General features: G+C 69.1%; 53 protein-coding genes and 1 tRNA gene (1 of these 54 only partly in view). 37 read left to right on the forward strand and 17 right to left on the reverse strand.

Annotated features, from left to right (window positions below; all coding sequences use genetic code 11):
* Positions 1-78: 78 nt before the first annotated feature.
* From cobN to ACO2RV_RS14085, 5 genes are read left to right on the forward strand one after another with little or no spacing between them, the layout of a single operon-like run.
* A complete protein-coding gene (cobN, locus tag ACO2RV_RS14065; protein ID WP_423293979.1) occupies positions 79-3,537 on the forward strand; it encodes a cobaltochelatase subunit CobN in 3,459 nt (1,152 codons plus the stop codon).
* Entirely contained in the window at positions 3,534-4,748 is a 1,215-nt protein-coding gene (gene cobG / locus ACO2RV_RS14070) for a precorrin-3B synthase (RefSeq protein ID WP_423293981.1), read from the forward strand. Before cobN ends, cobG begins: the two co-directional genes overlap by 4 nt.
* Entirely contained in the window at positions 4,749-5,384 is a 636-nt protein-coding gene (locus ACO2RV_RS14075) for a precorrin-8X methylmutase (protein WP_423293983.1), read from the forward strand.
* Entirely contained in the window at positions 5,381-6,106 is a 726-nt protein-coding gene (locus tag ACO2RV_RS14080; protein ID WP_423293985.1) for a precorrin-2 C(20)-methyltransferase, read from the forward strand. Before ACO2RV_RS14075 ends, ACO2RV_RS14080 begins: the two co-directional genes overlap by 4 nt.
* The gene (locus ACO2RV_RS14085) at positions 6,103-6,873 is read left to right on the forward strand and encodes a precorrin-3B C(17)-methyltransferase (RefSeq protein ID WP_423293987.1); all 771 of its coding nucleotides are present in this window, start codon (positions 6,103-6,105) and stop codon (positions 6,871-6,873) included. The genes ACO2RV_RS14080 and ACO2RV_RS14085 overlap by 4 nt, the downstream gene beginning before the upstream one ends.
* Here ACO2RV_RS14085 and ACO2RV_RS14090 read toward each other — a convergent pair.
* Positions 6,843-7,637 carry a cobalt-precorrin-6A reductase gene (locus tag ACO2RV_RS14090; protein WP_423293989.1) on the reverse strand — a complete coding sequence of 265 codons (795 nt, stop codon included), beginning with the start codon at positions 7,635-7,637 and terminating at the stop codon, positions 6,843-6,845. The two genes, ACO2RV_RS14085 and ACO2RV_RS14090, sit on opposite strands and share 31 nt — an antisense overlap.
* A gap of 31 nt (positions 7,638-7,668) precedes the next feature.
* Between ACO2RV_RS14090 and cbiE the strand changes: the two genes are divergently transcribed.
* The 10 genes from cbiE to glgX all read left to right on the forward strand — a co-directional run bounded on the left by cbiE (position 7,669) and on the right by glgX (position 23,764).
* Positions 7,669-8,907: a precorrin-6y C5,15-methyltransferase (decarboxylating) subunit CbiE gene (cbiE, locus tag ACO2RV_RS14095; RefSeq protein ID WP_423294095.1), complete on the forward strand. Its 1,239-nt coding sequence runs from the start codon at positions 7,669-7,671 to the stop codon at positions 8,905-8,907.
* A complete protein-coding gene (locus ACO2RV_RS14100; RefSeq protein WP_423294097.1) occupies positions 8,904-9,296 on the forward strand; it encodes a cobalamin biosynthesis protein in 393 nt (130 codons plus the stop codon). The genes cbiE and ACO2RV_RS14100 overlap by 4 nt, the downstream gene beginning before the upstream one ends.
* The gene (gene cobM, locus ACO2RV_RS14105) at positions 9,293-10,051 is read left to right on the forward strand and encodes a precorrin-4 C(11)-methyltransferase (RefSeq protein ID WP_423293991.1); all 759 of its coding nucleotides are present in this window, start codon (positions 9,293-9,295) and stop codon (positions 10,049-10,051) included. The genes ACO2RV_RS14100 and cobM overlap by 4 nt, the downstream gene beginning before the upstream one ends.
* Entirely contained in the window at positions 10,048-11,358 is a 1,311-nt protein-coding gene (locus ACO2RV_RS14110; RefSeq protein ID WP_423293993.1) for a cobyrinate a,c-diamide synthase, read from the forward strand. Before cobM ends, ACO2RV_RS14110 begins: the two co-directional genes overlap by 4 nt.
* 49 nt (positions 11,359-11,407) lie before the next feature.
* Positions 11,408-11,785 (forward strand): DUF423 domain-containing protein, encoded by a 378-nt coding sequence (locus tag ACO2RV_RS14115; RefSeq protein ID WP_423293995.1) that lies wholly within the window; start codon positions 11,408-11,410, stop codon positions 11,783-11,785.
* An 85-nt stretch (positions 11,786-11,870) separates the two neighbouring features.
* Positions 11,871-14,378 (forward strand): glycogen/starch/alpha-glucan phosphorylase, encoded by a 2,508-nt coding sequence (locus ACO2RV_RS14120; RefSeq protein ID WP_423293997.1) that lies wholly within the window; start codon positions 11,871-11,873, stop codon positions 14,376-14,378.
* A gap of 167 nt (positions 14,379-14,545) precedes the next feature.
* Positions 14,546-16,795: a 1,4-alpha-glucan branching protein GlgB gene (gene glgB, locus ACO2RV_RS14125; RefSeq protein WP_423293999.1), complete on the forward strand. Its 2,250-nt coding sequence runs from the start codon at positions 14,546-14,548 to the stop codon at positions 16,793-16,795.
* Positions 16,796-16,809: 14 nt separating this feature from the next.
* Positions 16,810-18,078, forward strand: a complete 1,269-nt coding sequence (glgC, locus tag ACO2RV_RS14130; protein ID WP_423294001.1) for a glucose-1-phosphate adenylyltransferase — start codon at positions 16,810-16,812, stop codon at positions 18,076-18,078.
* A gap of 86 nt (positions 18,079-18,164) precedes the next feature.
* Complete coding sequence (gene glgA / locus ACO2RV_RS14135) at positions 18,165-19,622, forward strand: glycogen synthase GlgA (protein ID WP_423294003.1); 1,458 nt, start codon at positions 18,165-18,167, stop codon at positions 19,620-19,622.
* On the forward strand, positions 19,619-23,764 hold the full coding sequence (gene glgX, locus ACO2RV_RS14140) for a glycogen debranching protein GlgX (RefSeq protein ID WP_423294005.1): 4,146 nt from the start codon (positions 19,619-19,621) through the stop codon (positions 23,762-23,764). Before glgA ends, glgX begins: the two co-directional genes overlap by 4 nt.
* A 4-nt stretch (positions 23,765-23,768) precedes the next feature.
* On the opposite strand, the gene ACO2RV_RS14145 is transcribed toward glgX, so the two are convergent.
* Positions 23,769-23,975, reverse strand: a complete 207-nt coding sequence (locus ACO2RV_RS14145) for a hypothetical protein (protein WP_423294007.1) — start codon at positions 23,973-23,975, stop codon at positions 23,769-23,771.
* Between the two features lie 314 nt (positions 23,976-24,289).
* Between ACO2RV_RS14145 and ACO2RV_RS14150 the strand changes: the two genes are divergently transcribed.
* The 4 genes from ACO2RV_RS14150 to modC all read left to right on the forward strand — a co-directional run bounded on the left by ACO2RV_RS14150 (position 24,290) and on the right by modC (position 27,403).
* Positions 24,290-24,529, forward strand: a complete 240-nt coding sequence (locus ACO2RV_RS14150; RefSeq protein ID WP_423294009.1) for a hypothetical protein — start codon at positions 24,290-24,292, stop codon at positions 24,527-24,529.
* Between the two features lie 187 nt (positions 24,530-24,716).
* Positions 24,717-25,520, forward strand: coding sequence for a molybdate ABC transporter substrate-binding protein (gene modA, locus ACO2RV_RS14155; protein WP_423294011.1), 804 nt, complete (start codon positions 24,717-24,719; stop codon positions 25,518-25,520).
* A gap of 90 nt (positions 25,521-25,610) precedes the next feature.
* Positions 25,611-26,306: a molybdate ABC transporter permease subunit gene (gene modB / locus ACO2RV_RS14160; protein ID WP_423294013.1), complete on the forward strand. Its 696-nt coding sequence runs from the start codon at positions 25,611-25,613 to the stop codon at positions 26,304-26,306.
* Positions 26,303-27,403, forward strand: a complete 1,101-nt coding sequence (gene modC, locus ACO2RV_RS14165) for a molybdenum ABC transporter ATP-binding protein (protein WP_423294015.1) — start codon at positions 26,303-26,305, stop codon at positions 27,401-27,403. The genes modB and modC overlap by 4 nt, the downstream gene beginning before the upstream one ends.
* Here modC and ACO2RV_RS14170 read toward each other — a convergent pair.
* The 8 genes from ACO2RV_RS14170 to xylF form a co-directional block, all read right to left on the reverse strand.
* Positions 27,400-27,597: a hypothetical protein gene (locus ACO2RV_RS14170; RefSeq protein ID WP_423294017.1), complete on the reverse strand. Its 198-nt coding sequence runs from the start codon at positions 27,595-27,597 to the stop codon at positions 27,400-27,402. The two genes, modC and ACO2RV_RS14170, sit on opposite strands and share 4 nt — an antisense overlap.
* A 51-nt stretch (positions 27,598-27,648) precedes the next feature.
* Positions 27,649-28,095 carry a winged helix-turn-helix domain-containing protein gene (locus tag ACO2RV_RS14175; RefSeq protein ID WP_423294019.1) on the reverse strand — a complete coding sequence of 149 codons (447 nt, stop codon included), beginning with the start codon at positions 28,093-28,095 and terminating at the stop codon, positions 27,649-27,651.
* A gap of 71 nt (positions 28,096-28,166) precedes the next feature.
* Entirely contained in the window at positions 28,167-29,522 is a 1,356-nt protein-coding gene (locus ACO2RV_RS14180) for a PepSY-associated TM helix domain-containing protein (RefSeq protein WP_423294021.1), read from the reverse strand.
* Positions 29,523-29,628: 106 nt separating this feature from the next.
* On the reverse strand, positions 29,629-30,186 hold the full coding sequence (locus ACO2RV_RS14185; RefSeq protein WP_423294023.1) for a copper chaperone PCu(A)C: 558 nt from the start codon (positions 30,184-30,186) through the stop codon (positions 29,629-29,631).
* A gap of 90 nt (positions 30,187-30,276) precedes the next feature.
* Positions 30,277-30,660: a hypothetical protein gene (locus tag ACO2RV_RS14190; RefSeq protein ID WP_423294025.1), complete on the reverse strand. Its 384-nt coding sequence runs from the start codon at positions 30,658-30,660 to the stop codon at positions 30,277-30,279.
* A gap of 89 nt (positions 30,661-30,749) precedes the next feature.
* Positions 30,750-31,559, reverse strand: coding sequence for an ATP-binding cassette domain-containing protein (locus ACO2RV_RS14195; protein WP_423294027.1), 810 nt, complete (start codon positions 31,557-31,559; stop codon positions 30,750-30,752).
* A gap of 11 nt (positions 31,560-31,570) precedes the next feature.
* Positions 31,571-32,902, reverse strand: a complete 1,332-nt coding sequence (locus tag ACO2RV_RS14200; RefSeq protein WP_423294029.1) for a sugar ABC transporter permease — start codon at positions 32,900-32,902, stop codon at positions 31,571-31,573.
* A 202-nt stretch (positions 32,903-33,104) separates the two neighbouring features.
* Positions 33,105-34,145, reverse strand: coding sequence for a D-xylose ABC transporter substrate-binding protein (xylF, locus tag ACO2RV_RS14205; protein WP_423294031.1), 1,041 nt, complete (start codon positions 34,143-34,145; stop codon positions 33,105-33,107).
* 285 nt (positions 34,146-34,430) lie between these two features.
* On the opposite strand from xylF, the gene ACO2RV_RS14210 reads away from it, so the two are divergent.
* The 5 genes from ACO2RV_RS14210 to ACO2RV_RS14230 all read left to right on the forward strand — a co-directional run bounded on the left by ACO2RV_RS14210 (position 34,431) and on the right by ACO2RV_RS14230 (position 40,191).
* Positions 34,431-35,468, forward strand: coding sequence for a LacI family DNA-binding transcriptional regulator (locus ACO2RV_RS14210; RefSeq protein ID WP_423294033.1), 1,038 nt, complete (start codon positions 34,431-34,433; stop codon positions 35,466-35,468).
* A gap of 32 nt (positions 35,469-35,500) precedes the next feature.
* Positions 35,501-36,958 (forward strand): xylulokinase, encoded by a 1,458-nt coding sequence (gene xylB / locus ACO2RV_RS14215; RefSeq protein WP_423294035.1) that lies wholly within the window; start codon positions 35,501-35,503, stop codon positions 36,956-36,958.
* The gene (gene xylA / locus ACO2RV_RS14220) at positions 36,955-38,280 is read left to right on the forward strand and encodes a xylose isomerase (protein ID WP_423294037.1); all 1,326 of its coding nucleotides are present in this window, start codon (positions 36,955-36,957) and stop codon (positions 38,278-38,280) included. Before xylB ends, xylA begins: the two co-directional genes overlap by 4 nt.
* Positions 38,281-38,573: 293 nt before the next feature.
* Entirely contained in the window at positions 38,574-39,119 is a 546-nt protein-coding gene (locus ACO2RV_RS14225; protein WP_423294099.1) for a L,D-transpeptidase, read from the forward strand.
* Positions 39,120-39,177: 58 nt separating this feature from the next.
* Entirely contained in the window at positions 39,178-40,191 is a 1,014-nt protein-coding gene (locus ACO2RV_RS14230) for an amino acid ABC transporter substrate-binding protein (RefSeq protein ID WP_423294039.1), read from the forward strand.
* A 64-nt stretch (positions 40,192-40,255) separates the two neighbouring features.
* Here ACO2RV_RS14230 and ACO2RV_RS14235 read toward each other — a convergent pair whose 3' ends face one another.
* Together ACO2RV_RS14235 and ACO2RV_RS14240 are read right to left on the reverse strand one after the other, a co-directional pair.
* The gene (locus ACO2RV_RS14235; protein ID WP_423294041.1) at positions 40,256-41,056 is read right to left on the reverse strand and encodes an enoyl-CoA hydratase/isomerase family protein; all 801 of its coding nucleotides are present in this window, start codon (positions 41,054-41,056) and stop codon (positions 40,256-40,258) included.
* A 78-nt stretch (positions 41,057-41,134) separates the two neighbouring features.
* A complete protein-coding gene (locus ACO2RV_RS14240) occupies positions 41,135-41,545 on the reverse strand; it encodes a winged helix-turn-helix transcriptional regulator (protein WP_423294043.1) in 411 nt (136 codons plus the stop codon).
* Between the two features lie 106 nt (positions 41,546-41,651).
* Here ACO2RV_RS14240 and ACO2RV_RS14245 point away from each other — a divergent pair, with 106 nt between their 5' ends.
* From ACO2RV_RS14245 to ACO2RV_RS14255, 3 genes are all read left to right on the forward strand, one after another.
* A complete protein-coding gene (locus tag ACO2RV_RS14245) occupies positions 41,652-42,251 on the forward strand; it encodes an FMN-dependent NADH-azoreductase (protein ID WP_423294045.1) in 600 nt (199 codons plus the stop codon).
* Between the two features lie 108 nt (positions 42,252-42,359).
* Positions 42,360-42,794, forward strand: a complete 435-nt coding sequence (locus tag ACO2RV_RS14250; RefSeq protein ID WP_423294047.1) for a GlcG/HbpS family heme-binding protein — start codon at positions 42,360-42,362, stop codon at positions 42,792-42,794.
* A gap of 207 nt (positions 42,795-43,001) precedes the next feature.
* Positions 43,002-43,460 carry a BA14K family protein gene (locus tag ACO2RV_RS14255; protein ID WP_423294049.1) on the forward strand — a complete coding sequence of 153 codons (459 nt, stop codon included), beginning with the start codon at positions 43,002-43,004 and terminating at the stop codon, positions 43,458-43,460.
* Between the two features lie 205 nt (positions 43,461-43,665).
* Here ACO2RV_RS14255 and ACO2RV_RS14260 read toward each other — a convergent pair.
* Both ACO2RV_RS14260 and ACO2RV_RS14265 read right to left on the reverse strand, forming a co-directional pair.
* Positions 43,666-43,742, reverse strand: a tRNA-Met gene (locus ACO2RV_RS14260).
* Between the two features lie 108 nt (positions 43,743-43,850).
* A complete protein-coding gene (locus ACO2RV_RS14265) occupies positions 43,851-44,252 on the reverse strand; it encodes an NUDIX domain-containing protein (RefSeq protein WP_423294051.1) in 402 nt (133 codons plus the stop codon).
* Positions 44,253-44,369: 117 nt separating this feature from the next.
* On the opposite strand from ACO2RV_RS14265, the gene ACO2RV_RS14270 reads away from it, so the two are divergent.
* Entirely contained in the window at positions 44,370-45,311 is a 942-nt protein-coding gene (locus ACO2RV_RS14270; protein WP_423294053.1) for a metallophosphoesterase family protein, read from the forward strand.
* Here ACO2RV_RS14270 and ACO2RV_RS14275 read toward each other — a convergent pair.
* Positions 45,298-45,903, reverse strand: coding sequence for a hypothetical protein (locus ACO2RV_RS14275; RefSeq protein WP_423294055.1), 606 nt, complete (start codon positions 45,901-45,903; stop codon positions 45,298-45,300). The genes ACO2RV_RS14270 and ACO2RV_RS14275 overlap by 14 nt on opposite strands.
* 188 nt (positions 45,904-46,091) lie before the next feature.
* Here ACO2RV_RS14275 and ACO2RV_RS14280 point away from each other — a divergent pair, with 188 nt between their 5' ends.
* A complete protein-coding gene (locus ACO2RV_RS14280) occupies positions 46,092-47,216 on the forward strand; it encodes an alpha-hydroxy acid oxidase (protein WP_423294057.1) in 1,125 nt (374 codons plus the stop codon).
* Here the strand turns inward: ACO2RV_RS14280 and ACO2RV_RS14285 are convergent.
* On the reverse strand, positions 47,210-47,818 hold the full coding sequence (locus ACO2RV_RS14285; RefSeq protein WP_423294059.1) for a pyridoxamine 5'-phosphate oxidase family protein: 609 nt from the start codon (positions 47,816-47,818) through the stop codon (positions 47,210-47,212). The two genes, ACO2RV_RS14280 and ACO2RV_RS14285, sit on opposite strands and share 7 nt — an antisense overlap.
* A 9-nt stretch (positions 47,819-47,827) precedes the next feature.
* Positions 47,828-48,604 (reverse strand): phosphonate metabolism transcriptional regulator PhnF, encoded by a 777-nt coding sequence (gene phnF, locus ACO2RV_RS14290; protein ID WP_423294061.1) that lies wholly within the window; start codon positions 48,602-48,604, stop codon positions 47,828-47,830.
* A gap of 110 nt (positions 48,605-48,714) precedes the next feature.
* Between phnF and phnG the strand changes: the two genes are divergently transcribed.
* The 8 genes in view from phnG to phnN are tightly spaced (at most 20 nt apart) and all read left to right on the forward strand, a layout consistent with a single transcriptional unit that may run on beyond the window.
* Positions 48,715-49,188, forward strand: coding sequence for a phosphonate C-P lyase system protein PhnG (phnG, locus tag ACO2RV_RS14295; RefSeq protein WP_423294063.1), 474 nt, complete (start codon positions 48,715-48,717; stop codon positions 49,186-49,188).
* Position 49,189: 1 nt separating this feature from the next.
* Positions 49,190-49,786 (forward strand): phosphonate C-P lyase system protein PhnH, encoded by a 597-nt coding sequence (gene phnH / locus ACO2RV_RS14300; RefSeq protein WP_423294065.1) that lies wholly within the window; start codon positions 49,190-49,192, stop codon positions 49,784-49,786.
* A 4-nt stretch (positions 49,787-49,790) separates the two neighbouring features.
* Positions 49,791-50,876 carry a carbon-phosphorus lyase complex subunit PhnI gene (locus ACO2RV_RS14305; RefSeq protein ID WP_423294067.1) on the forward strand — a complete coding sequence of 362 codons (1,086 nt, stop codon included), beginning with the start codon at positions 49,791-49,793 and terminating at the stop codon, positions 50,874-50,876.
* Entirely contained in the window at positions 50,873-51,892 is a 1,020-nt protein-coding gene (locus ACO2RV_RS14310) for an alpha-D-ribose 1-methylphosphonate 5-phosphate C-P-lyase PhnJ (protein WP_423294069.1), read from the forward strand. Before ACO2RV_RS14305 ends, ACO2RV_RS14310 begins: the two co-directional genes overlap by 4 nt.
* Positions 51,892-52,668, forward strand: a complete 777-nt coding sequence (gene phnK / locus ACO2RV_RS14315; RefSeq protein WP_423294071.1) for a phosphonate C-P lyase system protein PhnK — start codon at positions 51,892-51,894, stop codon at positions 52,666-52,668. The genes ACO2RV_RS14310 and phnK overlap by 1 nt, the downstream gene beginning before the upstream one ends.
* Before the next feature lie 16 nt (positions 52,669-52,684).
* Positions 52,685-53,494, forward strand: coding sequence for a phosphonate C-P lyase system protein PhnL (gene phnL / locus ACO2RV_RS14320; protein WP_423294073.1), 810 nt, complete (start codon positions 52,685-52,687; stop codon positions 53,492-53,494).
* 20 nt (positions 53,495-53,514) lie between these two features.
* Entirely contained in the window at positions 53,515-54,654 is a 1,140-nt protein-coding gene (locus ACO2RV_RS14325) for an alpha-D-ribose 1-methylphosphonate 5-triphosphate diphosphatase (protein ID WP_423294075.1), read from the forward strand.
* On the forward strand, positions 54,651-55,117 hold the 5' portion of the coding sequence (gene phnN, locus ACO2RV_RS14330; RefSeq protein ID WP_423294077.1) for a phosphonate metabolism protein/1,5-bisphosphokinase (PRPP-forming) PhnN. 121 nt of this gene lie beyond the right edge of the window; only the first 467 of its 588 coding nucleotides appear in the window; its start codon is at positions 54,651-54,653; its stop codon lies beyond the right edge, outside the window. Before ACO2RV_RS14325 ends, phnN begins: the two co-directional genes overlap by 4 nt.

The raw sequence follows: 55,117 nt of genomic DNA on the forward strand, positions 1-55,117 counted from the left end.
GCGTGGCTCCACCATCCTTCGAGGCTCGCTTCGCTCGCACCTCAGGATGACGGTGCACATAAAGGCGGCTAGGCACCCATGCATATCCTCACCACCACCTCCACCAGCCTCGACGATCTCGTCGAGCCGGTCGACCTCGGCCAGACGCCGGGCGAGGTGGTGGTGCTGTCCTTCACCGACAGCGACCTCGGCGCGCTCGCCGGGGCGCAGCAGGCCGAGACAGGTCTGCCGAGCCTGCGCCTCGCAAACTTACGCGATCTGCGGCACCCGATGTCGGTGGACCTGTGGATCGACAGTGTCGCAGTGCATGCCCGCATCGTGGTGGTGCGGCTGCTCGGCGGGCTGGAGTGGTGGCGCTACGGCGTCGAGCGGCTGGGCGCCGAGGCCCGCGCGCGCGGCATCAAACTCGCCGTGCTGCCGGGCGAGGATCGCGACGATCCCCGGCTGGCGGAGGCTTCCACCCTGCCGGCTTTGGAACTGGAGGCGCTGCTCGGCTATTTCCGCGCCGGTGGCCCGGCCAATATGCGCGCCCTGCTGCGCCGCCTGGCGGGACATGCCGGGCGTGAGATCGATGCGCCCGCGCCGCAGCCCGTGCCGCTGGCGGGATTTTATCCGTGGGACGGTGCTTCCCCCTCACCCAACCCTCTCCCCGTGGGGGAGAGGGCTTTGACAGTCGCGCGACCTGCTCCCTCTCCCCGCGGGGGAGAGGGGCGGGGTGAGGGGTCTTCGCCGTCGCGGAGCCGTGAGACCGCCCCCGCCATCCCCATCATCTTCTACCGCTCCATGTGGCTGGCCGGCGACACCGCGCCGGTCGACGCGCTCTGCGCCTCGCTGGCCGCGCGCGGGCTGGCGCCAAAACCGATCTTCGTCGCCTCGCTGCGCGAGCCGGCCTCTATCGCCTTCCTGAAGGACGCGCTGGCCGAATGCGACCCCGCCGCCATCCTCACGCTGACCGCGTTCGCTGCCGCCGATCGGGGCGAGGAGACCGTGCTCGACGCCTGTGGCGTGCCGGCGCTTCAGGCCATTGTTGCCACGACGAAGCGCGAGGCGTGGGCCGAGGGCGCGCGCGGGCTGACCAGCGCCGACCTTGCCATGCATGTCGTGCTGCCCGAGCTCGACGGGCGCGTGCTGGCCGGCGCGCTCTCCTTCAAGGCGCCGCTGGAGACGCCTGCCGTGCCCGGCTTCACCGCGCTGGTGAACCGGCCGGAGCCGGACCGCATCGAGCAGGTCGCCGACCGCGTGGTGGCGCTGGTCCGTTTGCAGCGCACGCCGCGTGCAGAACGCCGGGTGACGGTGCTGATGCCGGAATATGCCGGCGCGCCGGGCCGCACCGGCTGGGCGGTCGGCCTCGACGTGCCGGCCAGCGTGCGGGCGCTGCTGGAAGACCTGCGCACGGCGGGCTATCGGGTGGAGGACGTGCCCGGGGATGAGCGGGGGCTGCTGGAACGGCTTACACCCAACGAACACCGTCATTCTGAGGTGCCCGGCGTTAGCCGGGCCTCGAAGGATGTTCGCCTCGTGCGCCCGGATGAGCATCCTTCGAGGCTCGCTCCGCTCGCACCTCAGGATGACGGCGCTCTTGATTTGGCCGACTATCGCGCCCATCTCGCCACGCTGCCCGCTGGCGCCGTCGCCGCCATCCATGCCGCCTGGGGCGCGCCGGAGGATGATCCCGATCTCGCGGATGGCGCCTTCCGCTTCCGGGCGCGCGCCTTTGGAAACGTCACGGTCGCCATCGCACCAGATCGCGGCTCGCATGCCGATCGGCGGGCGCAGTATCACGACCCCGCGCTGCCGCCGCGCCACGCGCTTCTCGCCTTCGGTCTCTGGCTGCAACGCAGCGCCGACGCGCTGGTGCATATGGGCGCGCATGGCACGCTGGAATGGCTGCCGGGCAAGCATGTGGCGCTGACCAAAGCCTGCTTTCCCGAGCTGGCGCTGGGCAGCCTGCCGGTCGCCTACCCCTTTATCGTCTCCAATCCCGGCGAGGCGGCGCAGGCCAAGCGGCGCATCGCCGCCGTCACGCTCGGCCATCTGCCGCCGCCGACCGCCGAGGCCGGGCTTGCCGATGAGGGGGCGGAGCTGGAGCGGCTGGTGGATGAGTATGCGCAGGCCGACGGGCTCGACCGCCGGCGGCGCGAACTTCTGGCGCGGCTCATCGTCGAGGAGGCGAGCCGTACCGGCTTCGCCAGGGATGCGGGCCTGTCTCCTGATGCTGCGCCGGACGAGGCGTTGAAGCAGATCGACGCCTTTCTCTGCGACATCAAGGAGATGCGGCTCAAGGACGGCTTCCACGTCTATGGCCGGGGCGCCTGTGGCGAGGCCGAGCGCGACGGGCTGCTCGCCGCGCTGGACGGAAGGCGCGTCGCCGCAGGGCCTGCCGGCGCGCCGGGGCGCGGGCGCACCGATGTGATGCCGACCGGGCGCAACCTGTTCGCCGCCGATCCGCGTAGCCTGCCGACGCAAACCGCTGTGGATCTCGGGCGGCTGGCCGCCGATGAAGTCTTGCGCGCTTATGCGCAGGCACATGGCGACTGGCCGCGTTCGCTGGTGCTGGACCTGTGGGGCAGCGCGACGCTGCGCACCGGCGGCGAGGAGATCGCGCAGGGGCTGGCGCTGATCGGTGCCCGGCCGACCTGGGACCCGGCGACCGGCCGCGTGACCGGCATCGAGGTGCTGCCGACCGCTCTGCTCGGGCGCCCGCGCGTCGATGTCACCTTTCGCATTTCCGGCCTGTTCCGCGACCTGTTCCCGGCGCAGATCGCCCTCATCGACGCCGCCCTGCGCGCGGTGGCGCGGCGCGACGAGGAACCGGACGAGAATCCGTTGAAGCTGGCCGGCGAGGGTGCCCCGCGCATCTTCGGCACCGCGCCGGGCGCCTATGGTGCCGGGCTGGAAGCGGGCGAGATCGAACGCGAGGCGCTCGGCGCGGCCTATCTCGCCAGCGCCTCGCATGCCTATGGCGGGGTGGAGGGCGAAGCCTTCGCCGTGGGCGCGGCCTTCACCGACCGGGTGGCGGCGGCGGACCTCCTGGTGCATGGCGGCGACGATCCCGGCCGCGACCTGCTGGAAGGCGATGCCGACCTCGCCTTCATCGGCGGCTTTGCGGCGGCGGCCGAACGGCTCGGCCGCGCGCCGGACCTCATCGTGCTCGACACCACCGATCCGGCGCGGCCGACCGCGCGCCCGCTCGATCAAGCGATCGCCCGCATCGTGCGCGGGCGGACCAGCCCGCGCTACATCGCCGGCCTGCTGCGCCACGGGCCGCGCGGCGCGGCGGAAATCGCCGAGACCGTCGACCGGCTGATCGGCTTCGCTGAAGCGACGCGCGCCGTGCCGGGCCATCTGATCGACGCGCTGCATGGCGCTTATGTCGGTGACGAGCGGGTGCGCGCTTTCCTGACCGAAGCCTCGCCCGAGGCGGCGCGCTTCATCGCCGCGCGGTTCGAGGGCGCGCGGGAGAGGGGGCTCTGGCACCCCCGCCGCAATGATGTCGGTGCCGGGCTCGCGGTCTTGGCGGGGGAGGCGGCCGAATGAACACCACAGCCTCGATGCGGCGCGGCGCCTGCCCCTCGCTGCCGCAGCCAATGCAGACCGGCGACGGGCTGCTGGCGCGTCTCCAGCCGCTGGAGCCGCTGACGCTGGATCAGCTGGCCGGGCTGGCGCGTCTGGCGCGCGACCTCGGCAACGGCATTGTCGAGGTGACGGCGCGCGGCAAGCTGCAACTGCGCGGCCTCAACCCGGTAAGCGCGGCGCGCCTGCCGGAGGCGGTGGATGCGCTGGGCATCGCGGTGCCGCAGGGCTTTCCCGCCGAGGCGAGCGCGCTGGCCGGGCTCGACCCTGCGGAACGTCTCGACCCGCGCCCGCTGGCCCGCGCCATTTCCGAAGCGGCGGCCCCTTTAGTGTCCGCTCTGGCGCCGAAGACCTCTGTCGTGGTCGATGGCGGCGGTACGCTGCATCTCGATGGGCTGAAGGCCGATGTCGGCGTGACGGCCGTCTCGGGCGACCGCTGCCTTGTATCGCTCGCCGGCGTGCCGGCGGGGGAGATCGCGCGCGAGCATGTCGCCGGCATCGTCCTTGCCCTGCTGCAACGCCTTGCGGCGGCGGGCGCGACGGCGCGGATGGCCGATCTGGTGGCGGCGCACGGCGTCCTGGCGCTGGCGCGGGCGGCCGGCCTGTCGCCGACTGAGCCGCCCGCGCCGCGTTCTGACGCCGAGCCGGTGGGCATCCATGAATTGCGGGACGGCAGCGTCGCGCTCGGCCTCGGGCTGGCCTATGGGCAGGTCGACGCCGAGGCTTTGCAGGCCCTCGTCGAGGCGGCGCGAAAGGCGGGTGCCCGGCACATCGAGCCGGCCGCCGGGCGGGCGCTGCTGGTGGTCGGGTTGTCGCGCGAGGCGGCCGAACGGTTGCGCGCGCAGGCTGTGACGCTCGGCTTCATCGCCGATCCTGCCGATCCGCGCCGCCGCATCTTCGCCTGCGCCGGCAAGCCGGCCTGCGGCTCCGCGCGCATCGCGACGCACAGGCTCGCCAACGTCCTCGCGCCGGTTCTGCGGGGCGAGCAGGTTCACATTTCCGGCTGCCCCAAAGGCTGCGCGCATCCGGCAAGGGCGGCCCTGACCATCGTGGGACTGGACGAGGGGGCGGGTCTCGTGGTCGAAGGCACCGCGCGCGACGTCCCGTTGCGGATCGTGCCCGAGGCACGGCTTGCCGGGGCGGCGCGGGAATTTCTTGAGAAGGGCGAAATCTGAGTGTCCACCCCGTTCGATTACGTGCGCGACGGCGATGCCATCTATGAGCGCTCCTTCGCCATCATCCGCGAGGAAGCCGAGCTCGGCCGCTTCTCAGGCGAGGAGGCGGATGTGGCGGTGCGTATGATCCATGCCTGCGGGCTGGTCGAGGCCGCCTTCGCCATCGATTTCGCGCCCGATCTGGTGCGCGCCGCGCGCAGCGCCTTGCAGGCCGGCGCGCCGATCCTGTGCGATGCGCAGATGGTGGCGCATGGCGTGACCCGCGCCCGCCTGCCGGCGCAGAACGAGGTGGTCTGCACGCTGCGCGATCCCGCCGTTCCCGGCCTTGCCGAAAGGCTCGGCACCACGCGCTCGGCCGCCGCGCTGGAGCTGTGGCGCGACAGGATGGAAGGCGCCGTCATCGCCATCGGCAATGCGCCGACCGCGCTGTTCCGCCTCCTCGAAATGCTCGATGCCGGCGCGCCGCGCCCCGCCGCCATTCTCGGCATTCCCGTCGGCTTCGTCGGCGCGGCCGAATCCAAGGATGCGCTGGCCGGCGGCGATCACGGCGTGCCGTGGCTGGTGGTGCGTGGCCGGTTGGGGGGCAGCGCCATGACGGCGGCGGCGGTCAACGCGCTGGCGAGGCCGGGTCTATGACGGGCCGCTTGATTGGAGTCGGCGTTGGGCCGGGCGATCCGGAACTGATGACGCTGAAGGCGGTGCGCGCGTTGCAGGGCGCCGATGTCGTCGCCTATTTCGCCAAGCTCGGCAATGGCAGCCATGCCCGCGCCATCGCCCACCCGCATTTCCGCGAGGGCGCGGTGGAGCTGCCGCTCGGCTATCCCGTGACCACCGAGATGCCCAAGGACGAGGCGCCCTACAAGGCTGCCATCACCGGCTTCTACGATGCCTCGGCGCAGGCGGTGGCGGCGCATCTCGATGCGGGCCGGACGGTGGCGGTGCTGTCCGAGGGCGACCCGCTGTTCTATGGCTCCTATATGCACCTGCATGTGCGCCTCGCGGATCGCTACAGCACCGATGTCATTCCCGGCGTCACCGGCATGTCCGGGTGCTGGTCGCAGGCCGGCACCCCCATCGCCCAGGGCGACGATGTGCTGAGCGTGCTGCCGGGTACGCTGTCCGAGGGCGAACTGGTGCGCCGGCTTTCCGGCGCGGATGCGGCGGTGATCATGAAGGTCGGCCGCAACTTGCCGAAGATCCGCCGGGCGCTCGGTGCCGTCGGCAAGCTGGAACGCGCGCTCTATGTTGAGCGCGGCACGATGAAGGATGGCCATTGCACGCGGCTGGCGGCGCGGGACGAGAGCCCGGCGCCCTATTTCGCCATCGTGCTGGTGCCGGGATGGGAGGCGCGCGGATGAGCGGCGGCAAGAGCGGAAAACTCACCGTGGTCGGTCTCGGGCCGGGCGAGGCGCGCTTCCTCACGCCGGAGGCGAGCGCGGCGCTGAACGAGGCCGAGGCGCTCTACGGCTATGAGCCCTATCTCGACCGGGTGCCCGCGCGGGCCGGCCAGACGCGGCACGCCTCCGACAATCGCGAGGAACTGGCGCGGGCCGGGGCGGCGCTGGCCCATGCGGCGGGCGGCGCTCAGGTGGCCATGGTGTCGGGCGGCGATCCCGGCGTGTTCGCCATGGCGGCGGCGGTGATCGAGGCGATCGAGACCGGGCCGGAGGAGTGGCGCGCGCTGGAGCTCGTTGTCGTGCCGGGCATCACCGCCATGCTGGCGGTGGCGGCGCGATGCGGCGCGCCGCTGGGGCATGATTTCTGCGCCATCTCGCTGTCCGACAACCTCAAGCCCTGGGAGCTGATCGAGAAGCGGCTGCGGCTCGCGGCGCAAGCCGGTTTTGCCATGGCGTTCTACAATCCGGTGTCGAAAGCCCGCCCGCACCAGCTGGAGACGGCGTTCGACATTCTGCGCGAGGAACTGCCGGGCAGCGTGCCGGTGATCTTCGGCCGCGCGGTGGGCCGGCCGGACGAGCGGCTGCGGCTGGTGCCGCTCGCCAATGCGCACGGCCACATGGCCGACATGGCGACCTGCATCCTGGTCGGTTCGGTGGAGACGCGGATCGTCGAGCGGCCGGGCCTGCCCTCGCTGGTCTATACGCCGCGTCGGGCCGGGGATGTCTGATGCGGCAGGCGCTCCAGCCAGCCGAGCACCGCGCCGACGCTGCCGACGGTCTCGACCTGCGGGCGCTCTGGGCGGGCGACCATGATCACCTCGATGCCGAGCGCGCGGGCCGCAGCGATCTTGCCATAGGTCGCCGCGCCGCCGCTGTTCTTCGACAGCACGGCGTCGATGTCGTTGCCGGTCAGCAAAGCGTGCTCGTCGGCCGGGCTGAACGGGCCGCGCGCCTCGATATAGCGGGCATGGGGGACAGTGAGCCGGGGTTCCACCGGATCGATGCTGCGCACGAGGTAATGGTGCTGCGGCGCCGCCTCCACCGCATGGACCTCGTTGCGGCCGAGCGCCACCAGCACGCGGCGCGGGCTCTCGCCGAGCGCGGCGACGGCCTCGGGAATGTCGGCCGCCTCGGTCCAGATGTCGCCGGCCTGCCGCTCCCAGGCGGGGCGGAGCAGGGCCACCAGCGGCACGTCGGCCAGCCGGGCAGCCTCGGCTGCATTGCGCGAGATGTTGGCGGCGAAGGGATGGGTGGCGTCGACCAGCGCGTCGATCCGTTCGGCGCGCAGATGCGTGGCCAGCCCCTCGGCACCGCCGAAGCCGCCGGAGCGGGTAGCGACGCCCGCGTCGAGCGGGTTGCGCGTGCGGCCGGCAAGCGACAGGCTGACCGTGAGGCCCCCGTGGGCGGCCAGCGCGGCGCTAAGCTCGCGAGCCTCGCTGGTGCCGCCCAATATGAGGACGCGGGGCGGTCGGTCGTGGGAAGGCGGGTTCATGACGCAGGCTGAATCCATCGCGCCGGAATCCATGGCGGGCACGCGGCGCGACGATGCGCCGGAGGGACGCTGGTTGTCCATCGTCGGCATCGGCGAGGACGGTCTCGACGGACTGTCGCCCGCCGCGCGGAACGCCATCGAGGCGGCGGAGATCGTGTTCGGCGGGGCTCGACATCTCGCGCTGGCGGGCGCGGCGGTGAAGGGACAGGCGGAGCCGTGGCCGAGCCCGTTCGAGCGCGGCATCGATATGGTGCTGGCGGTGTGCGGGCGTAATGTCTGCGTGCTCGCCTCGGGCGATCCGTTCCTCTACGGCGTCGGCGCCACGCTGGCCGGCCATGTACCCGCCGGCGAGATGCGGGCCTTTCCGGCGCCGTCCTCGTTCAGCCTCGCGGCCCCGCGCCTCGGCTGGCCGCTGGCGGAGACGTCGTGCCTCACCGTGCATGGCCGTTCGCTGGATCTGATCCGCGCGCATCTGCATCCCGGGAGGCGCCTCATGGTGCTGACCTCCGACGGTGCGGGCCCCGGCGAGATCGCGCGGCTGCTGGCCGCAAGCGGCTTCGGCGGTTCGGTGCTGCATGTCTGCGAGGCGCTGGGCGGGCCGCGCGAGCGGGTGCGCTCCGCGGTGGCCGAGGCGTTCGACCTTGGCGATATTGACCCGCTCAACTTGGTGGGCATCGAGGTGAATGCCGGGGAGGGCGCGCGCATCCTCGCGCGTGCGCCGGGCCTGCCGGACGAGCTCTATGAGAATGACGGCCAGCTCACCAAGCGCGAGATCCGCGCGGTGACGCTCTCCGCGCTGGCGCCGCGCCGGGGCGAATTGCTGTGGGACATCGGCGCCGGGGCAGGTTCTGTCGCCGTCGAGTGGATGCTGGCCGATCCCTCGCTCCACGCCATCGCCATCGAGGAGCGGGCCGAACGCGCGGCCCGCATCCGCCGCAACGCGCAGGCGCTTGGCGTGCCCGGGCTTCAGGTGGTGGAGGGCCGGGCACCCGAGGCGCTGGCCGGTCTGCCCACGCCTGAGGCCATCTTCCTCGGCGGCGGGGCGAGCGAGGACGGCGTGCTGCCGGCGGCGTGTGAGGCCTTGCGGGTTGGCGGGCGGCTGGTGGTGAATGCGGTGACGCTGGAGACCGAGGCGCTGCTGATCGGCCAACACGCCCTGCGCGGCGGCGAGCTGATCCGCGTTTCGGTGGCCCGCGCCGCGCCGGTCGGCGGGCTTACCGGCTGGCGCCCCGCCATGCCGGTGACGCAATGGAGCTGGGTGAAACCATGATCGTGGCCGGCGTCGGCAGCCGTCGCGGCGTGACGGCGGAAGAGGTCTGCGCCGCCGTGCGCGGGGCTCTCGCGCGTCACGATGTGAAGCTGTGCGACATCTCGCTGATGGCGACGCCGGCGATGAAGGGCGGCGAGGCCGGCATCATGAAGGCGGCGCTCGATCTCGGGCTCCTGCTGGTCATGGTGCCGCAGACCCAGCTGGAAGCCGCCGGGGCGCGCACGCTCACTTATTCCGAGCGCGTGGTGGCGCTGACCGGCGTGCCCTCGGTGGCGGAAGCCTCGGCGCTGGCGGCGGCGGGGCGGCGCTCGACGCTGATCGGCCCGCGCTTCGTGCTGGGGCCGGTGACCTGCGCGCTCGCGCGGGAGGCGGAGAAGGAAGCCTCATGACAGTGCATTTCATCGGCGCCGGGCCGGGCGCGGCGGATCTGATGACGCTGCGCGGGCGCGACCTCATCGGCCGTTGTCCCGTCTGTCTCTATGCCGGCTCCATCGTGCCGCCGGAGGTGCTCGGCTGGTGCCCGCCGGGCGCGCGCATCGTCGATACCGCGCCGCTGTCGCTCGACGAGATCGAGGCGGAATACCTCGCCGCCAATGCGGCCGGGCTCGACGTGGCGCGGCTGCATTCGGGCGACCTGTCGATCTATTCGGCGGTGGCCGAACAGGTCCGCCGGCTGGAGCGGGCCGGCATCGCCTATACGCTCACCCCCGGCGTGCCGGCCTTCGCCGCCGCGAGCGCCGTGCTGGGGCGCGAGCTTACCGTGCCGGGCGTGGCGCAGAGCGTCGTCATCACCCGCGTCTCCGGCCGTGCCTCCGCCATGCCGGAGGGCGAGAACCTCCGCGCCTTCGGGGCGACGGGGGCGACGCTCGCCGTCCATCTCGCCATCCATGCGCTGGACGAGGTGGTGGCGGAGCTGACTCCGTTCTATGGCGCGGAATGCCCGGTGGCGGTGGTGGTCGAGGCGACGCGACCCTCCGAGCGGGTCATTGCCGGCACGCTCGGCGACATCGCGGCGCGGGTCGCGGCCGAGCCGGTGGAGCGCATGGCGCTGATCATGGTCGGCCGGGCACTGGCGGCAGAGGGCTTTCGCGAGAGCGCGCTGTACGATGCCGGCTACCAGCGCCGTTTCCGGGGGCGGGAATGACCGCGCGCGGCTTCATCATCGCCGCACCCCGCTCGGGTTCGGGCAAGACCACGGTGACGCTCGGCGTGGTGGCCGCGCTGGCCCGGCGCGGCATCGCGGTGCGGGCGGTGAAATCCGGGCCGGACTATATCGACCCCGCCTTCCACGCGGCGGCCACCGGCCAGCCGGGTCTCAATCTCGACAGCTTCGCCATGCCCCCGGCGCTTATCGACGCGCTGGCGGGAGAGGCGGCGGCGCAAGCCGAGATCGTGGTCATCGAGGCCTCCATGGGCCTGTTCGACGGCATCATGGGCGAGCCGGGGCGCACTGGTGCGGCGGCGGACCTCGCCGGCCGGCTCGGCCTGCCGGTGGTGCTGGTGCTCGACATTTCCGGCCAGTCGCAATCGGCCGCCGCCGTGGTGCGCGGATTTGCGACGCATGACCCGGAGGTGCGCATTGCCGGGGTGATCCTCAACAAAGTGGCCAGCGAGCGCCACCGGGCGCAGGCCAGCGAGGCGATCGGCCGGCTGGGTATCCAGATATTGGGCAGTCTGCCGCGCGATGCGACGATGAGCCTGCCCGAGCGCCATCTCGGCCTGGTGCAGGCGCAGGAGCATGGCGGACTCGGCGAGCATCTGGCGCGGCTGGCCGGGCTGGCGCAGGCGCATGTCGATCTCGAAGCGCTGGTGGCGCTCGCCGCGCCGATCACCTGCAACGCCATAGACTTCCCGGCGCTTGCGCCCCCCGGCCAGCGCATCGCGCTGGCGCGCGACGTCGCCTTCTCCTTCGTCTACGAGCATCTCATCGCCGGCTGGCGACGGGCGGGAGCGGAGATCATGCCGTTCTCGCCGCTGGCGGACGAGGCGCCGGATGCAAGTTGCGATGCCTGCTGGCTGCCGGGCGGCTATCCCGAGCTGCATGGCGGCCGGCTTGCCGCAGTCTCCCGCTTCCTCGACGGCGTGCGCGATTTCGCGCAGACGCGCCCCGTGCATGGCGAATGCGGGGGCTTCATGGTGCTCGGCGCGGCGATCGAGGATGCGGAGGGCGTCTCCCATCCCATGCTCGGCTTGCTCGGGCATGCCACCAGCTTCGCCCGGCGAAAGCTCAATCTGGGCTATCGCCGCGCGGTGACGCTGGCCGCCTCGCCGCTCGGCCCGGTGGGGACAGGTCTGCGCGGGCATGAATTCCATTATGCCAGCGTCACATCTTCCGGCGACGATGCGCCGCTGGTCGCGCTGAGCGACGGGCAGGGTAAGGAAATAGGGCCGGCCGGCGCGCGTCGCGGGCATGTGTCGGGAACCTTCTTCCACGCCATCGCGCTTGAGTGATCGAGGGCGGGCACCCGCAACTGGAGTACGCCATGAACGGACGTGAGACATGAATATCCTTCGCCGTCTCATCATTCTTCTCGCCGGCCTCATCGGGGCGGCGGGCGTCGCCGCCGCGGCGGCGGGGGCGCATATGAACCCGGACCCGAACCTGACCACCGCCGCCTATTTCCTCATGCTCGGCGCGGCCGGTGCGACGGCGGCGGCCGGGCTCGGCGCCGCGCGGGGGCCGGGCTGGTCCTTCGCCGATCTCGGCGGGGCGGCGATCGTGCTCGGCGCGCTGCTGTTCGGCGGCACGCTGGCCGCGCGGGCGCTCTGGGAGGTCACGATTTTTCCTATGGCCGCCCCCACAGGCGGGACTATGCTCATTCTTGGATGGCTCGTGATCGGGCTCGCGGCCTTCGAACGTGGAAACCGCGCCGCCTGAGTTGGCCAAAAGGTTGCATGACGACAGACGGCCCCGCCGTCCGGTACGGCCGGGGGCGGAAAGCCGCAACGGGAGCAGGAGCTGCATGTCAGTCGAGGTTGAAGAGAAGATGCTGGACAAGCCGGAAGCCGCCGCCCGCTCCGCCGCTGCCGCGGCAGGGGATGACGTTGCGAAGTTCCGCGCGGCAGTGATCTCCAAGCTCACTTACGCCGTGGGCAAGAATCCGGCTGCCGCGAGCGACCGCGACTGGTTTCTCGCCACCGCCTTCGCCACGCGCGACCGCATCGTCGACCGCTGGATCACCTCGACCCGGCAGACCTATTCGGAAGGGCGCAAGCGGGTCTATTACCTCTCGCTCGAATTCCTCATCGGCCGCCTGCTGTTCGACGCGCTGACCAATATCGAGATGCTGGAGACGGCGCGCTCGGCGCTGGGCGATCTCGGCGTCGATCTTGACCGGCTGCGGCAAGTGGAGCCGGACGCGGCGCTCGGCAATGGCGGCCTCGGTCGTCTTGCCGCCTGCTTCATGGACAGCATGGCGACGCTGTCCATCGCCGCCTATGGCTACGGCATCCGCTACGATCACGGCCTGTTCCGGCAGGTGATCAAGAATGGCTGGCAGCAGGAATATCCCGAGGACTGGCTGTCCTTCGGCAATCCCTGGGAATTCGAGCGTCCCGAGGTCTATTACGATGTCGGCTTCGGTGGTTCGGTCGAGGCGGTGGCGGTTGGCGGCGACCGCAAGAAGCAGGTCTGGCACCCGGCCGAGACGGTCGAGGCGGTGGCCTATGACACGCCCATCGTCGGCTGGCGCGGCCGGCATGTGAACACGCTGCGCCTGTGGTCGGCGCGCGCGGCCGATCCGCTGCGGCTCGACGCCTTCAACCAGGGCGACCATGTCGGCGCGCTGGTGAACCAGGTGAAGGCCGAGGCGATTTCCAAGGTGCTCTACCCCTCAGACGCAACCCCTGCGGGCCAGGAACTGCGCCTGCGGCAGGAATATTTCTTCACCGCCGCCTCGCTGCGCGACCTGATCCGCCGCCACATCGACAGCTTCGGCGACATCCGCTCGCTGCCGGACAAGGTGGCGATCCAGATGAACGACACGCATCCCTCGATCGCGGTCGCCGAGCTGATGCGCACGCTGATCGACGAGAACGACATCGAGTGGGACGAGGCGTTCGACATCACCGTCCGCACCATCTCCTACACCAACCACACGCTGCTGCCGGAAGCGCTGGAGACGTGGCCGGTGCCGCTGATGGAGCGCGTGCTGCCGCGCCACATGCAGATCATCTACCAGCTCAACGCCAAGCATCTGGAGAAGGTGCGCACCGAGTTCCCCGGCGATGACGCGCTGCTTTCCTCGGTCTCGCTGATCCAGGAGGATCACGGCCGGCGCGTGCGCATGGGCAATCTCGCCTTCCTCGGCTCGCACTCGATCAACGGCGTCGCCGCGCTGCACAGCGAACTGATGAAGACCACGGTCTTCAAGGATTTCTACCGGCTGTTCCCCGACCGGATGAACAACAAGACCAACGGCATCACCTTCCGCCGCTGGCTCTACCAGTCCAATCCGGGGCTCACCAACCTTCTCGTCGATCTCTGCGGCCCGGCCGTGCTCGACGATCCGGGCGAATTGAAGAAGCTGCTGGCGGTGGCGGGGGATTCCTCGGTGCACGACCGGCTGGCGGCGGTGCGCCGGCAGAACAAGGTGGCGCTGGCCCGCATCATCCGCGACCGGCTCGACATCAAGGTCAATCCCGGCGCTTTGTTCGACGTGCAGATCAAGCGCATCCACGAATATAAGCGCCAGCTGCTCAACGTGCTGGAGACGATCGCGCTCTATGATTCCATGCGCGCCAACCCGGCGAAGAACTGGGCGCCGCGGGTGAAGATCTTCTCCGGCAAGGCGGCGGCGAGCTATCACATGGCGAAGCTGATCATAAAGCTCGCCAACGACGTCGCCCGCGTGGTGAACGACGATCCCACGGTCAAGGACCTGCTGAAGATCGTGTTCCTGCCGAACTACAATGTGAGCCTGGCCGAATCCATCATCCCGGCGGCGGACCTCTCCGAGCAGATCTCCACCGCCGGCATGGAAGCCTCCGGCACCGGCAACATGAAGATGGCGCTCAACGGCGCGCTCACCATCGGCACGCTCGACGGCGCCAATGTTGAGATCAAGGAGCATGTCGGCGACGACAACATCTTCATCTTCGGCCTGACCGCCGAGGAAGTGGAGGAGCGCCGCCGCGTCGGCATCGACGAATATGGCGCGATCCAGAAGTCGCCGCATCTCGGCGAGGTGCTGGACGCGGTGGAATCCGGCGTGTTCTCGCCGGACGAGCCCGACCGCTTCAAGCCGCTGGTCGACGCCCTGCGCCACCACGACTACTTCCTGGTGACGTCGGACTTCGACGCCTATTGGGACGCCCAGCGCAAGGTGGACGAGCGCTGGCACGACCGTTCGGCCTGGTGGACCTCCAGCGCCATCAATACCGCCAATATGGGCTGGTTCTCCTCCGACCGGACGATCACCGAATACGCCACCGACATCTGGAACGTGCCCGCGCGCCCGGTGCGCGGGTGAGGCGGGAGGCCCGGCTATGTGCCGGGCCGCTCTCCCGGACTTTCATCCCCAGACGCACAAATGACGGTAAGTGATTACGAGTTGTGGACTTTGGTTCGGCGGTAGAGGAACCTTCTCGGCGCACCGGTCTTGATCTGGCTGACTCGGTGCGTGGGAGACAGAAGCATATGTACGCGTGGCAGGCGCCCGATCCCGAGGTCGACGCACTCGTCGGGGGCCATCACGCTGATCCCTTCGCGCTGCTCGGCCCGCATGAGGCGTCGGAAGGGCTGGTCATCCGGGCTTTCGTTCCCTACGCCGCCTCGCTTGAAGCGGTGGAGGCCGACGGCACGGTCATTGCCGAGCTGGCACGTCGCCACGAGACCGGCCTCTTCGAGGGGCTGGTCCCCGGACGCCCTGCCTGGGCGCGCTACCGGCTGAGGGCGCGCAACGCCGGCGGCGAATGGACGCTCGACGATCCCTATTCCTTCGGGCCGGTGCTCGGTCCCATGGACGACTATTTGCTCGTCGAGGGCACGCACAAGGCGCTCTATGAGCGGCTGGGCGCGCACCCTTGCGTGCATGAGGGCGTGGAGGGCGTGCGCTTCGCCGTCTGGGCGCCGAATGCGTCTCGCGTCTCCGTGGTCGGTGACTTCAACCAGTGGGACGGACGCCGCCACCAGATGCGCAAGCGCGTCGACAGCGGGCTGTGGGAGATTTTCGCGCCGGGCGTTGGTGAGGGCACGATCTACAAATACGAGATCGTCGCCGCCGATGGGCGGCTGCTGCCGCTGAAGGCCGATCCGTTCGGCTTCCGCGGCGAGTTCCGGCCGGCGACGGGCTCGATCGTGGCGCGCACCGACAATTTTGAATGGCACGACGAGGCGCATATCGCCGCGCGCAGCCAGGGCGCGGCGCGCGAGAAGCCGATGGCCATCTACGAGGTCCATCTCGGCTCATGGCGGCGCGGCGACTGGAACCGTTTCCTCACCTATGACGAGCTGGCCGACCAGCTGGTCGGCTATGCCGCCTGGATGGGCTTCACCCATATCGAGCTGCTGCCGGTTTCCGAGCATCCGCTCGACGCGTCCTGGGGCTACCAGCCGATTGGCCTGTTCGCGCCGACCAGCCGCTTCGGCGATCCCGCCGGTTTCGCGCGCTTTGTCGACCGCGCGCATCAGGCGGGGCTGTCGGTGATCCTCGACTGGGTGCCGGCGCATTTCCCCACCGACATCCACGGGCTGGCCCATTTCGACGGCGGGCCGCTTTACGAGCACTCCAACCCGCAGCGCGGCTTCCACCCGGACTGGAATACGGCGATCTACGACTTCGGCCGGCGCGAAGTGGCGAATATGCTGATCGCCAACGCGCTCTATTGGCTCGATCGGTTCCACATCGACGGGCTGAGGGTCGATGCGGTGGCCTCGATGCTCTATCTCGACTATTCGCGGCGCCACGGAGAGTGGTCGCCCAACCCTGACGGTTCGAACGACAATAAGGATGCCGTGGCGTTCCTTCAGCGTGCGAACGAGACCATCTATGCCGAGCATCCCGGTACGGTGGTCATCGCCGAGGAATCGACCTCCTGGGCCGGCGTGTCGGCCCCGGTCTACACCGGCGGCCTCGGCTTCGGCTTCAAGTGGAACATGGGCTGGATGCACGACACGCTCGACTACATGTCGCTCAATCCGGTCTACCGGCACTGGCACCACGACAAGATCACCTTCGGGCTGATGTACGCCTTCACGGAGAATTTCGTGCTGCCGCTCTCGCATGACGAGGTGGTGCACGGAAAGGGCACGGTGCTGAGCCGCATGCCGGGCGACGACTGGCAGCGCTTCGCCACCGTGCGCGCTTATTACGGGCTGATGTGGGCCTATCCCGGCAAGAAGCTGCTTTTCATGGGGCAGGAATTCGCCCAGCGCGACGAATGGAGCGAGGAGCGCTCGCTCGACTGGCACCTCCTCGACATGGGGCCGCATCATCGCGGCACGCAACTGCTGGTACGCGATCTCAACCACCTCTATCGCGACACCGTCACGCTGCACGCCCGCGACTGCGAGCCCGAGGGCTTCCGCTGGGTGGTGGTGGAGGATGCCGACCAGTCGGTCTTCGCCTGGCTGCGCTTCGGGCGCGAGGGCGATGCGCCGGTGCTGGTGGTGGCGAACTTCACGCCGGTGCCGCGCCCCAACTATCGCATCGGCCTGCCGCAGGGTGGCCGCTGGCGGGAAATCCTCAACACCGATTCGCACGTTTATGGCGGCTCGGGGCAGGGCAATCTCGGCGCCGTCACCGCCGGGGACATCCCCTCCCATGGCCTGCCGGCCAGCGCCGAGATCGTGCTGCCGCCGCTGGCCACGCTCTATCTGCAATGGGAACCGGACCCGGCACCAGCGCCCGCCAAGGCGCGCCGCACCGTCCGCAAGCAAGCTCAATAGGGAGAGAAAACCCGATGCCGAGGCCGACGCTCCAGAATGCTCCCCTTGCTCGAACGGCTATGGCTTACGTGCTGGCCGGGGGACGCGGCAGTCGTCTCATGGAGCTGACGGACCGGCGCGCCAAGCCGGCGGTCTATTTCGGTGGCAAGTCGCGCATCATCGACTTCGCGCTGTCCAATGCGCTCAATTCCGGTATCCGCCGCATCGGCGTGGCGACCCAGTACCAGGCGCACAGCCTGATCCGCCACATGCAGCGCGGCTGGAACTTCTTCCGCCACGAGCGCAATGAGAGCTTCGACGTGCTGCCCGCCAGCCAGCGCGTCTCCGAGACCATGTGGTATCTGGGGACGGCGGACGCGGTGTATCAGAACCTCGACATCATCGAGGCCTACGACACCCGGCACATCATCATCCTGGCCGGCGACCACATCTACAAGCAGGACTACGAGGTCATGCTGCAGCAGCATGTCGACCAGGGGGCCGACGTGACGGTGGGCTGCCTCGAAGTGCCGCTGGAGGAGGCGAGTGCCTTCGGCGTCATGCATGTCGACGAGCAGGACCGCATCCTGTCCTTCCTCGAAAAGCCGAAGAAGCCGCCATCCATGCCGGGCCATCCCGACAAGGCGCTGGCCTCGATGGGCATCTATGTCTTCGAGACCAAGTTCCTCATCGAGCAGCTGCGCCGCGACGCCGCCGACCCGCTGTCGACGCATGATTTCGGCAAGGACCTGATCCCCTACATCGTCAAGCACGGCAAGGCGTCGGCGCACCATTTCTCGCGCTCCTGCGTCCGCTCGGACATGGAGACGGCGCCCTATTGGCGCGACGTCGGCACGGTCGATGCCTATTGGGAGGCCAATATCGACCTCACCGGCATCGTGCCCGAGCTCGACCTCTACGACCGCGACTGGCCGATCTGGACCTATGCCGAGATCACCCCGCCGGCGAAGTTCGTGCATGACGACGAGGGCCGGCGCGGACAGGCGATTTCCTCGCTGGTGTCGGGCGGCTGCATCGTTTCCGGCTCCTCGCTGCGCCGTGCGCTGCTGTTCACCGGCGTGCGGGTGAATTCCTACGGCGCGATCGAGAACGGGGTCATCCTGCCCTATGTCGAGATCGGCCGCGGGGCGCTGCTGAAGAACGTCGTCATCGACGCCAATGTGCGCATTCCCGAGGGCCTCGTGGTCGGCGAGGACCCCGAACTCGACGCCAAGCGTTTTCGCAGGACGGACAAGGGGATATGCCTGATCACCCAGTCCATGATCGACCGATTGGGCACTTGAACCCGCGCCGGCCCGGCGGCATCACCTGATCGACAGGAAGATGCGCTAGGTCGTGACGGGTGGAATCAAGACGGGGACTGGGACGAGTGTCGGATCTGAAGGTTCTTTCGGTCGCGTCGGAAATCTACCCGCTGGTGAAGACCGGCGGCCTGGCCGACGTGGCGGGCGCGTTGCCGGCCGCGCTCGAGCCGCACGGCATCGAGACGCGGACCGTCGTGCCGGGCTATCCCCAGCTTCTCGGCGCGCTGACCGGCGCCGAGCCGGTCTATCATTTCGACCACCTCTTCGGCGGTCCCGGCCGGCTGCTGGCGGCAGAGGCGGCGGGGCTCAAGCTGTTCGTCATCGAGGCCGGTCATCTCTACGACCGGCCCGGCGGTCCCTATGTCGGACCCAATGGCGTCGACTGGGCCGACAACGCCCAGCGCTTCGCCGCGCTCGCCGCCGTGGCCTCGGGCATCGGCCTGGGACTGGTGCCCGGCTTCGTGCCGGATGTCGTGCATGCGCATGACTGGCAGGCCGGTCTGGCGCCGGCCTATCTGCATTATTCCGGCGGAAGGCGGCCGGGCACGGTGATGACCGTCCACAACATCGCCTTCCAGGGCAAGTTCCCGCCCGAACTGGTGCCGGAACTGGGTTTTCCGCCGCACGCCTTCTCAATCCACGGCATCGAATATTACGGCACGCTCGGCTATCTGAAGTCCGGGCTCAAGCTGGCCGACCGCATCACCACGGTGTCGCCCTCCTATGCCGGCGAGATCCTGCTGCCCGAAGGCGGCATGGGGCTGGAAGGGCTGCTGAACGATCGCAGCGACGTGCTGTCCGGCATTCTCAACGGGCTGGACGATGCGGCCTGGAACCCGGCGACGGACGAACACATTCCCGCGCCCTTCGACCTGAAGCGGCTGAAGGCGCGTGCGGCCAACAAGGCGGAGTTGCAGCAGCGCTTCGGCCTCGACCCTGATCCCGACGCGCTGCTGTTCGGTGTGGTCAGCCGGCTGACCTGGCAGAAGGGCCTCGATCTTCTCGCCGACAGCCTCGATACGCTGGCGGAGATGGGCGCGCAGCTCGCCCTGCTCGGCTCGGGCGACGCGGACCTCGCCAGTCGTTTCACGCAGGCGGCGCAGGCCCATCCCGGCCGGGTCGGTGTCTGGCTCGGCTATGACGAGAACGTCGCCCATCTCGTGCAGGCGGGCGCGGATGCGCTGATCGTGCCCTCGCGCTTCGAGCCCTGCGGCCTCACCCAGCTCTCGGCGCTGCGCTATGGCGCGCTGCCCGTGGTGGCGCGGGTCGGCGGCCTCGCCGACACCGTCATCGACGTCAACGAGATGGCGCGCACCAGCGGCGTCGGCACCGGGGTGCAGTTCTCCCCCGTCACCACGCCGGCCTTGCAGCAGGCGCTGAAGCGCACGCACAAGCTCTGGCAGGACAAGGCGCTGTGGAAGAAGCTGCAGCGCAACGCCATGGCGACCGATGTCTCCTGGGAGCGTGCCGCCAGGGAATATGACAGGCTGTTCCGCGATCTCGTCGCGGAGCGTGCCGCGTGAGCGACTGGCGCGTCTCGACCGGCAGTCCCGCGCCGCTCGGTGTCACGCCAGACGCCAGGGGCGTCAATGTCGCGGTCTTTTCCAGCAACGCGACGCGGATCGAGTTTTGCCTGTTCGATGCGGCCGGCGAGGTCGAGCTTGTCCGTCTCGCGCTGCCCGAGCGCACCGGCGACGTATTTCACGGCCATATCGCCGGCGTGCCGCCGGGGGCGCGCTATGGCCTGCGCGCCGCCGGCCCTTGGGCGCCGGGTGAGGGGCATCGCTTCAACCCCTACAAGCTGCTGGTCGATCCCTATGCGAGCCGGCTCGACCGGCCGTTCCAACTGGAGGCCAGCCTGTTCGACGCACGGGCGCACGGCGCGGAGCGCGACGAGGCCGACAGCGCCGCCTGCGTGCCGAAGGCGATCGTGCCGCAGGTGGGCGAGGCTCACCGTCGCTCGGCGCCGCCGTTCCGCTGGGATGACGAGGTGTTCTACGAGCTGCATGTGCGCGGCTTCACCAGGCTGAACCCGGACATTCCACTCGACATGCGCGGCACCTTCGCCGCGCTGGCGCAGCCGGCGGCGCTCGACCATCTGGTCAATCTCGGCATCACCACGGTCGAGCTGATGCCGGCCATGGCGTGGATCGACGAGCGGCATTTGCCGCCGCTCGGGCTCACCAATTACTGGGGCTACAACCCGGTGGTGTTCGGCGCGCCGGACCCGCGCCTGGCGCCGGGCGGCTTCGAGGAAGTGGCGCGGGCGGTGGCGGCCCTGCATGGCGCCGGCATAAAGGTCGTGCTCGATGTGGTGCTGAACCATACCGGCGAGAGCGACGCATTCGGCCCGACGGTGAGCCTGCGCGGGCTCGACAACGCGACCTATTACCGGCACGCGAAGGGTGACGCCGGCCGGCTCATCAACGATGCCGGCACCGGCAACACGCTGGCACTGGAGCGCGCGCCGGTGCTGCAGCTCGGCATGGACATGCTGCGGCGCTGGGCGGGGACCGGGCTCGACGGCTTCCGTTTCGACCTCGCCGCCACGCTGGGCCGGCGGGTCGACGGCTTCGACCCCGAGGCACCCTTCCTCGCCGCCTTGCAACAGGACCCCACCCTGCGCGATCTCGCGCTCATCGCCGAGCCGTGGGACATCGGGCCGGGCGGCTATCAGGTCGGCCAGTTCCCGCCATCCTGGGGCGAGTGGAATGACAAGTTTCGCGACGCCGCCCGCCGCTTCTGGCGCGGCGACGCTCCCATGATCGGCGAATTGGCGACCCGCCTTGCCGGCTCCGCTGACGTATTCGGCGCGCGGCGGCGGCCCTTGTCGCGGGGGATCAACTTCGTCACCGCGCATGACGGCTTCACGGCTGCCGACCTCGTCGCCTTCGAGGCCAAGCACAATGAGGCGAATGGCGAGAACAACCGCGACGGCACCAACGAGAACCACAGCTGGAACCACGGCGTCGAGGGCCAGACTGATAACCCGGCCGTCATGGCCGCGCGGCGCGGCGATGTGCGCGCCCTGCTGGCGACGCTGCTGATCTCGCGCGGCACGCCCATGCTGACCATGGGCGACGAGTGCGGTCGCTCGCAGGCCGGCAACAACAACGCCTATGCGCAGGACAACGCGCTGACCTGGCTCGACTGGTCGAAGCTCGACGGCGCTCTCGCCGCCTTCACCGCGCGTCTCGTCAAGCTGCGGCGCGACCATCGGGCGTTGCGGTTGGAGGCGCCGCTCACCGGTCGGCCGATCGATCCCAGCGGCATCGCCGATGTCGAATGGCGCGCGGCGGATGGCGGCGCCCCGGCCTGGGACGATGCGTCGACGCGCGCGCTGGTGGCGGTGTTCTACGCGCCGGCGACGGACGATGCGGCGGCCGACCGGGTGGCGGTCGCGCTGAACGCCTCGACCGAGGCGCTGGCGCTCGTTCTGCCGGCGCCACGCGAGGGATTTGGCTGGCAGGTCGCGGCCGATACGGCACATCCCGAGGGCAGGGGCGCGACGGCCGACATCGTCGCGGCGCGCTCGGTGTTGATCCTCGTCGAGGTGGCGGCGCCGAACGCGCCGCGCCGGGCCAGCGATCCCGCTCTGCTGGAAACGCTGGCCGTCGCTGCCGGCATTGCGCCGGAATGGTGGGATGTGGAGGGCACGCATCACCCGGTGAGTGACGACACCAAGCGCGCGCTGCTCGCCGCGCTGCATCTGCCGGCCGGCACCAATGGCGAGGTACGCGACAGCCTGGCGAAGCTGTCCGAGCAGCGTTTCGGCCGCGACGTGCCGTTCGCGCACGTGCTGCGGGCGGGGCAGGCATCGACGCTGACGCTCGCCGGCGCGGCGGCGCAGGCGGTGCGGCGGCTCGATCTGGTGATCCGGCTGGAAGATGGCGGGGAGATCGATTTCGCCGTTTATCCCGAGGGCGGGCGGCGGGAGGAGGTCGTGCGGCCGGACGGACGGCGCGCACTCACCCGCCGTGTCGATCTGCCGGAGCTTCCCATCGGGCGCCACAGGCTGATGCTGGGGGATGCCGCCTGCCGGCTGACCCTGGCGCCGCATGCCTGCTATCTGCCGCCTGAACTCGCGGCCGGTGGGCGGCGCTTCGGCATCGGTGCGCATCTCTACACGCTGCGGCGGGCGCTGGCCGATCAGGGCATTGGTGACTTCACCGCGCTGGGCGAGCTCGCGCAGCTCGCGGCGACGCAGGGGGCGACGGTGCTCGGGCTCAACCCGCTGCATGCGCTATTCCCCGGGGATCGCGAGCGGGCGAGCCCCTATTCCCCATCCGACCGTCGCTTCCTCGATCCGATCTATATCGACGTCGCCGCGCTGGGCGCGGATGTCGCGTCCTTCGCGCCGCTGGCAGCCGAGCCAAGCGTCGATTACCCCGCCGTCTGGGCGGCCAAGCAGGCGGCGCTGCGCGCGGCCTTTGCCGGTTTCGATGCGTCCGACGCTTCGTTCGGGCGCTTCATCACCGAGGGCGGCGAGAGGCTGCGCCGTTTCGCCATCTTCCAGGCCATAGCGGCGACGCATCCCCGTGCTGGCTGGCGCGACTGGCCGGACGGGCTGAGCGATGCGGCAAGCTCGGCGGTGGATGGTTTCGCCGAGGCGCATGCGGGCGAGGTGCGCTTCGCGCTCTGGCAGCAATGGGTGGCCGACCGTCAGTTCGCCGGTGCGGCCGAGCGTGCACAGGCGGCCGGGCTGTCGCTCGGCTTCTACCGTGACCTTGCGGTCGGCACCGCGCCGGACGGTGCCGAGGCGTGGTCGGAGGCGGCTCTCATCATGCAGGGCGTGAGCATCGGCGCGCCGCCCGATCCGCTGGGGCCGGAGGGGCAGAACTGGAACCTGCCGCCCTTCGATCCGCTCGCCTGGCAGCGTGAGGGCTATGAGGGCTTCGCCCGGCTGGTCGCAGCCAATATGCGCCACGCCGGCGCGCTCCGGATCGACCATGTGATGGGGCTGCGCCGGCTGTTCCTCATTCCCGACGGCGCGAGCGGAACGGACGGAACCTATCTTTCCATGCCGTTCGAGGACCTCGCCGGGCAGGTGGCGCTGGAAAGCCACCGGGCGAAATGTCTCGTCGTCGGCGAGGATCTCGGCACCGTACCCGCCGGCATGCGCGAGCAGCTGAACGACGAACGCATGCTGTCCTATCGCGTGCTGTGGTTCGAGCGGCAGGGCACGGCGTTCATTCCGCCGCAGGACTATCCCGCGCTGGCGGCGGCCTGTGTGTCGACGCATGATCTGCCGACCATTGCCGGCTGGTGGGATGGCGTCGACCTCGCGGAGCGGCGCACGCTCGGGCTGGAGAACGACGCCTCGCTGGCCGCGGCGCTCGTGGCGCGGGCGGCGGAGAAGGCGGAACTCGCCGCCGCCCTGCTCGGTGAGGGACTGATCGCGGCGGCACCGGAGCCGGGCGCGCCACTGTCCGAGGCGTTCGAGGCGGCGCTGCACGCCTATATTGCGCGCACCCCGTCCGTGCTTGCGCTGGCACAGATCGACGATCTGGCTGGGGAAGCCGTCGCGGTGAACCTGCCCGGAACGGACCGCGAGCGGCCGAACTGGCGACGCCGGCTCGGGCGCGCCATCGAGGCGGTGATGGATGACGCGCGCGCCCGCGCCGTGCTCGCCGCCATGCAGGCCGAGCGCGGCGCGGACCGCTGACGGCCTATGGGGGCGTCGTCGAGCCGCCGGGAGCGGGCGAGGGCGGTGTGACCGGATCGGGCGCCGGCGGAGCGACAGGCTCGGTGGTCGAAGCCGGCGGCGTCGGAGTCTCCGTCGGTTGCGAGGTCATGCGGCCGGAATATTGGATGGCGGCATAGGCGGCCAGCACGAGAACAATCGCGGCGATGATCAGCGTGGTATTTCGGCTCATGGCCTGCGCCTTTCGCTTGTTAACGTTGCGGGATGAGCTGATTTGCTGCGGCGCAACGCGTTCAATTCGTCTAGACGAAAGAGGATCCAATATTACGCAGCAATTCTGGATTTGCCGCCTGACGCTGGATTGTCTCTAAACTTCCGCGCTTTGGCGGATCAGCCCACATTTTCGTTGTCCAAACGCCCCGATTAGACCAAAGTTCCCTCCAGACGGCTGTCGAACCTGTGCCGGATCAGGCAGCCCAAGAGTGAACCGCACGCCAGCGGCCGGCATAAACGGCAGCAGGGCGGGCCAGCAAAGGGAGGATGGACATGCCACACGCCGATTTCGACGTGGTCACGCTTTCGCCTTCCACGGTGCGCGTCATGCACAGGACGGCGCACCATATCTACGAGTTCGCCGTCGTCGACGATGGCTGCGGGCGCCGGGTCGTCTCCAGCGGGCCGTCCATCGTTTTCGGCAAGAATGGCGAGGTGCCGGCATGGGACCTCGTTGCAGCGGCTGAACGCGTCGCCGCCGACACCGCGCGCCAGACCGGGGTCACCGACTGACCTTCTGCTACACGACGATGTCCAGCTCAGGAAAGGCCGGCGTCCTTCGCCGGCCTTTCTTTTTGGCGTTTCCGCACCGCCCGTCCATGTGATCGAGACGCTCTTTCGAGGCTGGCGTCTCACGGCTTATCATGTATATGAGCGGATATATGTATATGAATGGATATACCAAGCTGGGAGCCTCGCCATGCTGTCGCGCATCGTCTCGTCTCGCCGTCATCTCCTTCGCCATATCCCGGCGGCGTTCGCTCTGGCGGCGCTGGTCGCGACGCCCTTCACCGGAGCGCGGGCGCAGGAGACCACCACGGTCTTCGCCGCCGCCAGCCTGACCAATGCGTTCCAGGACATCGGCAAGCTCTACAAGGAAAAGACCGGCAAGGACGTGGCCTTCTCCTTCGCCGCCTCCTCGGCGCTGGCCAAGCAGCTGGAGGCCGGCGCCCCCGCTGCGATCTTCGCCTCGGCCGACAACAAATGGATGGACTATGCCGAGGGCAAGGACCTGACGCTGAAGGCCACCCGCGTCACGCCGATCGGCAACAGCCTCGTGCTCATCGCGCCCGCGGACAAGGCCAAGGATGTGTCCATCGACAAATCGTTCGACTGGCTCGCCTTCCTCGGCACGGACGGCAAGATCGCCACCGGCCTCACCGACAGCGTGCCGGTCGGCATCTACGCCAAGACCGCGCTGACCAATCTCGGCCAATGGGACAAGGTGCGCGAGCGCATCGTCGGCGCCGAGAGCGTGCGCGCCGCGCTGGCGCTGGTGGAGCGGGGCGAGGCGCGGGCCGGCATCGTCTATTCCACCGATGCCGCCATCGCCAAGAACGTCAAGGTCGTCGCGACCTTTCCGGCCGACAGCCACCCCCCGGTCGAGTACCCCTTTGAGATCGTGAAGGGGCAGGACACGCCGGCTGCCCGCGAATTCCTGGCCTTCCTGACCGGCCCGGAAGCGAAGACGGTCTACGCGAAATACGGCTTCGTGGTGAAGTGAGCCGCCTGCGTATTACTATCGCCATCGTGGAGGCGCGCCGTGCTTCCGCGATGACGTGTCTGGACGCATGGTGGGGATAACGACCTTTCGATGTACGCACTCACCCCAGAGGAATGGACCGCGGTCTATCTCAGCCTGAAGGTGGCCTTCTGGGCGACGTTCTGGAGCCTGCCTTTCGCCATCCTCGCCGCCTGGGTGCTGGCGCGGGTGAGGTTCCCCGGCAAGGGGTTGCTCGACGGCCTGGTCTACCTGCCGCTGGTGCTGCCCAAGGTGGTGGTGGGCTATCTGCTCCTCATCACGCTGGGCGCGCGCGGCTCCATCGGCCAGTATCTCGATGCCTGGTTCGGCATAAAGCTCATCTTCACCACGGCCGGGGCGACGGTGGCGGCGGCGGTGGTGAGCTTTCCGCTGACGGTGAACGCCATCCGCCTCGCGCTGGAGGCGGTCGACCGCGGGCTGGAGACGGCCGCGCGCACGCTTGGCGCCTCGCGGCTCGACGTGTTCTTCTCCATCACCTTGCCGCTGATGCTGCCCGGCGTGCTCTCCGGCGCGCTGCTCGCCATCGCCTCGGCGCTCGGCGAGTTCGGCGCGACCATCACCTTCGTCTCCAATATCGAGGGCCAGACGCGCACCATCCCGCTTGCCATCTACTCCGCCACCCACGTGCCGGACGGTGACGCCATGGCGCTCCGGCTCACCATCGTCTCGATCGTGCTGGCGTTAGGCTCGCTGTTGCTCGCCGGCCTTGTCGACCGACGCATCCGGGTGATGATCGGGCGCGCATGATCGAGATCGACATTCGTATCGAGCGGCCCGGCTTCGCGCTGGAGGCTGCCTTCACCGCGCCGAATGCCGGCGTGACCGCGCTGTTCGGCCGTTCCGGCGCCGGCAAGACCACCATTATCCAGGCGGTGGCCGGCGTGGTGCGGCCGGATCGCGGGCGTATCGCCATCAATGGCGAGGCGTTCTTCGACAGCGCGGCCCGTATCGATGTGCCGATCGAGGCGCGCCGGGTCGGCTATGTGTTCCAGGACGCGCGGCTGTTTCCACACCTCTCGGTTGAGCGCAATCTGCGCTATGGCGAGCGGCGCACGCGCGCGGCCGAGCGCCCGATCCGCTTCGACGCGGTGATCGACCTGCTCGGCATCGGCCATCTGCTGGGGCGCCGGCCGCACACCCTGTCCGGTGGCGAGCGCCAGCGCGTTGCCATCGGCCGGGCGCTGCTCTCCCAGCCGCGCCTCCTCCTGATGGACGAGCCGCTGGCGGCGCTGGACGAGGCGCGCAAGAGCGAGATTCTGCCCTATCTGGAGCGGCTGCGGGACGAGATGGCGCTACCGATCCTCTATGTCAGCCATTCCACAGACGAGGTCCAGCGCCTTGCCGATATGGTGGTAGCGCTGCGTGAAGGCCGGCAGATCGCCGTCGGACCGGTCGGCGAGGTGATGTCGCTGCCGGAGATCCTGCCCATTATCGGCCGCTTCGACGTCGGCACACTGGTGGAATGCGTCGTCAGCCGACACGATGCAGATTATGCCCTGTCGACGCTTGCCTTCGCCGGCGGGGAGCTGCGCGTGCCGCAGGTGGACCTTCCGGTCGGCCGCCGCGTGCGGGCGCGCGTGCGGGCACGCGACGTCGCCATCGCGCTGGCACGACCCGAGGACGTGTCGGTTTCGAACCTGCTCGCGGCGACGGTCGATGAAATTCGCCTGCAGGAGGGGCCCTATGCCGATATCGGCCTCACGGTTGGGGTGACCCGATTCACGGCGACGGTGACGCGCGAGAGCGTCGAGCGGCTCGCGCTGCGGCCGGGGCTCGCTGTGTGGGCGATGGTGAAATCGGTGGCGGTCGACGGCCGCAGCCCGGACTTCGGCGCGTCGGCCTAGTTGGGGCCCTGCATGATTGGCGGGACGCCGGGGCCGACCGCGAATTCGTCGCTGACGAAGCCGATCACCGCGAGGATGAGCAGCGCGATTGCCAGCGCGATGATGATGCCTCGCACGCCGTTGGTGCGGTGGCCGAGATAGCCCGTGCCGGCAAGCAGCACGAGGATCAGTATGACGATGATGAGGGTCTGCATGATGTCTCCGCTGTCATCGGAGAACCGTGCGGCCGGGCGAAAGGTTCCGGCCTACCCCTCGGCCTTTTCCGGCTCCCGCGCGGGAGCGACGGCGAGGGCGGCGCGCAGTTCCTCGACCGCCGAGCGGCTCGCAGTGGCGCTTGCGTCCTCGATCTCGCGGTAGAGCGCGATCAGCCTTTCGCCGAAGGGGGTGAGGTCGGTGCCGTGGCCACGCCTGCCGGGATGCGTCACCACCACGGGCGCGTGGAAATTGCGTCCGATCTCGTCCACCAGCAGCCAGGCGCGACGGTAGCTCATGCCCATCTTGCGCGCGGCCGAGAGGATGGAGCGCTCCGTGCGGATGGTCTCCAGCAGGTCGACCATGCCCGGGCCGAGATGGCGCCCGTCGCCGAAATAGACCCGGATGAACAGCCCGTCGCGGCGCTTCGCGGCCTTCGCCGGAAGGTCGTCGGATGCGTGCGGGTCGGATGCCCGCGGGTCGGTGTCGTTGGAAGTCATGCGCGCCCCTTCCCTCCCGGCGACTGTAGGGGAAGAGGCGCGCGGCTGGAACCCGTTCGGGTCGTCCCCGATCAGGCGGTCCTCACCTTTGGGCGTCGCCGGGCGAAGGTGAAGTCGAGCAGCACCATCACCACCAGCGAGGCGCCGACCAGCGGGAAGATCAGCCCGATGACCGCCATGATGGCGATGAGGCCGCGCATCACCGACGGATCGGTCGGCGCCGGCGGGATGCCGAGCGAGCCTGCGGGCCGGCGCTTCCACCACATAACGCCGGCCGAGACCGACATCAGGATGGTGGCAAGGCACAGCGCCAGCATGAACAGCTGGTTGGCGAGGCCGAACTCCTGACCCATGTGAACATTGATGCCCCATTCCATCGCCTTGCCCGCCGGGCCGTAGTCGGCAAAGGTCATGTCGATCAGGGGCTTGCCGCTGTACTGGTCGAGATGGACGACATGCTGCTTCGACAGGTCGTCCGGGTAGACCGAGGCGCTGTAGACGCCGGTGGGCGAGCCCGGGAAGCTGAGCGTGTAGCCGGGCGAGACGCCGAGCTTGTCGACGATCGCGGCGGCGGCGTCTATGCCGATGGGCTGGCCGGCCGCGGGGGTCGAGAGCGGCACCTTGGCCTGTTCCAGCGACCAGGTGGTGGGGCCGTTCGCGTGCTCCAGATGCTCGTCGGACATCGGGATGTTGGCGCGGACCCCGCTGGGATAGCCGTAATTGGAGCTGTTGGCCCATTCATTGACCTTGGCGCCCCAGAGTACCGACCACGGCATGCCCGACAGGGACATGAAGCCGATGGCGAGGCCGGCAAAGGCGCCGGTCACGGCATGCAGGTCGCGCCAGAACACGCGCTGGCGCGGCGCCCCGCGCACGGTGGCGACACCGCCCGTCTGCCGACGCGGCCACCAGAGATAGAAGCCGGTGCCGACCAGCATGATCGACCAGCCGCCGACGATCTCGATGATGCCGTTGGTGACGGTGCCGAACTCGGCGAGGCTGTGCAGGCGGCGCACCAGCCACATGAGTGTGCCGCGGTCGGCCAGTTCGCCGAGCACGCGCGAATCATAGGGGTCGACATAGACCGAGCGGCGGGCGCCTTCGGCCGTCTTGATCACTACCTCGGCCGAGGAGGTGGGCGTGGCCGGCGTGATGATCTTGAGCGCGGTACCGGGACGGGCCTCGAGCGCCGCGGCGATCCAGGCACTGGGCGCCTCGACCGGGGTCGCGCGCGCGGTGACCTGCTTGAGGTCGCGATGCCAGGCATTGTCGAGTTCGTCGCGGAACAGATAGAGCCCGCCCGTCACCGCGAGCAGGATCATGAAGGGCAGCACCAGCAGGCCAGCATAGAAGTGCCAGCGCCAGACGGCACGGTAGAGATTGGCCGTTCGCTCTGAGGCGTCGGCGGACAAGGTGGTAGCGCTCATCGGAATCGATCCGGGAAATGGGGTTTATCGGGGCGCGCGGAGGCGCTGCCCGGCCATGGGATGGCTGGGCGCAAAGCTGCGCGGCGGAGAAAGCGGTACGGCGGGGTTAGTTGCTCGGCGGCGTCCCGTGGCCGCTATGAGCGTCATGAGCCTCCGGCTGCGAGCCCTTCGGTCCGGCCATGCCCTCGATCTTGAACTCGACGTTCACCGTGCCTGCCTTGGCGAAGGTGAGCGTACCCTTGAAGGACTCGCCTTCCTTCAGCGGCTGCCTGAGGTCCAGGAACATCAGGTGATAGCCGCCCGGGGCGAGCTTGACCTCGGCGCCGGCGGGAATCGCCAGCCCGTCCGGCAGCTGCCGCATAGTCATGATGCCGTCCTTGACCGACATCTCGTGGATCTCGACCTTGCCGGCGACCTCTGCGGTGGCCGAGACCAGGGTGTCGGCGTCCTTGCCCTCATTCTCGATGGCCAGATAGCCGCCGCCGACCTTGGCGCCGGCCGGCGTCATGCGTGCCCAGGGGTGACCGATTTCCAGCTCGCCGATCTTGAAGCCATGGGCCAAGGCCGGCTGGACGGCGAAGAGGGCGAGAGCGGCGGCGAGTATGAGGAAGCCGATACGGTCCTCGGCGTGGCGCAGCACGCGCGTGAAGGCGAAGCGAATCATGGAAGGCACTCCTAACGTGCCGGCGCGCCTCTCAGGCGGAGGGCCGGCGGATCTCGACTGACGTGGCAAGGCTCCCGCCGATGGCGGGCGTCAGGCGAGGGGAGGCGCTCGCGTATGGCGCGGCGAGCGCTCGACGCCGCTGGCGAGGACCACAGGGCGCGGCAGCAGCGGCTGCGCGTGGTCGACTGCCGAGGGAGCGGCCAGCAGGGTGCCGGCGGGGGGCGGCAGTGCCGTGCCGACGCTGGTCTGGCAGCCGGTGGCGCAGCAGTCGGGCGTGTGATGCGCCGGGTCGTCCGGGGATGCCGGCCCGGTCTGCACGCCGAGGCAGAGGACCTGGCCGAAGGCGTCGACCGAGGCCAGGCTGCCGGCATGGGCGCCGGAAGCGAGACCGCCGAGCAGTGCCTGCAGCACGACGAGATAGGCGACGGCCAGAGCCATCGCCATTCGGCGCAGCGTGTTGCGGGTCAGTGTCATCGGCGTGCGGGTTCCCTCACCGAGTACGTTACCATGGGCGAGGGAGGCGAGGGAACAGCGGCACGCTGCCGCTGTTCCGGTCGTATCGGTCAGTGCGCCGCGCCGGGGCCGGGAACGGCGCCGGGCGGGCTCTTGCCCATGATGATCATGCCGAGCACCTCGTCCTTGGTGACGTCCGAGGTCCTGGCGGTGCCGACCAGCTTGCCGTTCTTCATCACGCTCACGCGGTCCGCGAGGTCGAAGACGTCGTGGATGTCGTGGCTGATGAGGAAGATGCCGATGCCTTCGGCCTTGAGCTGCTTGATCAGCTCGGCCACCTGCGCCGTCTCCTGCGGGCCGAGCGCGGCGGTCGGCTCGTCCATGATCAGGATCTTGGCGTTGAAGTGGATGGCGCGGGCGATGGCGACCGACTGGCGCTGGCCGCCGGAGAGGCCGCGCACCGGCTCCTTGAACTTGCGGAAATTCGGGTTGAGCCGGCCCATCACCTCGCGGGTCGCCGCCTCCATCGCCACGTCGTCGAGCGTGCCCCAGGGGGTGCGCAACTCGCGGCCGAGGAACAGGTTGGCGGCGGCGTCGACATTGTCGGCGAGCGCGAGCGTCTGGTAGATCGTCTCGATGCCGTAGCGCTTGGCATCGCGCGGGTTGGCGATGTCGGCGCGCTCGCCATTGATGCGGATTTCTCCGGCGTCGGGCTTGTAGGCCCCGGCGAGGATCTTGATCAGCGTCGACTTGCCGGCGCCGTTATGGCCGAGCAGGCCGACGACTTCGCCGGGATAGAGATCAACATCGACGCCATCGACGGCACGGATGCCGCCGAACGAGATGCAGATGTCCTTCATCTCGACGAGCGGGGTGCCGGTGCGGGCTTTGGGCGCGGCTTCAGCGGTCACAGCGTTCATGTCGGAACCCCTCACTTGATCCGCTTGCGGTAGACGGTGTCGATCCACACCGCGAAGACCAGCACGATGCCGACGACGATATTCTGGTAGGGCGTGTCCACCCGCATCAGCACCATGCCCGATTGCAGGCTCTGCATCACCAGCGCGCCGACCATGGCGCCGGCAATGGTGCCCGAACCGCCGGAGAGCGAGGTGCCGCCGATGACTGCGGCGGCAATGACATAAAGCTCGTCCAGCGTGCCCTGCGCGTTGGTCGCCGAATTGAGGCGGGCCGTGGAAATCGCCGCACCGATGGCGGCGAGCGCGCCCATCAGCGCGAACACGGCGAGGGTGACGCGCTTGGTGTTGATGCCGGCGAGCTCGGCCGCTTCCGGGTTGCCGCCGATGGCGAAGACGTAGCGGCCGAAGCGGGTGCGGGTGGTGATGAAGGTCATGACGATGCCGACCGCCACGGCGACGAGCACCGGCACCGCATAGCCGAAGCTGATGGACAGCCCCTCCGGGGGAATCGCGATACCCGCGCTTTCGGCGTAGCGCCGGGCGAGCACGGCGGGCAGGGTGTAGGCGTTGACCATCAGCGTGGCGGCGACGACGGCGAGGCAGCCGGCGGCGACGGTGACGATCTCGGCCCACACCGGCTTGAGCGGGAAGTGGAAGCGCTGGCGCTGGCGGCGGGCCTGCACGGCGGCGGCGGCGATGGCGACGCAGGCGACGATGGCGACGACCCAGCTCCAGGTGGCACCGATCGAGCCGTCGGCGCCACCGCCGAGCAGCTTGAAATTGTCGTCGACTAGCGGAATGGTCTTGCCCTCGGCCACCGCCCAGGCAGCGCCGCGCCACACCAGCAGGCCGCCCAGGGTGACGATGAAGGCCGGCACGCCGAGATAGGCGATGACGAAACCATGCAGCGCGCCGATGGCGGCGCCGACGCCGATGCCCGCGGCAAGGGTCAGGATCATCACCGCCGGATGGTTGAAGCCGAAGGCCGGCAGCAGGTAGTTCACCTGGAACACCGCCATGATCATGCCGGTGACGCCGAGGATCGAACCGACCGACAGGTCGATGTGGCGCATCACGATGACCAGCACCATGCCGGTGGACATGACGGCGATGGAGGAGCTCTGGACCGACAGGTTCCACAGGTTGCGCGGCGTCAGGAAGGTGCCGTTGGCGAGGAAATCGAAGGCGATCCAGATGACGGCGAGGGCTCCGATCATGCCGAGGAAGCGGATGTCGATCTCGAGCGCGCCGAGGAACGAAGGCGGTGCGCTCGCTGGCGCTCCGGCCGGCGCTCCCTTGGGCTGCGATGACGGAACCGGAGCGGCCGTCGTGGTGTCGGTCATGAGCGTCCTCCTCAAGCACGCGCTTTTCCGCGCGTTGCGCCCCCTGAGCATTTCCCGATTCGGATGGAATTGTCCGATCGCGGAGGAAATGCTCCAGTCCGTTGAATCTAGAGCGCTTTCTTATCGTTCAGATGGCGCATCTGAACGGAAAGGGCTCTAGCGGGCAGGCGGCGGGGCGAACCCCGCCGCCATGTGCTGCGGATCAGTTGCAGGCCTTCACGGTGCCGGGCTTCACGCCCTGGCACACGGTCGCCTTCGGCACCCAGCCGGCCTCGATGATCACGTCGAGATTGTCCTTGGTGATCGGCAGCGGCTTGAGGAAGGTCGAGTTCATGGCCTGCTTCTTCGGGCCGCCGGTGAAGGTGGCGGTGCCGGGGATCGCCTTGGGATCGGTGCCCTTGGCGAGGGCAAGGGCGACTTCGGCCGCCTTCTTGCCGAGCTCGCGGCTGTCCTTCCACACCGACACGGTCTGCGTGCCGAGCGCGATGCGGTTCAGCGCGGCGAAGTCGGCGTCCTGGCCGGAGACCGGGACGGAGCCGGCAAGGCCCTGCGCCGCCAGCGCGGCGATGGCGCCGCCGGCCGTGCCGTCATTGGAGGCTACGACGGCGTCGACCTTGTTGTTGTTCGCGGTCAGGAACTGTTCGGCGTTGCGCTGGGCGTTGGCCGGCAGCCAGCTGTCGGTATAGGCCTCGCCCACATTCTTGATGTCGCCCTTGTCGATGGCGGGCTTCAGCACTTCCATCTGGCCGGAGAACAGGAAGTCGGCGTTCGGGTCCGAGGCCGAACCCTTGATGAACATGTAATTGCCCTTCGGCTTCAGCTTCTGGACCTCGGCCGCCTGGAGGCGCCCGACTTCCTTGTTGTCGAAGGTAATGTAGTAGGCGTAGGGAATCTCGATCAGGCGGTCATAGCCGACCACCGGAATGCCCTCGGCCTGGGCCTTGGCGATCGCCGGGGCGATGGCGTCGGAATCCTGCGCCAGGATGATGAGGGCGTTGGCGCCCTGCGCGATCAACGCCTCGACATCCGAGAGTTGCTTGGCGGCGGAGGACTGGGCGTCGGCGGAGATGTACTTGGCGCCGGCGGCGGCAAGCGCCTTCTTGATGGCCGCCTCGTCGGTCTTCCAGCGCTCTTCCTGGAAATTCGACCAGCTGACGCCGACGACGGTGTCGGCGGCCCGCGCCGCGCCGATGGTGGCGACGGTCGCGAGGGCGGCGAGGGTGAGGGTCAGGCTCGACTTCATATGTTCATCCTCCCAAGGGATACGGTGTTTCCTGTCGCCCGGCCTCGCTGCGCGGTGGCGCGCGTGCCGCAGTCTCTTTCTGATGTCCGAACCTCATAAGCGAAGCCGGATCACCATCTTATTGGCCGATCCTCTCAGATCGACGTGCCGTTCAGTAGCCCGGAGCGCCGGACGATCCGCGCGAAACCTAGCAAACCATGCCTCCGATGGCGCTCCGCTTTTGGTCTAAGCCGGCACCTCACGTCTTGAGTTGCGTACCTCAGATTTTGAGGGCATCCTTGCCGTATGTCCAGAGGCGTTTCGCGCATAACATTGCAGGACGTGGCTCGCGAGGCCGGTGTCTCGTTGGCGACGGCGGACCGTGTGCTCAATGGCCGGGCCGGCGTGCGCGGCGCGACCGCCGACCGCGTCAAGGACGCGGTGGCCCGCCTCGGCTATCGCCCGAATCTCGCGGCGGCGCGCCTGGCGCGCGGTGAAACCTACCGATTCTGCTTCGTCCTGCCGGTGGGTTCGAACATCTTCATGCGCATGCTGGCCGAGCAGGTGGCGAACACCGCGAACTGGCTGGCGACCAACAACGCCTATATCGACACGCTGCGCGTCGACGTGTTCGCGCCGGAAACGCTGGCCTCGGCGCTTGAGGGGTTGATCGGCCGCTATGACGGGGTCGCCGTGGTGGCGCTCGATCATCCGCGCGTGCGGGCGGCGATCGACGATCTCACGGCCTCCGGCGTCGCCGTGGTGACACTGGTGTCGGACGTGCCGTCCTCGCACCGTCTGCATTATGTCGGCATCGACAACATCGCCGCCGGGCGGACCGCCGGGACGCTGATCGGACGCTTCGCCGCCGGCCGGCGCGGCTCGGTCGGTCTCATCGTCGGTACCCCGGCGCTGCGCGACCATGCCGAGCGCCAGTTCGGCTTCATGCAGGTGATCTCCGGCGAATATCCGGCCTTGAGGGTGCTCCCGGCGCAGGAGAGTTTCGACGAGGAGGAGCGGACCCAGGCCATCACCGCGCAGATGCTGCACGACGTGCCGGATCTCGTCGGCCTCTACAATGTCGGCGCCGGCAATCGCGGCATCGCGGCGGCGATCTCCGCCGCCAACCGCGCCTCCGACCTCGTCTTCATCGGCCATGACCTGACCGAGGACACCCGCCGCTTCCTGCTGCGTGGGGTTATGGACGCGGTGATCAACCAGGACGCCGGGCATCAGTCGCGCTCGGCCGCCCGCGTGCTGCTGGCGCATTGTGCCGGCGAGCCGCTGCTGAATGAGCAGGAACGCATCCGCATCGACATCTTCGTGCGGGACAACCTGCCGTGATCCCCACACGTCGTATGCAAGGAATGTGAGGCATGTTTCTCGGCCTCGATATCGGGACCTCCGCCGTCAAGGCGGTGCTGGTCGACGGCAACCAGTCCGTCATCGCCACAGCGGAGACCCCGCTCGCCATCTCGCGCCCGCAGCCGGGTTTCAGCGAGCAGAACCCGGAAGACTGGTGGCAGGCGACGCTTGCCAGCATCGATGCGCTGAAGGCGCAGGCCCCCGCGGCGCTCTCGGCCGTGCAGGGCCTCGGCCTCTCCGGGCAGATGCACGGCGCCGTGCTTTTAGACAAAAATGGCGCGGTGCTGCGCCCTGCCATCCTGTGGAATGACGGACGCGCCTTCGCCGAATGCCGGGAACTGGAGGAGCGCTTCCCGGCGCTGCACAGGACGGCAGGCAATCTCGCCTTTCCCGGCTTCACCGCGCCCAAGCTGATCTGGGTGAAGAAGCACGAGCCGGAGATTTTCGCCCGCACCGCCAAGGTGCTGCTGCCCAAGGCCTATGTCGGCTATCGCCTGACCGGCGAGATGGTCGAGGAGATGTCCGACGCCTCGGGCACGCTCTGGCTCGACGTGGGCGCCCGCGACTGGTCGGATGCGGCGCTGGCGGCGACCGATCTGTCGCGCGCGCACATGCCGCGCCTCGTCGAGGGCAGCGCCGCCGCCGGGCGCATCAAGCCGGAACTCGCCGCTCGCTGGGGGATGGCGAGGCCGCCGGTGCTGGCCGGTGGGGCCGGTGACAACGCCGCCGGCGCGGTCGGCCTCGGCGCCATCAAGGCGGGCAACGCCTTCGTCTCGCTCGGCACCTCGGGTGTGCTGTGGGCGACCACCGACCGCTATGCACCCAACCCGGAATCGAGCGTGCACGCCTTCTGCCACGCCGTGCCGAACATCTGGCACCAGATGGGGGTGATCCTGTCCGCCGCCTCCGCGCTCGGCTGGTGGTCGGAGGTTTCCAAGGTGTCGCCCGGCGACCTGCTCGCCCCGCTCGGTGATGCACCCTCGGCGCCCTCGCGCGTGACGTTCCTGCCCTATCTCTCGGGCGAGCGCACGCCGCACAACGACACGGCGATCCGCGGCGCCTTCATCGGCCTCGACCATGACACCTCGCGCGAGACGATGACGCAGGCCGTATTGGAAGGCGTCGCCTTCGCCTTCAAGGACTGCCTCGACGCGCTCGTCGCCGCCGGCACGCATCTGGAGCAGGCCGATGTGATCGGTGGCGGCTCGCGCTCGCGCTTCTGGATCGCGGTGCTGGCCAATGTGCTCGGCTTGCCGCTCAACCGCATCGAGGATGGCGAGCGGGGCGGGGCCTTCGGCGCCGCGCGCCTCGCCCGCATGGCGGCGACCGGCGAGGCGCCGGGCGACATCTGCCTGCCGCCGCGCCGGATCGAGACCATCCGGCCCGACCCCGTTCTTCAACAAGCCTATGCGGAACGGCACGCGCTCTACCGGGCGTTGTACCCCGCATTGAAGGGAGTGACGTCATGAATGCACCCGCCCGTTTCTTCCCGGCGGCCGAGCCGCTGAAATATGCCGGCCCGGACAGCCGCGACCCGTTCGCCTTCCGCTGGTACGACAAGGACCGCGTGGTGCTCGGCAAGCGCATGGAGGACCATCTGCGCTTCGCCGTCGCCTATTGGCACTCGTTCACCTGGCCGGGCGGCGATCCGTTCGGCGGCGAGACCTTCTTCCGCCCGTGGATGCATGGCGCCGACGATATGGCGCTCGCCCGCGCCAAGGCCGATGTCGCCTTCGAGCTGTTCCGCATTCTCGACGTGCCGTTCTTCGCGTTCCACGACCGCGACATCGCCCCGGAAGGCAAGTCGCTGAAGGAATCCAACGCGAATGTGCGGGCCATCGCCGATATCTTCGCTAAGAAGATGGAGACCTCGAAGACCAGGCTGCTCTGGGGCACCGCGAACCTGTTCTCCAACCGCCGCTTCATGGCCGGCGCCGCGACCAATCCGGACCCGGACGTGTTCGCCTATTCCGCCGCGCAGGTGAAGAACGTGCTGGAGATCACGCACGAGCTCGGCGGCGAGAACTACGTGCTGTGGGGCGGCCGTGAGGGCTATGAGACGCTGCTCAACACCGACCTGAAACGCGAACTCGACCAGATGGGGCGCTTCCTCAACCTCGTCGTCGAGCACAAGCACAAGATCGGTTTCAAGGGCACGATCCTGATCGAGCCGAAGCCGCAGGAGCCGACCAAGCACCAGTACGACTTCGACGTCGGCACGGTGTACGGCCTGTTGTGCCGCGCCGGGCTGGAGAAGGAAGTGAAGCTCAACCTCGAGGGCAACCACGCCACGCTGGCCGGTCACTCCTTCGAGCACGAGATCGCCATGGCGGCGGCGCTCGGCGTGTTCGGCTCGATCGACATGAACAAGGGCGACGCCCAGTCCGGCTGGGACACCGACCAGTTCCCGACCAATGTCGAGGACACCGCGCTCGCCTTCTACGAGATCCTCAAGGCCGGCGGCTTCACCACCGGCGGCACCAATTTCGACGCCAAGGTGCGGCGCCAGTCGATCGATCCCGAGGACCTCGTGCTCGCCCATGCCAGCGCGATGGATGTGTGCGCCCGCGCGCTGCTCATCGCTGCCGACATGCTGGAGGACGGTGCGCTCAAGCAGGCGGTCGACGCGCGCTATGCCGGCTGGGACAAACCGCAGAACAAGGCGATGCTCGACAAGGGCTCGTCGCTCGAGACCATCGCCGCCCGCGTCGAGGCCGAAAATCTCGATCCGCAGCCCCGTTCCGGTCGCCAGGAGCGGCTGGAAGCCCTTGCGGGCAGTTATTTGCGCTGAGTCGCGCAAATAGGCCTCCCGTGTCGGTACCCCGCATACCGGCGCGGGAGGCTTTCTTCTTTCATTGACTTAGAGGCATTTCCCCCGTTCGATCGGCCGTCGGGAGCGACTTGTTGAATCGCCGACGGCCGGAGGCAGGTGTTGCGGCTCGGGATCATCCCCCCAACATGCAGCATCGCTAGACTTCGGACGCAGCGTGATTGCCGTGAGAGGGGAAGAGAATGCGTGTGAGCGTTTTTGGCGTGGCCTTGGTCACCGCGCTCGGTTTGTCCCTCACCGCCGCCGACGCGCAGATGCGGCCGATGGCGAGCGTGGGCAACCAGATCGTCGACGTGCCGGAGAAGCCCGGCTATGTGCCGTCGCCGGAAGAGGAGCAACTCGATCCGGCCTTCCGCCGGCAGCCGGTGTATTTCCGCACCAATGAGCCGCCGGGCACCATCATCATCCACACCGATGAGCGCTTCCTGTATCTCGTGCAGGGCGACAACCGCGCGCTGCGCTACGGCATCGGCGTCGGCCGCGACGGCTTCCAGTGGGCCGGCATGCAGAAGGTGAGCCGCAAGGCGGAGTGGCCGGACTGGACGCCGCCGCCGGAGATGATCGAGCGCCAGCCTTACCTGCCGCGCTTCATGGCGGGCGGTCCCGGCAATCCGATGGGGGCCGCCGCGCTCTATCTCGGCTCCACGGTCTACCGCATCCACGGCACCAACATGCCGAACACCATCGGCATGGCGATCTCCTCGGGCTGCTTCCGTCTCGTGAACACGGACGTGCAGGACCTCTTCAGCCGCGTCCCGATCGGGACCAAGGTCATCATCCGGCAGGCGCCGCAGCTTTGAGCCGCGCGTCGGCGCCGCTGATGCGGCGTTCGGCGCCAGAGCCCAATTTGGGGGAAACATGAAGAAATATGCACTCGCGCTGGCCGCCGCCGGCGCCCTGCTGTCCGCCTCGTTCGCGCAGGCCGACACGCTTGCGGATGTGAAGGCCCGCGGTACGCTGAAATGCGGCGTCAACCAGGGCCTGCTCGGCTTCTCCGCCAAGGACGACAAGGGGCAATGGACCGGCTTCGATGTCGATCTGTGCCGCGCCGTCGCCGCGGCGGTGCTCGGCGATGCGTCCAAAGTCGACTACGTGCCGCTCTCCGCCGAGGCGCGCTTCCCGGCGTTGCAGAAGGGCGAGATCGACCTGCTCTCGCGCAATTCGACCTGGACCATGGGCCGCGAGGCGGAACTCAAGCTGCTGTTCCCCGCCGTCTCCTATTATGACGGGCAGGGCTTCCTCGTGCCGGCGGCGAAGAAGGTCGATGGCGCGCTGGAACTGACCAATTCGAAGGTCTGCGTGCAGGCCGGCACCACCAGCGTGCTGAATGCGCGCGACTATTCGAACCAGAACAACCTCGCGCTGGAACTGATCGAACTGCCGGGCGTCAATGAGGTGGTCCAGGGCTACGCCGACGGCAAGTGCGACGTCATCACCACCGATGTCTCGCAGCTCTATGCGCTGCGGCTCAAGCTCGCCAAGCCGGCCGACCACATCGTGCTGCCCGACGTGATCTCCAAGGAACCGCTCGGCCCGGTGGTTCGCCAGGGCGACGACCAGTGGCTCAATGTGGTGAAGTGGAGCCTGTTCGCGCTCATCAACGCCGAGGAGCTGGGCATCAGCCAGGCCACGCTCGACCAGGCGCTGAAGTCGGAAAAGCCGGACGTGAAGCGCTTCGTCGGCACCGAGGGCAGCTATGGCGCGCAGCTCGGCCTCGGCAAGGATTGGGCGGTGCTGATCGTCAGGAATGTCGGCAATTACGGCGAGGTGTTCGAGCGCAATATCGGCACCAACTCCAAGCTCGGCATTCCGCGTGGCATAAACCAGCTGTGGAGCACCGGCGGCATCCTGTACGCCCCGCCGATCCGCTGAGATTGCTGGATCGCGACATCAAGCCGGCGGCCGTGAGGTCGTCGGCTTTTTGCATGTCCGGCGCCTACTCGCCGCGCCATTGCGGCGTGCGCTTGGCGAGGAAAGCCTCGATGCCCTCGCGAAAATCCGCGCTGCCATAGGCGAGGCGGATGAGGTCCGAGCCCTCGGCCACGGGATCGCGGGCGAGCCGCAGAAGCGCCTCCTTGGTGGCGCGCAGGGTGAGCGGGGCGTGCCCGGCAAGGCGGGTGCAGATCTCCGCGATCCGCGCGTCCAGCTCTTCCGGCGGGACGATGGCGACATAGCCGGCCGGCATTTCCTCCGCCGTCGGCGTTTCCGCCAGCAGCAGCATGCGCTTGACCATGCCGACCCCGAGCGTCGCGCTCAGGCGCCGCAGGTTCGAGGTCGAGAGGCAGTTGCCGAGCGTGCGGGCGATCGGCACGCCGAAACGGGCGCCGGGCGTCGCCAGCCGGAGGTCGCAGGCATTGGCGATGGCCATGCCGCCGCCCACCGCCCAGCCCTCGACGACGGCGAGCGTCGGCACCGGCAGCGCTTCCAGCGCGCTTATGTAGTGCTCGATCTTGCGCTCATAGGCGATGGCGTCGTCGCCCGAGGTGAAGGCGCGGAACTGCTCGATATCCGTGCCGGCGACGAAGGCCCGCCCGCCGGCGCCACGCAGCACCGCGACGCGCACCGCGCGGTTGGCCTCGATGGCGCCGCAGGCCTCGGCGAGCTCCTCATACATCCGCCAGGTCATGGCGTTGCGGGCGGCGGGGCGGTCGAAGATCAGGCTGGCGACCGGTCCGTCGATGCTGAGCCGCACGCGGCCCTCGGGGGCATCGGACGTGGCGGCGGTGGAGGCGTTCATGGGGCGGGATTCCAGTGTGTCGGGTCCTGCCAGCTTAACTCTCCCGCTGCTGCCGGCCATCCCTTGAACGGGGCCGCCTTACGCCGTGCGGCCCGGAAGCGGGCTCGCCTTGCCCTCGGCGGTGCAGCGCCGGTCGAAATCGGCCTGTGCGGCGGCGATGACCCTGGTATTGGCCTGCGCCCAGCGGCCGAGCGCCATCACCGGTTCGCGCAGCGAATGGCCGAGATCGGTGAGTTCGTAATCCACGCGCGGCGGGATCGTCGGGAAGACCGTGCGGCGGACCAGCCCGTCGCGTTCCAGTCCGCGCAGGGTGAGGGTGAGCATGCGCTGCGAGATACCCTCGATCATGCGCTTCATCTCGTTGAAGCGGCGCGGTCCGCCGGCCAGCAGCATGACGATCAGCACGCTCCATTTGTCGCCGACGCGCGCGAGCAGGCGCGAGACCTCGCGGCAGCCCTCGCTCTGGAAATGTTGATGTTCCTCAGTCACTTCGATGTGCCTCGGTATGAAGAGTGTGCGTTCTTGCGGGATATAGGGACAGGCACCTAATTAGTCCAGGTAACAAATCGTAACCGGGCAAGGATAACCCCTGCACATGACCCAACGCACCCTGCTTCACATCGATTCCTCCATTCTCGGCGATCATTCGGTCAGCCGGCAGGTGAGTGCCGCCGCCGTGGCTCGTCTGACCGCCGCCGATCCGGCGCTCGCGGTGGTTCGCCGCGACCTCGCCGCCGACCCGCTGCCGCATGCCACACCCGCCTCCATGCCGGCCGACCACCCGCTGTCCGGCGGCAAGGGCGATGCGGTGAGCCAGCAGGCGCTTGACGAGTTCCTCGGTGCCGATGTCGTCGTCATCGGCGCGCCGATGTACAATTTCTCGGTTCCCACCCAGCTGCGCGCCTGGATCGACCGTATCCTCGTGCCCGGCAAAACCTTCGCCTATGGCGCGGACGGCCAGCGCGTCGGCCTTGCCGGGGCCAAGCGTGTCGTCATCGCCCTGGCGCGTGGCGGCCGTTACGACGACCCGGCCTTCGCGGCCGCCGCCGAGCACGCCGAGACCTATCTGCGCTGGGTGTTCAACTTCATCGGCGTCGAGCCGGAGTTCATCCGGGCCGACGGCATCTCCGCCGGCCAGCGCGAGGAGGCGCTGAGCGGGGCGCTCAGGAGCGCGGGCGAGCTGAAGGCAGCGTGAAGATGGCTTGATCGGGCCCGGCGCGGCTTGTATCGCAGGGGCATCGACAGACCGGCGGCACGGGGGCACTGGCGCCTCCTGCCGGGCCACCAGCGAGAGTTGCCGCGCATGACACTTGGTCTCAAAGCCGCCCAGACGATCCTCTCCACCGCCCTCGACACCTGCCGGAAAGGCAACTTCAAGCCGATGGCGATCGTGGTGCTCGACGCGCGCGGCGCGGTGAAGGTCTCTGCCGCCGAGGACAGCACCAGTCTCAAGCGTTTCGAGGTCGCCCATGGCAAGGCCTTCGGCGCGCTCTCGCTCGGCATGGGCTCGCGTTCGATCTTCAAGCGGGCGAAGGAGCAGGCCTTTTTCGTCGCGGCGGTCAGTCATGTCGCGGGCGGCGCGCTGGTGCCGGTGCCAGGCGGGGTGCTCATCCGCGACGCGGCGGGCGAGGTGATCGGCGCCGTCGGCATCTCGGGCGATACGTCCGAGAATGACGAGGCGGCGGCCATTGCCGGCATCGAGGCGGCGGGCTTCAAGGCGGATCCCGGCGCCGACTGAAGTCGCCATCGGTATAATAATCATCACGCAGGGGGCGCCGGGCGGGAACGCTGGGCGCCCCTTCTGCGTTAATGACCGCCGCGAATCCGTCGTACTCCAGTCCAGCGCCTGATATCCCGCCCTATTGTCGACGGAATTCGTTCAGGCGGCATTCATTGACCGGCTGTAAAGCTGCGGTCATGGATCGTATCCTTGGAGGATATTCAAATGAAAAAGATCGCCATCGCCGTCGTCGCCGCGGCTACTCTCGTCACGTCGAGTGTCGCTCCCGCGATATCTGCGCCCTTCGGTCGTGGAGAACTGTCGGTTCCCGGCTCGACCGTGGAAAATGTGCAGTATCGCCCCGCCTACCGCCAGGGGTATCGGCAGGGATATCGCCATGGCTACTACAGGCACGGCGGCTACCACTATTACAACGGCCATCGCGGCTATAACTACTACCGTCCCGGCTATCGCCAGTACAATGGCTGGTGGTTCCCGGCCGGCGCCTTTGCGGCCGGCGCGATCATCGGCGGTGCGATCGCCGCGCAGCAGCAGCCGAGCTATGGTGGGCCCGTCAGCGGACACGTGCAGTGGTGCGCGAACCGTTACCGCTCCTACCGCGCCTACGACAACACCTTCCAGCCGAACTACGGCCCGCGCCAGCAGTGCGTCTCGCCCTATTGATGGCGATTTGGCATGGGCGTGATCGGGGGCAAGCGGTGGCATCAAACTGACCCCGTCCGGTCTTCGGCTTCCGTGCCGGCTTGAAACGAAGAACCCTCGCGCGGCGCGGCCGGCGAGGGTTTCTTTTTGCATCGGTGCCGAGTGGCGCCGTCGGCGCATGCGCCGGGCGCCCGTTTTCCCGGTCCTGAAACGCATCTGGAAGCCATGGTAGCGGGAGAGGGACTTGAACCCCCGACCCCAGGATTATGATTCCCGTGCTCTAACCAGCTGAGCTACCCCGCCATGGCGGACCGGCGCGAGGCCGATCTGCAGAGTGGCGCGATATAAGGAAGGGGGCCCGATGGTGTCAAGGCGGCAGGCTCAACCTCGGTGCGCTTTCCCCGTCTCGCGTCACCAATGCGCCGCTGCCGGACGGCCTTCCAGCACTTCCTCGATCCGGCGTCGCGTCGGGGTGGTGGTGCCGGCGGGAAGCGCGTGCGGCGCGAAGAAGGCGAGCTCGGCGATCTCGCGGTTCGGCACGGTTGGGCGGCCCTGTACGAAGCGCTCGATGACATAGACCGCGACATGGTCGCGGCGGGCGAGATTGAGGTTGAGCAGCAGGCCGTGCAGGCGCGGGGGCGCGCCGAGCTGCACGGCGGTCTCCTCCGCCAGCTCGCGTGCGAGCGCCTGTTCCGCCGTCTCGCCGACCTCGACGCCGCCGCCCGGCAGATGCCAGCCCGGCACATAGGTGTGGCGAATCAGGAGGATTTCCCCGGCCTCGTTGATCACCAGCGCCTTGACGCCCAGCGTCATGCCGCGGGTCAGCCGGCTCCAGCGGTGGAGGAGGCGGGCGAGCAGCCGACGCGAGGGAGAGCGGTTTTGCACGTCCACAGGTGATGGCGCGCATTCCATCTGCGGGCGGGGGCTGGTATGGAAACCCTCGTGTTTGTCCTCGCCCATCTCACCGATGCCCATCTGGGGCCGCTGCCCCGCGCCAGGTTCGCCGAGCTCGCCGGCAAGCGGGCGCTGGGCGTGCTGAACTGGCGGCGCGGCCGGCAGCACCGATTCAACATCGCCACCATCGACCTGCTGGTGGCCGACATCAAGGCGATGGCGCCCGATCACATCGCGGTGACGGGCGACCTCGTCAATGTCGGGCTCGCCGCCGAGTTCGCCACCGGGCTGCATTTTCTCAAATCGCTGGGCGACGGTCAGGACGTGACCGTGGTGCCCGGCAATCACGATGCCTATGTCCGCTCCACCGCGCATCATTCGCTGCTGAACTGGGGCGACTACATGCGCGGTGACGGGGTGAACGGCGACGTCACCGCCGAGAAGGCGTTTCCCTTCGTGCGTCGCCGCGACGGGGTGGCGCTGATCGGCGTGTCGACGGCGGTGCCGACGCATCCGTTCATGGCGACCGGCAAGGTTGGCAAGGAGCAGCGCGCGCGGCTCGCCCATGTCCTCGACGAACTGGCGGCGGAGGGGGTGTTCCGCGTCGTTATGATCCATCACCCGCCCTGCGGCCTGCGCGCCGGCCACAAGCGGCTGATCGACGAGGAGGCCGTGCGCGACGTGTTTGCCCGGCACGGCGCCGAACTCGTCATCTGCGGCCACGATCACGTACCGATGGTGGAGATGCTGCCGGGCCCGAATGGCGGCCTCGTGCCGGTGGTCGAGGCGCCGTCCTTCGCCGCCGGGCCCGAGGATCGTCACTGGCCGGGCGGCTACCACCTCTACCGCATCGAGCGGGTGGACGATGCGGCGTTTCCCTGGCGCTGCACGCTGGAGGCGCGGGGCTTCCAGCGCGGCGATGCCAGCGTGGACACCCGCACCGTGCGGGTGCTGACGACCCCGCTCAGCGGACGCTGACCGGCAGGCCGAGCAGCGCGGCGACGCCGACCATGGCGAGCGCGCCGGCGATGACGCCCAGAATGAACACGCCGACACGTCCCGGCCGCGCGGGTTCGGCCGGAGGGGCGGGCGCGGGGTGGTGGGGCAGGGGATGCGGCTCGGGCGGCGCCTCATTCTCCGGCGCGGAGGCGGCGGCCACCATGGCCTGCTCGCGGGCGATCAGCCGGCGGGCGACATAGCGCGTCACCGCATCGACGATGTCGTGCGGGTTGGTGCTCTCCGCCAATACCCGGCGTCCGGCGCGGGTGTCCTGCAGGAAGCGGTAGGTGCGGCGGTCGCGTCCGAGCGTGACATGCGCGACCATGTCGACGAACAGGCGCGGCGTCTCGCCAGGCATGAGGCCGCGGTCGAACAGGTCGGCATGTTCGAGCGGCACCTCGGCGAAGATCGGCTCCAGCATCTCGTTGAGCATGGACAGGCGCGCGAGACTGGCGTCGCGCAGTTCGACGATGACGCCTGAACGCTCGGCGGCTTCCAGCCGGGCAGTGCGGATTGCCTCGCGCAGCGACAGGCCCGGCGTCTCGCCGCGAAGGTGGTTCTGGTCGTCCATCCTCCGCCCCCTCGGCCCGATTGGCCCGCTGTCCGACTTCCCGCCGCCATCCTAGAGGCGGCGGGTTAATGCACGGTTCGTGCGCGGGCGTGTCAGAGCCATGCTGCACGCTTTCGCAGAAGCGACTATGAAGCCCTGAGGGGAGCCTGAACAGCATTGGCGGCCGGGGCCGCTGCGGGCAGACGACGATGAGAAGCTTCGAGATTCCGCCGGGCGTGGTGGCGCCCGACGATTATGAGCCGCTGGCCCGCGAGCGGCTGTCGCCGCAGGCATGGGCCTATTATGCCGGCGGGGTGGCCGACGAGACCACCATCGGCTGGAACCGCGAGGCCTTCGCGCGGCTGAAGCTCGCCTCGCGCGTGCTGACCGCCTTCGAGAGCGGTGGCACCGGGGTGACGTTGTTCGGCCAGCACTTCGAGCACCCGATCCTGCTGGCCCCGGCCGCCCACCACGCGCTGGCTGTGCCGGAGGGCGAGCTGGCGACCGTGGTCGGCGCCGGCGGCGCCAAGGCCGGCATGGTGGTGAGCACCGAATCCGATTTCACGCTGGAAGAGATCGCCCAGGCCGCGCGGCAGTCCTCGCGCCCGTCGCTATGGTTCCAGCTCTATATCCAGCACGACCGCGGGTTCACGGCGGAACTGGTGAAGCGGGCGGAGGCGGCGGGCTATGGCGCGCTGGTTGTGACGGTGGACGCGCCGATCCACTCGCTGCGCAACCGCGAGCAGCGCGCCGGCTATAAGCCGACCAAGCTCTCGCAGCATCCCAATCTGCGTGGCCTGCACACGAGCCATGTCGCCGAGGCGGCGCTGGGCGAGAGCCTGATGTTCCGTGGCTTCCTCGATGTCGCGACCCGCTGGGCCGACATCGCCTGGCTGCGTTCTCTCACCTCGCTGCCGATCCTGCTCAAGGGCATACTGAATCCGGAGGACGCGGAGACGGCGATCCGGCACGGGGTGGACGGCATCATCGTCTCCAATCATGGCGGACGGGTGCTCGACACCGTGCCGGCCAGCATCGAGGCGCTGCCCGCCGTGGCGCGCCGCATCGCCGGGCGTGTGCCGGTGCTGATGGATGGCGGGATCAGGCGCGGCACCGACGTGCTGAAGGCGCTGGCGCTGGGCGCTTCGGCGGTGCTGGTCGGGCGGCCCTATCTCTACGGACTGGCGGTCGCCGGGCCGGCCGGCGTCGCCCATGTATTGCACCTGCTGCGCTGCGAGCTGGAAATCGCCATGGTGCTGACCGGCTGCGCCACGCTCGACGAGATCGGACCGCAGGTGATCTGGCAGCCGGAGGCACCGGGCGAGACTCAGTAAAGCGTCTCGCGGTAGCGCACGAGCATCTCCGCCTGCGTCTCGGCGGTGGGAAGGTTCAGCTGGTCGCGCATCATCTCGCCCATGCTGGGCAGGCTGGCGCGTTCGACACGGCTGGTCGGGTCCCAGGCGCGCGAGCGCATGAACGCCTTTGCGCAGTGCAGATAGGCTTCCTGCACCGTGATCTTGAGCGCCGTGACCGGGCGCTTGCCGTCCACCTCGAAGCGGGCGAGCAGTTCGGCATCGTCGCGGACTTCCGCCGTGCCGTTGACGCGCAGCGTCTCGTCGATGCCCGGCACGAGGAACAGCAGCCCGATGGCCGGGTTGGCGATCAGGTTGGTCAGCGTGTCCAGCCGGTTGTTGCCGGGGCGATCGGGAATGAGCAGCGTCGCGTCGTCCGCGACCTCGACGAAGCCGGGCGCATCGCCGCGCGGCGTCACATCCGCCCGCCCGTCGGCGCCGAAGCTGCCGACCATGACCAGCGGCGACAGGGCGATCAGCGAGCGGCAATGGGTATCGAGCGCCGGCATCACCTTGCGCCGGCTACGCTCGCGCGGCGCGGGGTAGAGCGTCCGAAGCTGGTCGAGGCTGGAGATGCGGGCCATGCGGTTTCCTCAATTCTTGACGATCAGCTGCACGCGGTCGGCGGCGAAGCGGGCTCGTGAATACTGGATCGGCCGGCGCTGCGCATCGCCATTTATCGCGTTCACCACCATGACGGTGCGCCCGGCCGGCAGGCTGAGCAGGCGGCGCTCCTCCTCGTCGGCCGGGCGGGCGGTGATACGGGTCTCCAGCCGGCGGTAATCGCCGAGGCCGAGCGCTTCCAGCGCCCGCGTGACCGAGCCGGTGGAGGCGACAAGGAGGTCGAGATCGCGGCAGCGCGTCGCCTCGTACCAGTGCGAGCCGACGGTGATCGGTACGCCGTCCGCCTCGCGCAGCATGTCGATGCGCAGCACGTCCTGCCCCGGCGTGAGGCGCAGCGCCTCGGCGATGGCGGCACCGGCCGGCTCGATGAGCGAGCGCACCAGCCGCCCGCCCGGCGCGCGGCCTTCGCCCGAGACGATCTCGGAGAAGCGGGTGCGCGCGGCGATGGGGTAGCGGATCGGCGGCTCCTTCACAAAGGTGCCGCGCCCCGGCGTCGCCTCGATGAGCCCCTGATCGGTGAGGATCGCCAGCGCGCGCCGCAGCGTGTGGCGGTTCACGCCGAAGCGCTCGGCCAACTCCATTTCGGTCGGCAGGCGGGAGCCGGCCGCGAGCCGACCCTCGGCGATATCCGCCTCGATGCGCTCGACGATCTGCTTCCACAGCGCCACGCCGGTGCCGCGCGCGGGGCTGGCCGGCGTCCCGTCATTCTCGATGGCCGTCATCGCCGTGTCGTCGCTGTCGATCATGTTTTCCGCCGTCGAGGTGAAAACTGCGCTTGCCTGTTTGTATAGATCATTATACAAAGTCGCCGAAAAGTAAATGACCTTTCGGTACGGCAAGGCCCGGATCCCCGACAATGCCCCCTGAAGAAAAATCGAACATTGGCAATGCCTTGCAGGCAGGGCGCCAAGTGCTCATGGCCATGCTGGCCCGCGCCGTGCCGGCCGAGATCGACGCTGTTCTGGCGGGACTCGCCCCGCTGCCCGGCGCGTCCGATCTGCGCCCGCCGGAGATCGGGTTGGTGATGCTGCGTGGCCGGACCGGCGGCGACGGCGCGCCGTTCAATCTCGGGGAGGCGACGGTCGCCCGCGCCGCGGTGCGGCTCGACAGTGGGGCGACCGGCTTTGCCTATCGGCTCGGGCGCGATGCCGGGGCGGCGCGCAAGGCCGCCATCCTCGATGCACTGTGGCAGGACGCGGCGCATCGTGGCGCAGTGGATGCGGCTCTGGCGCCGGTGCGGGCGCGGCTCGATGCCGAGACAGCGCAGGTGCGGGCGGAGACGGCGGCGACCAAAGTCGACTTCTTCACTCTCGTGCGCGGGGAGGACTGACATGGGCGCGCAATCTCTCAGCGCTGGCTTTGCCGATCCGGTGTTCGACGCCCAGGCGGTGTTCCGCGCGGCGATGTGGGCGCTCGCCCGTCCCGGCCGCGTCGAGCCGGTGAATGCCGGCCTCATGCCGCCCGCTCCGCTGTCGCCGGAAGCGGCGGCGTTGGTGCTGGCGCTGTGTGATTACGAGACACCGATCTGGCTCGATGCGGCACTGGCGGCCGCGCCTGATGTGGCGCAGTTCCTGCGCTTCCACACCGGCGCGTCCATCGTCGACGATCCCGGCGCGGCGCGTTTCGCGCTCATTGCCGACCCGCTGGCGATGACCGATTTCGCGGCGTTCGCGCAGGGCTCGCCGGAATTTCCCGACGCCTCCACCACGCTGATCGTGCAGGTGGCGGGGTTCGGCGCCGCGGGCTTCACCCTTGAGGGGCCGGGCATAGAGGGCACGGTCGGCTTTGCCGCGACGCCGTTGCCGGAGGATCTCGCCGCGCGCATGGCGGCCAATCGGGCGCTGTTCCCGCTGGGCGTGGACCTGCTGCTGGCGGGCGCCGGCGGCGTCGCCGGGCTGCCGCGTTCGCTCACGGTAAGGAAGGGCTGAGCCGATGTATGTGGCAGCCAAGGGTGGCGAAAAGGCCATCCGCAACGCGCATGCCCTGCTGGCGAAGCGCCGGCGCGGCAATGAGGGACTACCCTCGATCACGCTCGACCAGATCGCCCAGCAACTGACGCTGGCGGTCGACCGGGTGATGGCGGAAGGCTCGCTCTATGATGTCGAGCTGGCGGCGCTGGCGGTGAAGCAGGCGCGCGGCGACCTGATCGAGGCGATCTTCCTCATCCGTGCCTTCCGCACCACGCTGCCACGCTTCGGCGCCTCCGTGCCGCTCGACACCGGCGACATGCTGGTGCGCCGCCGCGTCTCGGCAACCTATAAGGACCTGCCCGGCGGGCAACTGCTGGGGCCGACCTTCGACTACACGCACCGCCTGCTCGACACTTCGCTCGGCGGGGAGGGCGGCGAGAACGCGGTGGAGACCGGCAGCGACGCCCCGCTCGCCATGCCGCGCGTGACCGACCTCCTGGGTGCCGAAGGGCTGATCGAGGCGGCGCCGGAAGACGATGGCACCGAGCCCTTCGACATCACCCGCGCGCCGGTGACGTTCCCGGTCGACCGCGCCACCCGCCTCCAGACGCTGGCGCGGGGCGACGAGGGCTATCTGCTGGCGCTCGGCTACTCGACCCAGCGCGGCTATGCCCGCTCGCACCCCTTCGTCGGCGAGATTCGCTTCGGCGATGTCGAGGTGGTCTTCGAGGCGCCGGAGCTCGGCTTCGAGATTTCGCTCGGCACGGTGCAGGTCACCGAGTGCCAGATGGTCAACCAGTTCAAGGGTTCGGCTGAGGTGCCGCCGCAGTTCACCCGAGGCTATGGCCTCGTCTTCGGCCAGTGCGAGCGCAAGGCGATGTCGATGGCGCTGGTCGAGCGGGCGCTACGCTGGAAGGAGCTGGGCGAGGAGCCCGGCAGCCCGGCGCAGGACGAGGAATTCGTCCTCTCCCACTGCGACAATGTGCAGGCGACCGGCTTCGTCGAGCATCTGAAGCTGCCGCATTACGTCGACTTCCAGGCGGAGCTCGACCTCGTGCGGCGCATGCGCGGCGAGCATGAGGCCGAGATGAAGGAGGCCGCGGAATGAGCGCGATGCCGAAATCTTCCATGCCCGACATCACTTACAACTTCGCCTATCTCGACGAGCAGACCAAGCGGATGATCCGCCGGGCGATCCTCAAGGCGATTGCCGTGCCCGGCTATCAGGTGCCGTTCGCCGCGCGCGAGATGCCGATGCCCTATGGCTGGGGCACCGGCGGCGTGCAGGTGACGGCCGCCGTGCTGGGGCCGGACGATGTGCTCAAGGTCATCGACCAGGGTGCCGACGACACCACCAATGCGGTGGCCATTCGCGGCTTCTTCGAGAAGACCGCGCGCGTTTCCACAACCACCGCGACGGCCGACGCCACGGTGATCCAGACCCGCCACCGCATCCCCGAGACGGCGCTGAACGAGAACCAGATCCTCGTCTATCAGGTGCCGATCCCCGAGCCGCTGCGCTTCCTGGAGCCGCGCGAGACTGAGACACGCCAGCTGCATGCGCTCGCCGAATACGGGCTGATGCATGTGAAGCTCTATGAGGACATCGCCCGGCACGGCCATATCGCCACCACCTATGCCTATCCGGTCGAGGTGGCGGGCCGCTATGTGATGGATCCCTCGCCGATTCCGAAATTCGACAACCCGAAGATGGACGACTGCCCGGCCTTGCAGCTGTTCGGCGCGGGACGCGAGAAGCGCATCTACGCCATTCCGCCGCACACCCGCGTGCGCTCGCTGGATTTCGAGGACCATCCGTTCAAGGTGCAGCGCTTCGCCAAGCCCTGCGCGCTGTGCGCGGCGACCGGGGTCTATCTCGACGAGGTGATCCTCGACGATCGTGGCGGGCGGATGTTCGTGTGCTCGGACACCGACTACTGCAACACCCGGCAGGAACAGGGGCATGTCGGCGAGCTGGGCGTGCCGGCGGGTGCGAGCCCCTCACCCCAGCCCTCTCCCCCACGGGGAGAGGGGGTAGAAGGAGCCGCTCTTCACCTCTCCCCGTCGGGGAGAGGTCGGCCCGCAGGGCCGGGTGAGGGGACTGCTTCGGTGGAGCAAGAATGATGACCGAACAACCCCTGCTGATCGCCGAAGGGCTCTCGAAGAATTACGGCGCGCGCATCGGCTGCCGCGACGTCTCGCTGGAGGTCTATCCCGGCGAGGTGCTGGCGGTGGTCGGCGAGAGCGGCTCGGGCAAGTCGACCCTGCTTGGGCTGCTCTCCACCGAGCTCGGCCCCACGGCGGGCCGCGTCTCCTACCGCATGCGCGACGGCAGCCTGCGCGATCTCGCCAGTCTCGGCGCGGCGGAGCGGCGGCTGTTGATGCGCACCGACTGGGGCTTCGTGCGGCAGAACCCGGCGGAGGGGCTGCGCATGGCGGTTTCGGCCGGCGGCAATGTCGGCGAGCGGCTGATGGCGGTGGGCTGGCGCCACTATGGCAACATCCGCGAGGAGGCGCTCGACTGGCTCGCCAAGGTGGAGATTGCCGGCGACCGCATCGACGACGACCCGCGCGCCTTTTCCGGTGGCATGCGCCAGCGCCTGCAAATTGCGCGAAATCTGGTGACCCGGCCACGCCTGGTCTTCATGGACGAGCCGACCGGCGGGCTCGACGTCTCGGTGCAGGCGCGGCTGCTCGATCTCATTCGCGGGCTGGTGAGCGAGATGGGGCTGGCGGTGGTCATCGTCACCCATGATCTCGCCGTGGCGCGGCTCTTGTCGCACCGCCTTGTGGTGATGCGCCACGGCCGGGTGATCGAGACCGGGCTGACCGACCAGGTGCTCGACGACCCGCGCGAGCCCTATACGCAGCTACTGGTTTCCTCGGTTCTGGCGGCGTGAGGGAAAAGGGATGAACATGACCGACAAGACCCCTCACCCCACCCCTCTCCCCCTGGGGGAGAGGGAGCAGGCCGTCCTTACCTCTCCCCAGCGGGGAGAGGTCGGCCCGCAGGGCCGGGTGAGGGGGGAGGAGCCAATCCTTTCCGTCTCCGGCGTCGCCAAGACCTTCATCCTGCATCTGCGCGAGGGCGCGCGGCTGCCGGTGGTGGCGGGCGCCGGCTTCGAACTGTTCGCTGGCGAATGCGTGGCACTCGGCGGACCATCGGGTGCGGGGAAAAGCTCCGTGTTGAAGATGGTCTATGGCAATTACCGCGTCGATGCCGGCCATATCCGCGTGCGCGAGGGCGACGAGGTGGTCGATGTCGCCACCGCCGATCCGCGCCGGCTGATCCGCCTGCGCGAACGCACCATGGGCTATGTCAGCCAGTTCCTGCGGGTCATTCCGCGCGTCGGTGCGCTTGACGTGGTGGCCGAGCCGCTGGTCGGCGACGGCGTCGCCCGCGCGGCGGCGGTGGCGAAGGCCGGCGAATTGCTGGCGCGGCTCAACCTGCCGGAGCGGCTGTGGCAGCTGCCGCCCGCCACCTTCTCCGGCGGTGAGCAGCAGCGCGTGAACATCGCCCGCGGGCTGATCGCCCATCGTCCGCTGCTCCTCATGGACGAGCCGACCGCCTCGCTCGACGCCGCCAACCGGCAGGTGGTGGTCGAGCTGATCGAGGAGAAGAAGCGGTCCGGCGTCGCCATTCTCGGCATCTTTCACGATGCCGAGGTGCGCGAGGCGGTGTGCGACCGGGTGATCGACGTGACGGAATTCGCGAAAGCCGCGTGAAATCGCGGCGTGAGGACGAGATGAGCGAGACGGTTTACGCCAATGCGCGGCTGGTGCTGCCCGACGAGGTGCGGCACGGCCATCTGGTGGTGCGCGAGGGGCGCATCGCCGAGATCGGCGAGGGCAGCGCGCCCCGCTCGGCGGAAGATCTCGCCGGTGACTATGTGCTGCCTGGCTTCGTCGAACTGCACACCGACGCGGTGGAAGGCCATCTCTACCCGCGCCCGCGGGTGATCTGGAACGCCTTCGCCGCCGTCACCGCCTATGACGCGCAGATCGCCGCCTCCGGCATCACCACCGTGTTCGACTCGCTCCGGGTCTGGCCGGACAAGCGGGCGGTGGGCATGGATGGCGACGCGCCGCTGCTTGCCGCCACCATCCGGCAGGTGAGCGAGGCGGGGCTCCTTCGCGCCGAGCATTTCGTGCATCTGCGCTGCGAGGTGGCGGCCGACGGCGTGGTGGAGGATGCGCAGGCGCTGATGGAAAGCGCCGATGTGCGGCTCATCTCGTTGATGGACCACACGCCGGGCCAGCGGCAGTTCGCCACCGAGGATGATTTCCGCGCCTACTACATGAAGAAGAGCGGCATCACGGCGGCGGAAATGGACGTGATCATCGAGAAGCGGCAGGAGGCGCACCGCCTGCATGCCCGGCCGAACCGGGCGCGGCTGGTGGAGCTGGCGCGCGCGCGCGGCATCGTGCTGGCGAGCCATGACGACGCGACGACCGAGCACATCATCGAGGCGGTCGAGGACGGCATCGCCATCGCCGAATTCCCCACCACCGACATCGCGGCGGACGGCTCGCACGCGGTCGGCATCCGCGTGCTGATGGGCGCGCCCAATGTGGTGCGCGGCGGATCGCATGCCGGTAATGTCGCGGCGGAGACGCTGGCGCGTCGCGGGGTGCTCGACATCATGTCTTCCGATTATGTGCCGGGCAGCCTGCTGCTCGCCGCCTTCGACCTGCCGCGCCGGGTGGAGGGGATCTCGCTGCCGCAGGCGGTGGCCATGGTGAGCGCCAACCCGGCCGATGCCGCCAGCCTGACCGATCGCGGCCGGCTGGCACCGGGGCTGCGGGCGGACTTCCTGCGGGTTTCCGACGCCGGGCCGGCGCCGGTGGCGCGGGCGGTGTGGCGCGCCGGGGAGCGGATCGCGTGAATGCCATCGACCGTGGCGGGGAGCGGAAGTTCGACGGCGGCCGGCTTGGGCCGGGCGTGCTGGTTCTGGTGGTCGGGCCGTCCGGCGCGGGCAAGGACACGCTGATCGCCTATGCCCGCGAGCGGCTCGCCGGGCGGGCCGACATCTGTTTCGCGCGCCGGCGCATCACCCGCGCGGTCGACGCCACCGAGAACCACATCGCGGTCGATGACGACGCTTTCGCCCGTGCCGTGGCCGAGGGGCGCTATCCCCTGCACTGGCGCGCCAACGGACTGAGCTACGCGCTCGGCGAGGAAATCGTCAAAGAGATCGCCGGCGGGCGCATCGTCGTCGCCAACGGCTCGCGTGCGACGATCGCTGAGGCGCGCCTGCGCTTCCAGAACGTCAAGGTGGTGCATGTGACTGCGCCGCCCGAAGTGCTGGCGGCGCGCATCGCCGCGCGCGGCCGAGAGAGCGGCGAGGA

It is taken from the genome of Ancylobacter sp. VNQ12, from assembly GCF_049445835.1.
GTDB lineage: Bacteria > Pseudomonadota > Alphaproteobacteria > Rhizobiales > Xanthobacteraceae > Ancylobacter.

Bases quoted from the DNA above. Each gene is read 5' to 3' on its own strand.
- glgC (WP_423294001.1), top strand. From the start codon at position 16,810: ATGCCGAGGCCGACGCTCCAGAATGCTCCCCTTGCTCGAACGGCTATG.
- ACO2RV_RS14170 (WP_423294017.1), bottom strand. From the start codon at position 27,597: ATGCAGACCCTCATCATCGTCATACTGATCCTCGTGCTGCTTGCCGGC.
- ACO2RV_RS14270 (WP_423294053.1), top strand. From the start codon at position 44,370: ATGGAAACCCTCGTGTTTGTCCTCGCCCATCTCACCGATGCCCATCTG.
- ACO2RV_RS14225 (WP_423294099.1), top strand. From the start codon at position 38,574: ATGCGGCCGATGGCGAGCGTGGGCAACCAGATCGTCGACGTGCCGGAG.
- ACO2RV_RS14310 (WP_423294069.1), top strand. From the start codon at position 50,873: ATGAGCGCGATGCCGAAATCTTCCATGCCCGACATCACTTACAACTTC.
- ACO2RV_RS14120 (WP_423293997.1), top strand. From the start codon at position 11,871: ATGTCAGTCGAGGTTGAAGAGAAGATGCTGGACAAGCCGGAAGCCGCC.
- ACO2RV_RS14255 (WP_423294049.1), top strand. From the start codon at position 43,002: ATGAAAAAGATCGCCATCGCCGTCGTCGCCGCGGCTACTCTCGTCACG.
- ACO2RV_RS14325 (WP_423294075.1), top strand. From the start codon at position 53,515: ATGAGCGAGACGGTTTACGCCAATGCGCGGCTGGTGCTGCCCGACGAG.
- modA (WP_423294011.1), top strand. From the start codon at position 24,717: ATGCTGTCGCGCATCGTCTCGTCTCGCCGTCATCTCCTTCGCCATATC.
- ACO2RV_RS14100 (WP_423294097.1), top strand. From the start codon at position 8,904: ATGATCGTGGCCGGCGTCGGCAGCCGTCGCGGCGTGACGGCGGAAGAG.
- ACO2RV_RS14210 (WP_423294033.1), top strand. From the start codon at position 34,431: ATGTCCAGAGGCGTTTCGCGCATAACATTGCAGGACGTGGCTCGCGAG.
- ACO2RV_RS14245 (WP_423294045.1), top strand. From the start codon at position 41,652: ATGACCCAACGCACCCTGCTTCACATCGATTCCTCCATTCTCGGCGAT.
- ACO2RV_RS14145 (WP_423294007.1), bottom strand. From the start codon at position 23,975: ATGAGCCGAAATACCACGCTGATCATCGCCGCGATTGTTCTCGTGCTG.
- ACO2RV_RS14200 (WP_423294029.1), bottom strand. From the start codon at position 32,902: ATGACCGACACCACGACGGCCGCTCCGGTTCCGTCATCGCAGCCCAAG.
- cbiE (WP_423294095.1), top strand. From the start codon at position 7,669: ATGGCGGGCACGCGGCGCGACGATGCGCCGGAGGGACGCTGGTTGTCC.
- phnL (WP_423294073.1), top strand. From the start codon at position 52,685: ATGACCGACAAGACCCCTCACCCCACCCCTCTCCCCCTGGGGGAGAGG.
- ACO2RV_RS14110 (WP_423293993.1), top strand. From the start codon at position 10,048: ATGACCGCGCGCGGCTTCATCATCGCCGCACCCCGCTCGGGTTCGGGC.
- phnH (WP_423294065.1), top strand. From the start codon at position 49,190: ATGGGCGCGCAATCTCTCAGCGCTGGCTTTGCCGATCCGGTGTTCGAC.
- ACO2RV_RS14265 (WP_423294051.1), bottom strand. From the start codon at position 44,252: ATGACGCTGGGCGTCAAGGCGCTGGTGATCAACGAGGCCGGGGAAATC.
- ACO2RV_RS14275 (WP_423294055.1), bottom strand. From the start codon at position 45,903: ATGGACGACCAGAACCACCTTCGCGGCGAGACGCCGGGCCTGTCGCTG.
- ACO2RV_RS14090 (WP_423293989.1), bottom strand. From the start codon at position 7,637: ATGAACCCGCCTTCCCACGACCGACCGCCCCGCGTCCTCATATTGGGC.
- modC (WP_423294015.1), top strand. From the start codon at position 26,303: ATGATCGAGATCGACATTCGTATCGAGCGGCCCGGCTTCGCGCTGGAG.
- cobG (WP_423293981.1), top strand. From the start codon at position 3,534: ATGAACACCACAGCCTCGATGCGGCGCGGCGCCTGCCCCTCGCTGCCG.
- xylF (WP_423294031.1), bottom strand. From the start codon at position 34,145: ATGAAGTCGAGCCTGACCCTCACCCTCGCCGCCCTCGCGACCGTCGCC.
- ACO2RV_RS14235 (WP_423294041.1), bottom strand. From the start codon at position 41,056: ATGAACGCCTCCACCGCCGCCACGTCCGATGCCCCCGAGGGCCGCGTG.
- ACO2RV_RS14195 (WP_423294027.1), bottom strand. From the start codon at position 31,559: ATGAACGCTGTGACCGCTGAAGCCGCGCCCAAAGCCCGCACCGGCACC.
- ACO2RV_RS14230 (WP_423294039.1), top strand. From the start codon at position 39,178: ATGAAGAAATATGCACTCGCGCTGGCCGCCGCCGGCGCCCTGCTGTCC.
- ACO2RV_RS14305 (WP_423294067.1), top strand. From the start codon at position 49,791: ATGTATGTGGCAGCCAAGGGTGGCGAAAAGGCCATCCGCAACGCGCAT.
- xylA (WP_423294037.1), top strand. From the start codon at position 36,955: ATGAATGCACCCGCCCGTTTCTTCCCGGCGGCCGAGCCGCTGAAATAT.
- ACO2RV_RS14175 (WP_423294019.1), bottom strand. From the start codon at position 28,095: ATGACTTCCAACGACACCGACCCGCGGGCATCCGACCCGCACGCATCC.
- ACO2RV_RS14115 (WP_423293995.1), top strand. From the start codon at position 11,408: ATGAATATCCTTCGCCGTCTCATCATTCTTCTCGCCGGCCTCATCGGG.
- xylB (WP_423294035.1), top strand. From the start codon at position 35,501: ATGTTTCTCGGCCTCGATATCGGGACCTCCGCCGTCAAGGCGGTGCTG.
- ACO2RV_RS14285 (WP_423294059.1), bottom strand. From the start codon at position 47,818: ATGGCCCGCATCTCCAGCCTCGACCAGCTTCGGACGCTCTACCCCGCG.
- ACO2RV_RS14080 (WP_423293985.1), top strand. From the start codon at position 5,381: ATGACGGGCCGCTTGATTGGAGTCGGCGTTGGGCCGGGCGATCCGGAA.
- ACO2RV_RS14185 (WP_423294023.1), bottom strand. From the start codon at position 30,186: ATGATTCGCTTCGCCTTCACGCGCGTGCTGCGCCACGCCGAGGACCGT.
- cobM (WP_423293991.1), top strand. From the start codon at position 9,293: ATGACAGTGCATTTCATCGGCGCCGGGCCGGGCGCGGCGGATCTGATG.
- ACO2RV_RS14150 (WP_423294009.1), top strand. From the start codon at position 24,290: ATGCCACACGCCGATTTCGACGTGGTCACGCTTTCGCCTTCCACGGTG.
- ACO2RV_RS14190 (WP_423294025.1), bottom strand. From the start codon at position 30,660: ATGACACTGACCCGCAACACGCTGCGCCGAATGGCGATGGCTCTGGCC.
- ACO2RV_RS14280 (WP_423294057.1), top strand. From the start codon at position 46,092: ATGAGAAGCTTCGAGATTCCGCCGGGCGTGGTGGCGCCCGACGATTAT.
- ACO2RV_RS14180 (WP_423294021.1), bottom strand. From the start codon at position 29,522: ATGAGCGCTACCACCTTGTCCGCCGACGCCTCAGAGCGAACGGCCAAT.
- cobN (WP_423293979.1), top strand. From the start codon at position 79: ATGCATATCCTCACCACCACCTCCACCAGCCTCGACGATCTCGTCGAG.
- glgB (WP_423293999.1), top strand. From the start codon at position 14,546: ATGTACGCGTGGCAGGCGCCCGATCCCGAGGTCGACGCACTCGTCGGG.
- phnK (WP_423294071.1), top strand. From the start codon at position 51,892: ATGACCGAACAACCCCTGCTGATCGCCGAAGGGCTCTCGAAGAATTAC.
- phnF (WP_423294061.1), bottom strand. From the start codon at position 48,604: ATGATCGACAGCGACGACACGGCGATGACGGCCATCGAGAATGACGGG.
- ACO2RV_RS14250 (WP_423294047.1), top strand. From the start codon at position 42,360: ATGACACTTGGTCTCAAAGCCGCCCAGACGATCCTCTCCACCGCCCTC.
- phnG (WP_423294063.1), top strand. From the start codon at position 48,715: ATGCCCCCTGAAGAAAAATCGAACATTGGCAATGCCTTGCAGGCAGGG.
- ACO2RV_RS14085 (WP_423293987.1), top strand. From the start codon at position 6,103: ATGAGCGGCGGCAAGAGCGGAAAACTCACCGTGGTCGGTCTCGGGCCG.
- modB (WP_423294013.1), top strand. From the start codon at position 25,611: ATGTACGCACTCACCCCAGAGGAATGGACCGCGGTCTATCTCAGCCTG.